Below are 57,671 nucleotides of genomic sequence, written 5' to 3'. Positions count from 1 at the left end.
GAACTCGTACAGATTCTTAAACATACGGCTAGCAGCGCCGGAGGCAGGTACGAATTTTACGATTTTCTTGTTTTTAGCCAGATAAGCGTCCCAAGCATCCATATAAGAAGCCTGTTCCTCTTTAGATATTACCATAATACCTTTTTCTACCGAAGCGGAGGCCGCTATCTCAAGGAAAGGGAAACCTTTTACGAAGCAAGCGAGTTGCTCTTCAATCTGTTTTTCGCTGATTCCTTTGGCTTTCAGCTGTTCTAAATCGTTTGCGTTTAACATAGTATAGTATTTAATGTGAATAATCTCATCAGTAACACCACAGGGCACTTATGCGCTATGTGTATCGCAAATGTATAAAATAACCGCAAGATACATGTTGAAATTCCATAGAAAAAAGTATTTTTACAGCATGTTTTGCGGTTTGTCCTCAACCGGGCAATAAAAATGATATAACTATGGATACAATTGGATTCTTTACGTCTGAGGAAAAGAAGCTGTTCTTCTCCAAATACAGGCTCCTGTTACGAAACCTTTACTCTTTCCTCGAGAGGGAAGATATCCGGAAGATGAAGGAGCTGATGAAGCGGGTTGTCGCCCTCGATTGCTACGGCAGGGATAAGAATGGTATCAACGGTTTATTGCGAAATATTGACACGGCCTTGATCGCCACCTTGGAGATTGGCTTGAAACGTACCTCGGTCATCGCCCTTCTATTATACCGCCCGGTATTGAAGAAGGCGATCACGATAGAGGAAGTGGAGCAGAAATTCGGGGCGGACGTGACCTTGATCATCCGTCGCCTCTTGAAGACCTCCGACTTGTATGCCCGGAACACCGCCGTCAACTCGGAGAATTTCCATCATTTGCTTTTCTCGTTCGCCGAGGACGTACGTGTGATCTTGCTTATGATCGCCGACCGCCTCTGCCTCATGCGTATGGGAAAACAGATGCAAGAGGATGATCGTATCCGACTGGCTACCGAGGCCTCTTATTTGTACGCTCCCCTCGCCCACCGGTTGGGCTTATATACGATCAAGAGCGAGCTGGAAGACCTTTCCCTGAAATACACGGACAGGAAACAGTATGACTTCATCAAACGGAAACTGAATGAGACGAAACGTTCCCGTGACGCTTATATCGCCGAGTTCATCGCCCCGATCAAGCGGAAGCTGGCAGCGGCAGGATTCAAGTTCGATATCAAGGGGCGTACCAAATCCATACATTCCATTAATAACAAGCTGAAAAAGCAGCAGGTGGAATTCGAGGGTATCTACGATCTTTTCGCTATCCGGATCGTATTGGATACGCCGCTGGAGAAGGAACGCTCGGAATGCTGGCAAGTCTACTCCATCGTCACCGATATGTACCAGCCCAACCCGAAGCGTATGAAGGACTGGATCTCTATTCCGAAGAGCAATGGTTACGAGAGCTTGCACATCACGGTTATGGGGCCTCAAAATAAATGGGTAGAGGTGCAGATCCGTACGAGGCGGATGGATGAGATCGCCGAGCGAGGCCTAGCGGCGCATTGGAAATACAAGGGCGTGAAAGCAGAGAGCGGGCTAGACGAGTTCTTGAATACCGTACGTGCCGCCTTGGAGGCCAAGGAGAATAATCCGCTCGACTTGATGCAGGATTTCAAGATGGATCTATATAAGGATGAGATCTACGTCTTCACGCCTACCGGCGAGCTTATCAAGCTGGCCAAGGGAGCGACGGTCCTCGATTTCGCCTTTGCCATCCACACGAAGCTAGGAAGCAAATGCGTGTCGGCGAAAGTGAACGGTAAGAACGTTCCGATCAAATACACCTTGAACAACGGCGATAGCGTATCCGTCATCACGTCGCCCGCCCAAAGCCCGAAGCGGGATTGGCTGAACTTCGTCGTCACCTCCAAGGCCCGTGTGAAGATCAAGCAGGCCTTGAAGGAGGAGACGGTGAAGGCCGTGGAATTCGCCAAAGAGATGTTGCAGCGCCGCTTCAAGAACCGGAAGATCGACATGGACGAGCCAACCATGATGCGCTATATCAAGAAGAAAGGATTCAAGACCGTCACGGACTTCTACATCGAGATCGCCGAGGAACGCCTCGATCCCAACCAAGTAATCGACGAATATCTGGAGGCTTTCCGCAAGGAGACGGAGACGAACGAGCGTACCGAGGTGCGTAGCGCAGAGGAATTCGTGACGATGACTCCGGTGGAGGAGATATCGACGAACAAGGATGTCTTGGTGATCGACAAGAACCTGACGGGTATCGAATATAAACTCGCCAAATGCTGCAACCCGATTTATGGCGACGAGGTTTTCGGTTTCGTCTCCACGCAGGGTATCAAGATCCACCGTATGGATTGCCCGAACGCCCAAGAGATGTTCAGCCGCTTCGGTTACCGGATCATCCGCGCGAAATGGAGTGGCAAGGGAGACAATGGCTATACGGTTACGTTGCGGGTGATCGGACGGGACGATATAGCGATCGTCACCAACATCACCTCCGTGATCGGAAAAGAATCGAACGTCACGCTTCGCTCCTTAAACATCAACTCGGTAGACGGATTATTCCAAGGTAACTTTACCGTATTGGTAAGAGATACGACCGCGTTAAACTTGCTGACGAAAAAGATCAAGGCGGTAAACGGCGTGAAAGCGGTAGAGCGATTAAATTCTTAGACAGTGTACTGTGCACGAAGTACCGTAGTACTCTGTACGAAGTACTACAGTACCCTCTAGGAAGTACCGCAGTACTTCGTACAGGGGACTGGGCCAACTGTAAGACTGGGCCTTGTGACTATACCCGGATCACAGAATCGGCTTCAGCCCCATCTTCTCCGCACGTTGTATAAGGAATTGACGGGCCGCCTCATACTCGTTCGGGATCACGCCGTCGAGGATGGCGTTCTTGATCGCCTCTTTCAGCACGCCGACAGGCTTGGAGGGAGCCAAGCCAAACGTCTCCATAATCTCCTCGCCGGATACCGGGGGCTGGAAGTTACGGACACGGTCTTTTTCCTCTATATCGGCCAGCTTCTCGCGCACCTTACGGAAATTGTTCAAGAAACGGCGAACCTTCTCCGGGTTCTTGCTCGTGATATCGGCCTCGCACAGTTTCATCAAATCGTCGATATCATCTCCCGCGTCAAACAGCAGACGGCGGATCGCCGAATCCGTCACCTCATCGTCCGACAAGGCGATCGGACGCATATGCAGGCTTACCATCTTCTGCACGTACTTCATCTTCTCATTCATCGGGAGTTTCATCTTCCTGAAAATACCGGGGATCATCCGTTCGCCGATAAAATTATGATTATGGAACGTCCATCCCAAGCGAGGGTCGAAACGCTTCGTGGCAGGCTTGGCAATATCGTGGAAGAGGGCGCTCCAACGCAGCCATAGATTATCGGAAGTCTTGCTCAAACGATCCAGCACCATCAAGGTATGGGCGAAATTATCCTTATGCCCGATCCCCTCCTTGGTCTCCACGCCCTTCAAGGCGCAAAGCTCGGGGAAAATCAATGGCAATAAGCCGCATTTATCCAGCAAGTCGAAACCGATAGAGGGCTTTGGCGAGAGGACGATCTTGTTCAGCTCATCCACGATACGCTCCTTGGAGATGATGGAGATACGCTCCCGGTTACGGATGATGGCGTCGAAGGTATCGGGATCGATAAAGAAACCTAATTGAGTGGCGAAACGAACCGCGCGCATCATCCGGAGCGGATCATCGCTGAAAGTAACATCCGGGTCTAAAGGCGTACGGATCGTAAGCTCGTCCATATCCTCCAACCCGCCGAAGGGATCGACCAATTCTCCGTAACGCTCCTTATTCAGGCAAAGGGCTAAAGCGTTGATCGTGAAATCGCGGCGGTTCTGGTCATCCTCCAAAGTGCCATCTTCCACGACTGGCTTACGGCTGTCATGGCTGTAGGATTCTTTCCTTGCCCCCACGAATTCCAGCTCCAGATCGCCGGCTTTCACCTGCGCCGTCCCGAAATTCTTGAAGACGGAAAGATAAGCGCCACGCCCGATCTTCTTGGCCACCCGTTTGGCCAACTCGATACCGCTGCCAACCGCTACCACGTCTATATCCTTGGATGGGCGGTTCAAGAAAATATCCCGCACATATCCGCCTATTACATATACCTCAACACCTAGCTCTTCCGCCGCCTCCGATATCAAATGGAAAGGCTTCGCGGATATATGATTTACTATCTCTTCCTCGTTTATATACATATTTATGTATTCCAAATCCAATAAAGAGCGCAAAGATAATCAAATTTCATGTACTTTTGCGGTATCAAATACATTGAACGAGAAAGATATGAAAAAGTTAGCGATCTGTATAACGCTCATTGCCGCCATTTTAACGGGCTGTAACGGAGATGAGAAAGCAGCTCAGGCCCGTTTGGACAAGGCCCGGGCCATGTACGAGAATAACGAGTTTTTCGGGGCGAAGAACGAGATAGACAGTATCCGGGCGCTCTATCCCAAGGAAGTAAAGGTACTGAAGCAGGGATTAACGCTTATGCGCCAAGTAGAAGTAAAGGAGGCGGAGCGCAATATCGCTTTCTGCGACAGCTTACTCCCGATCAAGCTGGAGGAAGTAGAGGGATTGAAGAAAGGCTTCGCTTTCGAGAAGGATTCCGTTTACGAGGAAATCGGCAATTATATCTGGAAACAGCAGACGATCGAGCGCAACGTGCAACGTTGTTACGTACGTTGCGGCGTGAACGAGGAGGGCGAGATGTATCTGGCCAGCGTATATTACGGCGGACGCCCCATCGAGCATACGGGAATCAAGCTGAGCCTGAAAGACGGCCAATTCGCCGAGACCGCTTCCATCCCGTACGACGGCGGACTGAATTACCGCTTCAAGGATATGGGAAGCACCACGGAGGTAGTGACCTACAAGGGGGAGCACTGCGTCGATGCCGTCAAGTTCATCTACGATAACGAGAAAGAGCGGATCAAGGTGGAATACACGGGAGGCAAGCCTTACATTATATATATGGCGGACGCCGACAAGAAAGCGATCGTCAACACCTTCAACCTCGCCACCGTATTAAGCGATATCAAGAGCATGAACACCTTGAAAGAGAAATCAGAGAAGAAGATCGCTTATCTAAAGAATAAACTGGAGGAGTAGAATCCCTCCATACAAATGGCCTACCTATAAAAAAGCACCGGGATCCCTACCATACAGTAGGAATCCCGGCGTTAGTATACAGACTGATATCCACTATCAGTTATTCATCATTTAACGACGACCTTCTGGGCGGTCTCGCCATCAACGGAAACTACCACGATACCTTTCGATGCCGGCATCACGAAGTTATCTGAAGAAGCGATAGCGGAAGCGGTGGTCTGACCTAAGATGTTAGACAATGTAACCGTCTTGCCTGCCGCGTTCAAGACCGTAACGCTAGCCTCGCCAGCGATTACCGTGAAGCTGGCAACCTCTTCCAATTGTTCGTTGGAAACCGGAGTCGGAGCATTCTCGATCGTGAACGGAACGCCAACATTAGACATTACCACAACATTGTTTACCACACCTACATAAGGAGTCTTCAACTCGCCCGCGGCCACGGTGCGATTCAGCTCTTTCTGGTTCTCCAATAAGTAACCACCATCCTGAGTTGTCTTGAAGGCGAACAAAGCATTGTTATCCAAAGACGGAACGATATTCGCTTTATCGCTGAAGCCTACACGATAGTAAGTAGCGCCATTGCTAACGAATGTCTCGTTAGAATCCCGCAAGGATACCATATAGTAGCGAGGAGAAACAGCTTTGGTAGTTGTCTCCGGAGTATAGATCGATGTCGTGATGAAATACAACGGTTTACCAGCGATCACGGTATCGGCTTCTTGAACCCATAAAGAGAAGTTGTCAGTCTCATAAGTTGACTTCAAGATATCTTGGCCTTCATTCTTCACTTCGGCGAAGAAATTCAGCGGATTCATCGTCAGGAACTTACCATTCGTGCCGAAACGCTTGTGAGAGTTGTCGATAGAAGCGTACTCCGGAGCCTCTACAGCGACAAAGTCGAAGTAGTTAACCTTATCGGAAAGGATCAAGTTCGCCGTATTCACGTTCATAAAGACATATTGGGTGGTTGCGCCTACCCTTGTAGCCATCTGGTATTTGCCACCGGTCGTAGCCGTATTGAATACGAATTCCAACGGAGCGGTATAATCAGATAATTTCAACGGTCCGCCATTCTCGCTGGCAACCAAATCATTGCTGAAACGTTCTTTCAACATATAAGTCGCATGATACAAGGTATCACCTAAAGCACGGGCACCTAAACCATCCGTTACATTCTGTACGGAATCTTGGCTAACCACGATACGAAGAGCGGCTGCGTTCGCTGCGTCACCGGATTTAATCATCAATACGGAATCAGAAGTAAACGCATACAGATCGTCTACACCCGGAGTACCGGAGATCAAGTTCAATACATAACCATTATCGGCGAGTTCCTCCGCAGAGAAGTGACGAGTACCCAAGAATTTATCCTTTAAATCCACATTCGCTTGATATTCCACCGTAATAGAATCGGTGCTACCCCCAAATGTATAGGTATTGGCCATACCTTGAACGGCGAAGATCTCCTCGTTAGAAATAATAGTCGTATTCGTATTACGGTCTACAACCGAATACATTCCGTTGTTTTCCTTGATATACCATTGTCCCTTCGGTTGATAAATAGAAGGTTTGAAACCTGCCGCGGTTACCAACTTATCGGAAGCGGCACTCTTATCGTAAGCGACAGCGTATTGTCCGCCCTTATCGCCCTTGCTCGCGCTCTTCAAGAAGTATACGCCTGTACCTGTAGCGATCGTAGAAGGAGTTCCCTTCGTTACGGTAATAACAGGAGCGGCTCCTTGAGCAGGTTGAGTAGAGCCGGACTGCAAGTCAGATACGGTCAAGGCTTTCGTCTCGATTACGCTGGCATATACGACACGTACGTTCGGAACGGAGGTCATCGGACTTGCGTTCACGGTCGGAGCGGCAGCGGCATACATAGCCAAAGCATCGTTCTTCAAGTTGATCGTGAAATAGAATTTCTGGAAATCAGCGTTACCCAGTGTATGCAAGCCACTAGCGTCATAGGTGGAGTCAGCCGTAAACTTAGCCCCATATACACCGGTAGCACCGGCTATCACATTCTTCAATGTATCGACACCTAAGTATTTTGCTTTACCATCACTAAATACTTGGTCACCTTGGATCTGCAAGGTCACATATTTAGCGTTCGCAATAGCGCCTGTAGCGGGAGCCGCCGTATTCTTCGCTATCAAGTTCTTACCCTCGAAGATATTTCCTTGATAATTTCCTCCAAACGTCAATTGAAAGACTTGGAAACCATCCCCTAGCTCACTTGCGCTCAAATACATAGCGTCGCTAGGAGCCTCTACGGTAAATTTCGTAGAAGAGGCAGAAGAACCTAAGCTCAAGTCTGTCCCAGCTACATCCAACGCCAAGATTTGATTGTTTCCGTAATAAGCCTGAATAGCGCTACCACCGGCAGCGTCAGAGAATGTCCACTGATTCACGCCCGATGTGATAACAGGCTTTGCCGTAGATGAAGCCGCAAACGACAAAACGGCCTGTGTCTTCTTGTTCTTGAATTGATACACAGGACCAGCAGGAGTCGTGCCCGCATTCGTGATTTGCCACAAGGCAGAATCAATAGCGGCTTTGGTAGCGTCTGACGCCAAAGTTTTAACAATTACTGAGTCGGCTTTCTCACCACTTAAAGACAAAACGGAAGAACCTGTCTTTAAATAATAATAGTTACCGGCTTTCCACTGAGCCTCCGGAACGGTCGTACTCGACTGAGCATTAGCCGAGAATACGCCCGCAACCATCAGGGCCGCAGCAATAAGAGTACATTTTTTGTCCATAATCAAATAGATTTTATTTATTAATCACAGTCTAAACAGGGGTTGTTTAGAAAAGGTTTTGAGGGGGTATGAGATTAACAATCGATTTAGCGTCTTATAACAAAAATCGTCCTATTCTCACGAACAGGACGACTATACTACTAAAAATGTAAACAGTGTATTTATATAGTAATATCATGAAACTATATATTTTGGAGAAAAACCGCTCCACCTTCACAGGCAAAACGGCTGGAAATCTAATCTACTCAATAAATATCTTCACAGGCTTACTCGAAATAAGCATGTTCTTTTACGACATGACCTCTGTCATCGAAATAAACCTTATATATCTTACCATTTCTGGAAAGTAATACTACCTTATACTTCACAAACGTGCTATTGTTTGACACCTCAACTGATTTCACCATACATCCCTCATAGGAAGTATTTACCGCATCACGCAATACTTGGGGCATATCAGTTACCTCGATCGGATAAAATTTATCCTGTGCCACTGTTTCCTTAGCGCTACCGGCCATCCCGGCTTGCGCTTCTACATCAGGGGCAATAAATAAGCCACATAAAGCGACAATAACCCCGTAAACAATCTTTTTCATACCTTAAAAACCTAAATACCTAAACCTTTTTTCTCTTACATCATAAATTCGCAGTATAGGGTGCAATCTCCGTGCCAAAACTCACCCTAAAAAACGACAAGAGAATAACAAGTTGTAAATCCGACAATTAACCAAAAGCGAAGAATCAATCATTCGGTTGCCAAAGTGTGGAACAAACCGTGGAATGTGGAAAATTTCCCCACGAGAGTGTGGAATCTCTACACACTACTATAAAAAACGAGGCCCACCCTTAATCTATATAAGGATGAGCCTTAAATCATTCTACTTAAATATAATCAAATAAAAATACTAAAGTAATAAAATAAAGTTCCGTAATATCATATACACTCTGTGTCTAATCTCTAATTTGCGATTCACAAAGATAAATCTTTTTGTTCAACCATCTATAAAATAACCGCTCATCTAACGAAACTCAAAGATTTTTGAACAAAGAGATTCCTTTTAAGGACAAGTCATAGATTATCACGAACTTCAATCCTTCGCTTGGTGTACGGTAAGTTGCGGGAATGGGAAACCGATACCTACCTCATTGAAGGTCGCATAGATATTCTTGTTAATATCGAAATACACGCCCCAATAGTCGGAACTGTTTACCCAAACACGTACCACCACGTTTACGCTGCTGTCCGCCAAGGCTGTCAAGGCGATAAACGGAGCGGCCGGCTCGGACAAGATGCGGGAATCCTTCGCTAATACAGACTCTATCACTTGCTTTACTTTCTCATAATCGCTGCCGTATTCCACGCCAAAGGTCCAGTCTACACGGCGAGTCGTCTGGTTACTGAAATTAGTCACAACGCCACTGCTCAAAGAGCCGTTCGGTATATAAATGACCTTATTATCAACCGTACCTAATACGGTATGGAACATCTGGACCTCTTTCACGGTACCGCCAACGCCCTGCGCCTCAATATAATCACCCACCTTATAAGGCTTGAAAAGAAGGATGATCAATCCACCGGCAAAGTTTGACAGGTTACCGCTCAATGCCATACCGACAGCGACACCGGCGGAAGCCAACAAGGCGGCAAACGACGTAGTTTGAACGCCTAACGCCCCTACGACTGAAATAATCAATAAAATGGTTAAACTGACATTCACCAAACTGCCGACAAAAGTCTTGACAGAAGGATCGATATCCCGTTTGCTCAATATCTTCCGAACCAGTTTATTAAGTAAGTTTATAACCAATCGTCCCACCAAGAAGACAATAAGGGCTTTAATAATCGTAAAACCCAATTGGGAGCCATGCTCAACCAAGGATCTGATAGCTTCCTCTAATTTAGAACTCGCTTCTACAGCTGCTAATAATACCATATCTCTTCTATTTTAATTAATCTATTAATTATATAACAATCTGATCTTCCAAAATATTATGAAATGTAGCAAAGGTATAAAGTTTTTTTAATCTGGTAAAACCATGAAATAATTACGTAGCTTTGCGATCAATCAAATAACACGTTAAATTCGACAGCATGAAAATCCTTGCGATACTCGCCGCCCTTTTCCTTTCAATAGGCTATGGCTACGCTCAGACATACGAGAAGTTTGTCGAGAAAAGTTTTGACTTCTTGGACAAGAACGACTTAGTCTCCGCCGAAGAGAGCCTACGAGCCGCCATGCGCCTCGAACCGGGAAACCCCAACAACTACGCCTTGCTCATGAATCTCGGGACGATACAGCGCAGGCAAGGGAAACTGGAAGATGCCCTTCTCTCCTATACCGCCGCCCTAAGCCGCCATCCGAATAATGAGGCCATACTGGAAAATCGTGCCGGCTTATATACGGAAATGGGTGAGATCGAAAAAGCGACGAACGATTACAATGCCCTGTTAATCTTGAACCCCCATCATCAAGAGGCGTTATATTGCAGGGCGATGCTTCATTTGCAACATAAGAACTATCTGTTGGCCGAGCAGGATTTCGATAAGATACTGGAAGTAAACGAGAAATCCGTGAAAGGACGTCTGGGACACGCGATTCTCGAGAAGCTACGGGGGAATTACGATGAGAGCGAACGCATCTTTAATTACTTGATCAACGAGATGCCCCGCGAATGGATCTTATACGAGGGCCGTGCCGATCTATACTTCATGATGGGCAAGAACGCCCGGGCTATGGCCGATATCAATCGCATTTTCGTGGAAAGTACCCCGACAGCCGCTTTATATGTATTGCGAGGCAAAGTAAAACTCGCCCAATATGAGAAGGCATCGGCCGCCTTAGACTTCAAGAAAGCTGAGGATATGGGATATGATAAAACGACTATCGACGAGTTGATGAAGATGGCTCGTTAAGGCTGTTTTTATACGTATAGTGGCATCGGCTCACGCGAGTAGTGGTATTGGCCTACGCCACTACTCGCGTGAGCCGATGCCACTATACGTGTGAGCCTGCGCCACTACTGGTGCGAAATCGGCCTATTTATACTACTTTTCCGTGATATAATTGACAATCCAACTACCCACTTCTTTCGTTCCATATTTCGCTCCACCTTCCACTTGGATTTCCGGCGTACGGACATTCGCGTCGAGGGAAGCGTCTACGGCCTCACGGATCAAGGCGCCCTCTTCTTTGAGGTCGAAATACTCGAATAACATCGCTACCGAAAGGATTTGCGCCAAAGGATTCGCTATATTCAGCCCTTTCGCCTGCGGCCAAGAGCCATGAATCGGCTCGAAAACCGGTGTGCTCTCTCCGGTAGAAGCGGAAGGCAGCAAGCCCATAGAGCCGCTGATGCAAGAACCCTCGTCCGTCAAGATATCACCAAACGTATTCTCGGTTACCATTACATCGAAGAATTTCGGCTCTTGGATCATACGCATAGCGGCGTTGTCCACATACATATAGTCTGTCGTTACTTCCGGATAGCTAGGAGCCATCTCTTGAGCGATCTGGCGCCATAGACGGGAAGAGGCAAGTACGTTCGCCTTGTCAACAACCGTCAGGTGCTTATTCCGTTTCATCGCATACTCGAAGCCCACTTTCAAGATACGCTCGATTTCCGGGCGGGTATACATATTCGTATCGTATGCCTTATCGTTGTCTTGATATTTCTCACCGAAATACATACCACCGGTCAACTCACGGATACATAAGAAATCCGCGCCATCCACCAATTCGGCACGCAACGGCGATTTATGCAATAGGCATTTGAAGGTCTGCACCGGACGGATATTAGCGAACAGGCCCAACTTCTTACGCATCGCCAAAAGACCTTGCTCCGGGCGTACTTTCGCTGTCGGATCATTATCAAACTTAGGATCGCCCACAGCCGAGAAAAGAACAGCGTCGGCATCCTTACAAATCCGATAGGTCTCCTCCGGGAAAGGATCGCCTACCTTATCGATCGCGTCAGCGCCACAAAGGGCATACTCATAGTGAACCTCATGTCCAAATTTCTCACAAACGGCACTCATTACTTCCACGCCTTGCACGGAAATCTCTGGTCCGATCCCGTCTCCGGGAAGTACTGCTATATTCAGTTTCATCGTAAATGTTTGTTATTATTCTCTGTTAAAATGTACATACTTAGGCTCCGTGGGGAAATACGTGTCATCATCCCACAGGGAACTTGTAATCATCAAGTCGGCGCTATAACGGTTACAAGCGATAGGTACGTTATGAACACGGCACTGGCGAAGCAACATCTGGATGTCGGCCTCGTGCGGTTGCGGATTCAAGTCGTCTATCAAAAAGACCGCCAAATCGATCTCCTTACGGACAACCATAGCGGCAATCTCAGCATCGCCTCCCATCGGACCGGAATGCATGCAAGCAATATCCGCATTCACCCCTTTTTCCTCGAGAGCTTTACGAACCAAATTTCCGGTCGTACCCGTACAAACAATATGGTGGTGAGACAAGAACTCAGCGTTATGTACCGCCCATTCTACCATTTCCGCCTTACGATTGTCGTGCGCTACAAGCGCGATAGTCAACTTTTTCATACCCTTTACCTTTTTAATTATTAATCCTCTATCTTGTTCAGCATCTTCAATGTCGCCTTGATCGCCGCCTCAGTCTGGTCAGCGTCCAGACCACGAGTCTTGAAATCGACCCCGGCATAATTCCAGCTGATGACCGTCTGCACAAACGCATCCGTACGTCCTCCCGGCGGGATGGATACCGAATAGTTCGTCAACATCGGGAACGGGCGGTTCAAACGGGAATAAATCCGGCGTAGGGCACGAACGAAAGCGTCGTATTGGCCATCACCGGAAGCCGATTCCTCGTAAGCCTCGCCATTGATCTCGATCTTCAAGGTAGCCACCGGTTTCAGCCCTTGGGCCAAGGATAAGGAATAGTTCAAGATCCGTATTTTCTGATCCTCCAGCGCATTATCATGATGAAGCACATCGCTGATAATATAAGGAAGATCCTCCGGGGTAACCATTTCTTTCTTATCCCCTAACTCAATGATCCGTTCCGTGACCTTACGCATCGAGCCCTCATCCATGTCGATACCGAGCGCTTCCAGATTCTTGCGGATATTCGCTTTTCCGGAGGTCTTGCCCAAGGCGTACTCGCGAACCCGTCCGAAACGCTCGGGAAGCAAGTCGTTGCAATACAAGTTATTCTTGCTATCACCGTCTGCGTGAACACCGGCGCACTGCGTAAACACATGCTCTCCGATGATCGGCTTATTGGGCGGGATATGCACCCCGGAATAGGTCTCAACCAAACGGCTAGCCTTGTTTATCTTTTCCTCCCTCAAGTTCGTCTCCTCTCCCAACTGGTCCTTGATAACGGCAAGTACGCTACTCAAAGGAGCGTTACCCGCACGCTCTCCCAAACCGTTCACGGTCGTATGGATTCCCTTGATACCCGCACGGATGGCGGAATATACATTCGCTACGGCAAGATCATAGTCGTTATGCGCGTGGAAGTCAAACCGTAAATCCGGGTAGCGGTCCACCATCATCTTGCAATACTCGTAGGTATTTCCGGGATTCAAGACTCCCAAGGTATCCGGGAGCATGAAACGGCAGATCGGAAGTCCTTTCAACGCATCGATTACCAAGAATACGTAATCCGGGGAATGCTTAATACCGTTCGACCAGTCCTCCAAATAGATATTCACGTCGATCTTCCGTTTCGCCGCTTCCAATACGACCGTACGAATATCGTCAACGTGTTGCTCGGGAGTCTTTCGAAGCTGTTCGGTGACATGCTTATAAGAGCCCTTGCAAAGCAAGTTCACGACACGGCAACCTGCGGATTCAATCCAGTCGAGAGAGACCGTACCATCCACGAAACCCAAGACCTCCAATTTGTCTAGGTTCCCGGAACGGGCGGCCCAAGCGGCTACACGCTTCACGGCCTCAAACTCTCCGTCCGACACACGGGCGGAGGCGATCTCCACCCGGTTCACGCCTAAGTCGCTCAGCAGCACTTGCGCTATGCTAAGCTTCTCGTGAGCGGCGAAGGAGACGCCCGAAGTTTGCTCCCCATCTCTGAGGGTTGTATCCATTATTTCTATCATAATCAGCGTGCTGCCTCGAAGGCTTCTATCTTTGATTTATTTGCCAGTAAATAGTCGATATCGTCCAATCCGTTGATCAGGCAATCCTTTTTATAGGCGTTGATCTCGAAATGCTCGCTTTTGCCCGTAGCCTTGTTCGTGATCGTTTGCTCCGGTAGATTTACCTCGACCTCAGTTTTCGGGTCCTTGTAAATCGAATCGAACAATTCAGCGAGGAACTCTTCAGTCACAACAACCGGCAGCACGAAGTTGTTCAACTCGTTGTTTTTATGGATATCGGCGAAGAAACTGGAGACCACGACACGGAAACCGTAATCGGCGATCGCCCAAGCCGCATGCTCACGGCTGGAACCGGAACCGAAGTTCTTTCCCGCTACCAATATCTTTCCGCTATACGTAGGATCGTTCAAGACGAATGATTCGATCTTATTACCTTCCTTATCATATCGCCAATCCCGGAATAAGTTCTCGCCGAACCCTTCCTTGGTAGTCGCTTTCAGAAAGCGCGCTGGGATAATCTGGTCGGTATCCACGTTCTCTAAAGGAAGAGGCACGCAAGTGCTTGTGATTATATTGAATTTTGTTTTCATCTTATGCTACTTTATTAGATTAGTCTTTACATCAGTTCTCTCGGGTCCGTGATCTTACCTGTCACAGCGGCGGCGGCGGCCACAAGCGGCCCCGCCAAGATGGTGCGAGCACCCGGTCCTTGGCGGCCCTCGAAATTACGGTTGGAAGTGGAGACCGCATATTTACCCGCCGGAACCTTATCCTCATTCATCGCCAGACAAGCGGAACATCCCGGTTGACGAAGGACGAAGCCGGCCTCGGCCAAAACCTTGTCGATCCCCTCGGCACGAATCTCCCGTTCTACCTGCCAACTGCCGGGAACCAGCCAAACCGTTACATCATCCGCTTTCTTCTTTCCTTTCACCAAAGAGGCGAAAGCACGGAAATCCTCGATACGGCCATTCGTACAGCTACCTAAAAAGACATAATCCACTTTCTTACCCAACATAGACTCGCCTGCCTTGAAGCCCATATAATCCAAAGACTTCTTATAAGAGATACGGCCTGCCTCGGGCACGCTTTCTAAGGAGGGGATATCTTTGCTGATACTCATACCCATGCCCGGGTTCGTACCGTACGTAACCATCGGGTCGATATCCTCGGCGTGGAAAACGATCTCCTTATCGAACTTAGCGTCCGGATCACTATACAGCTGACGCCACTCGCTCACCTTCCGCTCCCATTCCTCGCCTCTCGGGGCAAACTCACGGTCTTTCAAATAATCGAAAGTAACATCATCCGGAGCGATCATACCGCCACGGGCACCCATCTCGATCGAAAGGTTACAGATCGTCAGACGTTCCTCCATGGTCGTATTACGAATCGCCTCGCCAGCGTACTCTACGAAATAGCCCGTAGCACCGCTGGTACTCATCTTACTAATAATGTATAAGGCAAAGTCCTTCGCCGTAACGCCCGGTTTGCGTACGCCATCGATCGTGATACGCATCGTTTTCGGCTTACGCTGCATGATACATTGGGTAGCCAAGGTCATCTCCACCTCGCTCGTACCGATACCGAAGGCGATAGCGCCCATGGCACCGTGCGTAGAAGTATGGGAGTCGCCACAAACGATCGTCATACCCGGCTGCGTCAAGCCTGTCTCCGGACCTACCACATGGATGATACCATTCTTCGGATGTTGAAGACCGTAATACGTCAAGCCGAAATACTTCGCATTCTCTTCCAAGGTATCCACTTGATTCTTGGATATAGGGTCCTCGATAGGCTTATCTTGGTTCAATGTCGGGATATTGTGGTCCGGCATACAAGTGATTTGCGCGGGACGGAAGGGCTTCAATCCACGTGCACGTAATCCGGCGAAAGCCTGCGGGCTAGTCACCTCATGACAATACAGACGGTCGATATACAATTGTATGGTTCCGTCGGGCAACGTGTCCACCACGTGTTTGTCCCAGATTTTCTCAAATAATGTCTTGCTCATTGTCTTGTCTATTTTTAGTCTACTATAAACTTATTGATGGCGTCCACGAAAGCCTCCACGGAAGCGGCGATAATATCGGTATTCGCGGAGAACCCATAATAGGTAGCCCCGTTATACTCTACCTGCATATGCACCTTGCCCGTATCATCGCTACCTTTATTAATGGCTTGAATCAAGAATTCCTGAATCGTCATGTCACTATTACTAATCGCTTTTTTCACCGCCTTGATGCCTGCGTCAACCGGACCGTTACCAGCCGCGGCCTCGTATTTTCTTACTCCCGACAAATTTAAACAAATACTTGCGACTGATTGTACTCCAACACCACTAGTTACCTGTAAATATTCCAATTTAATACGGTGTGTGGCCGTACGATCCTTTCCGACCAACATCAAAACATCATCATCATTAATATCTTTCTTACGATCGGCCAGTTTCAAGAACTCATCATACACCTTGTCCAATTTCTCCTGCTCCAGATCCACACCTAAAACATGCAAGCGATGCTTCAACGCCGCACGACCACTACGAGCAGTCAATACGATTGCATTATCATCAATACCCACATCCTTCGGATCGATGATCTCGTAGGTTTGCGCATTCTTCAAAACGCCATCTTGGTGGATACCGGAGGAGTGAGCGAATGCGTTACGTCCGACAATAGCCTTATTCGGTTGTACCGGCATATTCATCAAGCTAGAAACCATACGGCTCGTACTATAGATCTTATTCGTCGTGATATTGGTGATGATATCACGTTCTTTATGGCTCTTGAAAACCATGGCGACTTCTTCCAATGACGTGTTACCCGCACGCTCACCGATACCGTTTACGGTTACCTCCACCTGACGGGCTCCGTTCAACACGCCTTGTACGGTATTCGCGGTAGCCATACCCAAGTCATTATGGCAATGAGTGGAAAGAATAGCGTTATGTACGCCATCCACATGTTCCATCAGATACTTAATCTTCGCCCCGTACTCATCCGGCAAGCAATATCCTGTCGTATCCGGGATATTCACTACGGTAGCCCCGGCCTTGATCACGGCCTCCACGACACGGGCCAGATATTCATTATCCGTACGCCCGGCATCCTCACAGTAGAATTCTACGTCCTCCACGTACTTTTTAGCGTATTTCGTGGCGGCGATCGCACGCTCTATAATCTCCTCTCTCGTGGAGTTAAACTTGTATTTGATATGAGAATCAGAAGTACCGATACCCGTATGAATACGTCCTCGCTTAGCGAATTTCAACGCCTCGGCTGCCACGTCGATATCTTTCTCCACCGCACGGGTCAAGGCACAGATGGTCGGCCAAGTCACGGCCTTTGAGATCTCAACCACACTCTTAAAATCCCCGGGACTGGAGACAGGGAAACCAGCCTCGATCACATCAACACCTAGCTGTTCCAACGCCTTAGCTACTTGAATCTTTTCCACTGTATTCAACTGGCATCCCGGAACCTGTTCACCATCACGTAAGGTGGTGTCGAAAATAAATAATCTGTCTGACATAATCTTATATTCTTAATTTACTAATATCCTATACTAACTAAAAAAGCCTCTCTCACAAGGAAGTGAGAAAGGCTCTTTCATCTATCGTAATGCTCGCAAAGCATACAGTCTCACTTCCTATCCCGTTCCCAGAGTAGAATAATGTTTAGAGAAATAATGAGACTATTTTGCAAGTTGCGTGTCATTGTTCTTGTCTTTATTGTTTTTGTTTCAACGTTGCAAAGATACAGCCTTTTTCGAGACCAGCAAATATAATTCGAAGTTTTTTACAGGATATTTCTTATAAAACGTAAGATAAACAATTACATCTGTTACTAAATAACACTGCCCATCGTTAGGTCGTAACGATGGGCAGTATAAGCTGCTTACGATGCCCATCATAAAGACCTTATGATGGGCAGTGTTATGATACGATAAAAACGGCTCGCACTAACGAACCACGACCTTCTTCACGAACGAGGCATCTGGAGCGGTACACTTCAAGAAATAGACACCGGCATGACCTACCGGAATCTCCATCTTGCCGCAAACCTTTCCTTCGAAAATAACGATACCGGCTACGTCAACCACCTTCAAGGCAACCTCCTGCGGCATATCCACGAAGATGGATTGGTTGGCCGTATACAGGCTCATACCCTCCTCGATGGACTCCACGCCGGTAGGCACGTCCGGGTTCTCCGGGTCTACGGGATCCACAGGAATGACCGGGGTTTCCGGATCGGTGGAGGAAGAGGTAGAGGAGACAACCTTCACCTCTATCTTGCTACTAACCGGCTTATAATTCGGATCGGTCGGCGTGAAGGCAATCTCTTGCATTCCCTTTTCGGTAATCTCCTTATCCGGATCGCTCCAAGCGAATGTTCCGGCTACGATACCGGCGTGACCGCCTTGTAAAACAGACTCGGATAGTTTTTGACCGGACAATATATCGGAAGCCGCAGGCCATGTAACCGTAGGTGTACCCAAAGTAATCTCATAAGTAAACACCTTCGTATAAGATTTATAAGTTTTATCTTCCGGACGATCAACACGTACATAATATGTACCCGGATTCTTCAATGGCACTTTATTAACCTCGGCATTACAATCTTCTTCATTCTGGTAGAAAGAGATCACGCAAGAAGTATCACTACCTTTTACCTCCACGGTTTGTGCCATGCCATTATATTCAGATGACTTAGCCAATGTACACGCTGGGTATTCATCTTTAGGAGCATATATAGGATAAATCTCGACATCTCCCGTTACTTGGTATACCCTTGGATTGTCACTATTTTTGTCTGACCACTCAACGAAGTGCTGACCTACAGGCGCAACAGCCTCCAATGTGATCGTTACCCCTGCTCGAATATCATTCAAATCACAAGGAAGACCACCATTCGTAATCCTCACACCCTCCGGTTGCGATCCATTACTCGAACGTAAAACAGGAGTGCTATTACCTAAAGAGAAGTTCACAACAGGATTCGTTGAATAATAGTAAATAGTCGTACCCTCGTAATTCTTAAGAGCATCACCTTTCGGTGTAATCTTGTATGTCGTTACATTATCCTTCGTCTCTGATATAATATTCACGAACTCAGTACCCGGTCGAGTGCCAGGATTCGCTCCATGCGATGTAGGAGCCTTCGTTATCGTCACTTTAGACTTTTTAATTTTCAAGCCTACACGTCCTTCATCCGGCTTATTAGGATCCGGATAGATCTCTTCAAACGCCTCATACAAGCCATCCTCGGCACGCCTCAATACGACCGTATAATCGCCCGCATCAATAGCCGTCGAAGTTTCCTCACCGTCATTTATCTTATACTTGACATCGAACGAGAAGCCTGCGTAAGTCTGCGAGGCGAAAGGCGTGAAGGGGCGGGATACGCCACTGTAGTAGTATTCTTGATACGGACAAAAGATGTATTCCCTCTTGATCTTCACCCGATGGTCAAACACGGCCGTCACGGTCAAGGGGCCGGTTACGGTCAAGATATCACTCTGGGATATTTCCTTGCTGTTCGCCAAGATGGTAAGCAAGCTTGCGCCGGCTTGCCCTTCCGCTTTAGCTATGCGCACTCTCGTTCCATATGCCAGTTCTTCACCACTGCCTACTTCAGTCCAACTACCATCCTCACCCTCTTTACTCAAGGTGATCGTACCGGAGGCGGTCTGGCTCGGGTTGCTGCTTACGGCGGAGGCGGTCACAGCATATCCTTTCGCAACGAAAGAGGCATTTACCAACGTGATATCGCCGGTCACGGCGCATAGATTGTCGGTGCCGGGTCCTGTCACGCCGGACAGACCGACGTTACCCTCCAGCTTATACCCGGCATCCGGAAGGGAGATTACCCGAATCTTCGAGCCTACCGCTACGGTAGAGCCGGAAGTGATCAGCGTACCGTCTTCCTTATATAATAAGATAGAGCCGTGCTCCATGTTCTTCTTTTCGAGGGTGACAAGGGCCATGTTGACCGGTTTAGGCTCGAATACGGCTTTGATCGTCAAAGGCCCGGTCAGCGTTACCTTGTCGCCCTTGAGCGACTCCCCGTTTATCTGCAATGATTTCAGCTGGGTGTTCACGCTCGGGATTGCCGCAATCTGTAGGATCGAGCCTTGCTGCAATTCATCACCATTTGAGACCGGCTTCTGCCCATCCGCCGCCTGATCGTCCGGCGTGGTCACTTTAAGGTCGCCGCTGGCATCGCCGAATGTCTCGATAGATACCTTATGCAGGATCGGGGTAAAGTTGGCGCTATAGGTTCGATCCGCACCTACCGTAACCGTGAGCGTGTCTTTCTTGCCCAAGTCTACGCTCTCGCCCGCGATCGACCAGCTTGAAAGCTGATAGTTGGGTAGAGGGGTCGCTACCAAGGAGATCTTTTGACCCTTTACATACACGTTATCCTCAGCCTTGCCTAATACGTTTACGGCACCACCCGTTGTCTGTACAGCGGTGACCTTATAGGTCGTGTCTACCTTGACCGCCACGGACAACGCCGCCGTATTGTAATAAGAAGAGTTATCCGGATAGAACGTCACGGAGTACTCATGCGTACCTGCCGGCACCACGGTGTTTCCGTATGTCCAAGCGAAGGTACCGGCTACCAGATATCCCTCATCTGTAACGCTACCGCCGGACAGCAAGGAGGTTGAAAGCGATTGGCCCGCCTTGATGCTTGCGGCAGTCGGGGGAGTGATGTCGCCCTCGGCGATAGCCTTCTTGCTTGTCAGGCTCATGGTATAGATTTGCTCGAAAGCCTCGTATTCAGCGTCTTCCGGATAGGATACCTTGACAAAGAAGATGCCTTCTTGCTTCCGGTCTGATTCGCCTGCGACTTCTGTGCATTTCTCGTCCTTATAGTACCCGATCGTCAAGGTCTTGCCATCAGGAAGGGTCGCCGGGATGGTCTTACAGTCCAATACAGCGGCTTTCTCCGTATTGACCACCTGTTCCAAGCCCGATACGTTCACGACCAGTTTGGCCTTTTCCTTATGAGAGGTCAAGGTAGCGGTGAGATCCGTGACTGGCTGTCCCTTGGATGCCTTGTCGGACAAGAGACCGTTCTTCGCCGTGAACGTCCCTTCCACGAAAGAGACCGCCAGCTCTACCGGAATGCGTAGCACGGCACCCGGGGCCTTCATCTCGGTATTCCTCACGCTGTATACCACGCAGCGGAAGCTGCCATCGGTGCGCTTGCTCCACGTGAGCGCATGATCGTCCGCCAGCTCGCCGAGGATAGGCGTACCGCTCAGCAATACGCCCGCCGGCAAGGTGAAATCCACTTGGAATGAGGAGAAATCTACCGTATTATCGGATACCTTCAAGGTGAGCGTATCCTTGCTACCAGCGGCGTTCAGGTTCGTCTTCGCCAATTTCCACTGGGCGGCGGTAGCCGTTCCCGCTGATAACAGCAGGAAGAGGGCTACGAATAATTGTTTTATATGATTCTCTTTCATAATTTACTTACAGATAAAGATGTTAGTATTACTTGCCTTCACACCATGGCCTGTCTTCGCCGTCAAGCGGTAGTAGTAAACGCCCGCCGGTAAAGGAAGGGCAACCGTATAGCGGTTCTCGCCTACCTCGCCGGGCAAACCGTTCAGTACCGCAGTCAACGCACCGTTCGCGGAGAATACATGGATCATAACCGTCTGGGCGGGTTCCTCCAGTTGATAAGAGAAGGTCGTGCTGCCACGGAACGGGTTCGGATAGTTGGAGACGGCCTCCAAGCGGCTGATCGCCTCGATCGGGGCATTGGAGGTTACGATCGCGTCGCCACCGGACCTCAGGCTGTTGGCCCTCGCGTCGGAGAAGGAGGCCCCTACCAAGGTAACGCCCGCCGGCAGACGCATGATACGGCTCTTGCCCGAAGGAATCGTACGGCCATCCAAGCTATAAGCGATCACACGCAAGGTATCCCCGTTCAAGCTGGAAGCCTGCATGAACTTGGCGGCGTCGCCCAATAACGGGATCTCGTCGATAGCTCCCACCAACTCCAGATAGATACCGGCTACCGGCACTTGGCTGTTCATGGTGAGGAAGTTGTCAGCGTCGAGCTCCATTTGTACGGGAGCCTCAGCCTCGGAACGCAGCGCGCTAGCCTTGGTAACCGGCTCATTGCGAATGATATTGGCGATGCCGATCACGTCGGCGATCTCTACATTATTATTATAGTTCACGTCCGCCTCGGCGAAACCGAAGTTGGAGATCATGTTATCCTTGTCCTTCAAGACGTAACTTACCGTAGCCGTCACGTCCTGTACGTTCACGGACTTGTCGAGGTTCGCGTCGCCATCGCGGGTGTAGATCCATGCTCCATATTGGACTGTCCAGCCCGGAAATAACGGATTGGTTACGAGACCAGCCACTTGATAGTTAGCGGGCAGATCGTCCGTGATCGTGAGACGATTCTCCGTATGCGCAATCGTATCGCTACCAACCGTCCAAACGAAGCGAGAGGCGGAAGTTCCCACGGTCTTTTGCGCGGAAAGATCGATAGTCTCTCCATAGGCCGCAAAACCGCCCACACGGGCCTCACCGACCGGCAACGTCACGAGACCATCGGCAGACTCCAATTGCCGCGGGTTCTCCACGCCGGTAAATTCCAAGAGCGATCCGGAGGCGCGTAAAGCCTTCAACACAGGGAACTTGGCCAAGTCGATCCGCATAGTAGGCATCGGCACGCCATAGGAGATCAATCGAGCGGCGATCTCATCGTCCATCGCCTCAATCATTGTCCAGTTCAAGAATAGCTCTTTCAAGTTCTTGTTGTTAGACAGGTCGATAGCCGTTAGGCCAGTATTGGCCACATCCAGATACTCCAAGGCAGGATACATAGAGACGATCAAGGTAGAAAGCGGCGTATTGCCGGCAAGCATCAAGGAGCGCAATACGGTATTATTCTTCGGCAAGGTAAGTTTCTCCACCCGGTTGCCGTAAAGCGACAACTCTTGTAGCTTATCCAAGGCAGATAGGTCCACCTCCTTAGCGAAGTTATTGCCCATTTGATACATATATAAATGTGTCAAGCGGCGGGGGTTCTCATCGTTCCAGATCGCTTGTGCGTACTGTGAGTTCTCGTTCGTCTGCCATGCGCCACTGCTCCACCACTCGCTCAACGCCTTGTTGTTGGAAGCGTCTACGATACGTACCAAGGTAGCCACGTCGCTTTCGGCGAATACTTGGGGTACGGTGGTCTCCACATGGATGCGCGAGGTCTCGATCTGCCAGCCGGAGAAATAAGTGATCTCCGTGATCTCACAGAACTTCGGATTCATCAGTTTACAATAATAGTCTCCATATTTTTCCTCCTTGCTATCCAGCACGAATACACCCGGACGGTTTAGCACGGGCTTCAATGCCTCTTTCTCCTCTGTCCTATATTTGGCGTTTACCCACAAGAATACGGTCTCTATACCATCGATCACGGCCTCCGAGGAGAGGTCGATCGTATCGCCGTTCTCGAACCAATATTTATCTCCAGGATGGGAGGGAGAAGTAAGCTGGAAGACACTTCGTCCATCATAACTTACATTTTGCCGATAATTCTTCAAGCCCGTATATTTCAAGAGAGATTGCCCATGCCCTACCGTCATGTTTTTTAAGCTCGGATACTGGGCCAGATCGAAACTTTCCAGATACTCCGGCAATCCCAACGACTCCAGATTCTTTCCCTCTTGCGCAGAAGGAAGCTCATACTCCGTATTTTGCAAATATAGATGACGGATAAACGCCGGCAAGTTCTTTATCAGATCTGCGAACTGCTTCGTATGCGGCAAGGCCACATAAGTCAAGCTTGTAGCCTTATCGAAGCCTTGTACCTTTAAGTCTGGGCAATACTCGATCGTCAGCCTATTTAATCGCTTAAAGGAAGAGATATCCAACGAAGTCAAAGATAAATGCTCTAGGTAAAGCTCCGTCAACTTCGAGCAACCAGTCAAGTTCAGTCTCGCCAACTTCGTTTTTTGGTAAGATCCCTCGCCCGTGTATCGCGTGCCAAATCCGAAATATTGCAGTTCCGGACATTTAGATAGGTCAAGAGACTCCAGATTCTTACTATATACATGCAGGTGCTCCAGCTTCGTATTCTTCGATAGATCCAGCTTCTCTATATTCATGAAATTCTCACAATCGAAATACTTCAGCTCGGTGAAAGCGCTTAGGTCTAATTGAGAGATCGTATCCTTCGAGCTCCAATCAAACTCAATAGCTAGATGTGTCAACCGGCCGACCTCGTCCGTGCTCCAGTCCGTACGGATCACGTCTTGATACGAGTTCCAATTCTCGCGTTCCCAGCCCTTGCTATCCACGAACTCCTTTAATTGGGTGATATTCGGGTTATCGGCAGCCAACTTCTTCAATCCGGCGATGTCTGCAGGGGAGTAGTTGTCCGAGTTACGGGCTACCTTGATCTGGGGTGTCTCCATACACCAATTGCCGTAATTCGAATTGGTAATCGAACACATATAATATTCACCCGGCTTTCCGGTAAAGACGAAAGCACCTTCCTTGCCGGATACCGCCGGCATAGTCGCTTTCGTCCGTTTACCAGTAGCCCGATCAATAAGGTACCATTGATATACCGATTTCACGCCACCCGCCGTAGCGTAAGCGGATAGATCGATCTCCGTACCTGCTGCGGCGTAAGCATTGTTATTGTCTACTTGCGTACCAGCCTTGATTGTAGTAAAACCATAAACGTTCAAATTTTGAGGTAACGGAGTAGGCAACGTCACCGTAGCCCAAGTAAGCGAATTATTACCACTCAACCCCAAGTTCCGCAGTCTCGTCAATTTCGACAGATCCAATTTCTCAACTTGGGTACCATCCAAATCCAACTCTTCCAGTCCGGATAACGCCGATAAATCCAACTTGGAAACCGTACGGGTTCTATAGTCTTTGATAAAGAAGGATTTCACCCGGCTCGTGGATTCTTCATTCCATGTCACGCCCACGTTATAGCCATCACCCTGCGTCCTGTCTTTCAGGTACTCCTTGTTGGAGATGAAGTTCTGCAAGTCCGAGTTCAGCGGATTGGCCTCGGCGATCGCTTTCAAGGCGGCTATATCGTCCTGCGAGTTATTGGTTGGGAAAGCGAACGGTGCTTGGCTACCATACCCTACCCTATTGCCGTCCGCATCACAAATATCCACTTGAACCGTTCCGTTCCATTCCTCCGTGGCGTGAGCCATCAACGTGAATTGCGTAGCGGAGAAGGAAGGGATATCTAATACGTATATGGGCTCATTATATAGACCAGTCTCTTTACTTAGGTTCTGCCCGGAAAGGGTCAAGCCTTCAGAAGGGCCATTCAGATAAATCTTCATCTTAGCGTGTTGCCCCTGCAGGAAACCCGCCTTCGTCACGTTGATCGCAAAAGGGATATCCTCGTTCAAATCACCGGATGTACGCAACAACTCTCCCATAGTGGGAGCCTTATCACCCAGCATAAATCGTATCGTTTGCCCGGTGGAGACTAAAGCAGCCGTGCTCATGTCTCGCGAGCTGTACACTTTCACGGTATAGCCAGCCTCGCACTCCTTCGAGCTATTCATTTGCAGACGAAGCCCAACGCTATATCCATAGTCCGTCAACTTCTCGTCCGGTATCCAAAAGCCGCCATTGTCTAACGTTTGCGCCGGCTCAGAATCCTCAAAGCGGAACTCTACCCCGTCCGGATTCGCCGTGTTCGCCAGCTGTACACGTACAGCCATGCCCTTCGTGAAGTTCTCGATATTGAAATTCAAGCTCCAAGTAGCCATCGGATCCCACTTGTAGATAAAGCTATAAGCTACAGGATCCAGAGTATTGGAAAACCGTACCTCCCCTTCCGCCTGGCTCTGTCGAGCCCCGGGTGTCATTCCCGCCGGGCTCGCCGACCCGGCCATACCCCAAGCCAGTCCATGCCCCGGCCATGCGGCGCATAAACATAAGACCATCGCGATGAGCGACAACCTCATACTAATTCCTCGTAAAATTGTTTTCATAAGCAATAAATTTATAGATAGGTGTTTTTACATTCGTAATGCGTATCGACATCTCCCCTATGATAAGACATCGATACGCTAGCCAGAAAGATATTCCCGCCGGTGGCCCGGATACGCTAGCCGTCCCAAGCCCCGGCGGGGATATGCCAGAGGAGCCGGATCAGATCTCATCCGGGCTCTCGGAATCGCCGCCACCGCCCTGTCCGGGATCGGTGGTCTTTGCGTCGGCCGGCAGCTCCACCCAGAAGATGTTGTCGCTGATCAGCGAGCGGACCATGTTGCGTCCGCTGCCGCTCCTGCGAGCCTCGGGGATGAAGCGCACGCGTACGCCGGCGATCTGCGCGGCGCTCACGTCCTTCTCGTCCGCTACCCCGTTCTTGATCGTATTGGCGGTGTAGTAGAACGTGCCCAGGCCGTCCATCTTCACTGTACGGCCTTGCGCCATATAATCGGCCAAGACACCCGCGAGGTCCTTCAAGACGGCGTACGTGTCCGCACGGCTCACGGTGGAGATCTGCGCCAAGCGGTCCGCCACCTCATCGGTGTTGACCGGCTTGCCTACCGTAACGGCCATGGGATACCACAGTCCGTTGACTTTCTGCTTCTTTTTCTTATAAAATGCCATAATGTCATTTTTAAAGGTTAATGGCTACCTGCCGGAAAGGGGAAAATGAGACTCCGGCACCGAACCCCGTCCGGTCCGACACCGAACGAGGTCTGGTGTCGGACTGAACAGGGTCTGGTGTCGGACCTGTCAAAACAGCCTTTTTCAAGGCGGGAGACCACCTTCCCGGCTTGCTGCCAAGATGTCGTGCGCCGGGATTCTCTCGCCATTCCCGGCTTAGCGTGTCGTGTCGGTGGGATGACCTTTCCCGCATAGGCTGTCCGCAAACACGACGAGCCGGTCCGCGGAGGAAATCCTCCACGAACCGGCTCGTCGTACAAACAGAATATATATAGGTCAGCTTGCTTGCTACACAATTATTCCGATTTATCAAGTGCGTACTGATAAAAAAGGTTAACATTATATATCCATCACACATTATCATATGATTTTCATATACTCTTTTAATGAATAAGACGTAGTAAATATAAGAAATAAAAAAATATGTAATAAAGGCCTGCACGCCCCACCCCCCAAAATTCATGCTTATTATGTGTATATAGCGGATAAGCGATTAAAAATAGCGGTTATGTGACATAAATAAATTTGAATACCATTTTAAGGGAATGGAGGCGGGGCATGCCCCGCCTCTACAACTGGGTAATAAGTTAATCCTATAGACCTACTTTTTTCCTTACCAAATATCTTATTACATGGAAATTATTCCATACATTTGCCACAGTACTAATTAATAACGATTACGACTATGACAAAATTAAGCAACATCCCCGCCAAGGAAACTACGGCCAAGACCGCAAAGACACGTAAGACCAAGACCGGACCCGCAAAGCTCAAGTGGGATCCTACCAAGCCGATGCAATTCACCCAAGAAGAGATCTGGGAACATATCCATGAGATTGAGAAGGGACCGTTCCTAACCCTAGATGAAGGTTTTAAACGTTTTGAGGCATGGAAGCAAGACCTACTCAAAAGCAGGTTATAACCAGTAGTTTATTTTGGGAAAGTTACGATAATGTATATGTTCAAGGCCTTGACTTATTTGGATTCTACCAAGCGGAATTATACGCTAACAAGATAAAATCCATCTTATACGAGTTAGACCAAACCTATCCTTATTATCCCGAATGCCGACACCTAGCCACGAAAAGCCGCATGTACCGGAACATCATCCTAGATTCACACCTTATCATCTACCGCATCACCGAGGAACGCATCGAGGTGCTGGACATCGTCCATTCAGCATCCAGCATGCGAAAGATCAAGAAAACAAAGAATATCCACATCGAATAACACAAAGAAAGGCGAGCCACCCGTAAGTGACCCGCCTCTTTTTGCTGATATATAAGGATTAAGATTGGATTAGTTGTTCTCCGGACGAAGCTTGCGTACAGTAACAGCAGTCTGCCACATCTCGCTCTCGCGCAACGCCTTCAATTCAGCCTCCAATTTCTCACGATAATCCGGCTTAGAGTTTGAGTCGATAGAGATCTGAGCCTCGTTACCGCATTTTACGTTCGCATACAATTTCTCGACAACCGGCTTGATTGCGTCGTGGAACGGACCCATCCAGTCCAAAGCGCCACGCTGGGCAGTCGTAGAGCAGTTAGCGTACATCCAGTCCATACCATTCTTGGCGAATAAGGGCATCAAGGATTGAGTCAACTCCTCGACCGTCTCGTTGAAAGCCTCGGAAGGAGTATGTCCATTCTCGCGCAATACCTCATACTGGGCCAACAACAAACCTTGGATAGCGCCCATCAAAGAACCACGCTCACCAGTCAAATCGGAAGTAGCCTCACGGATGAAAGTCGTCTCGAACAAGTAGCCGGAACCGATACCGATACCCAACGCCAACGTACGATCCATCGCCTTGCCAGTAGCGTCTTGATAGATAGCGAAAGAAGAGTTCAAGCCACGACCCTCAAGGAACATGGAACGCAAAGACGTACCAGACCCCTTCGGAGCGACCATGATCACGTCAATATCCGCAGGAGGAACAACGCCCGTACGATCGTTCCAAGTGATCGCGAAACCATGAGAGAAATACAGGGCCTTACCAGCTGTCAAATAAGGCTTCATCGTAGGCCATACAGACATTACGGCAGCGTCGGACAACAAGCACATGATGATCGTGGCCTTGTCGCAAGCCTCCTCGATACCGAACAGAGTCTCACCCGGAACCCATCCGTCCTCAACCGCTTTATCGTAAGTCTTACCTTGGCGCTGGCCAACGATTACGTTGAAACCATTGTCACGAAGGTTCAATGACTGTCCCGGTCCCTGTACGCCATAGCCGATAACAGCGATTGTCTCATCTTTTAATATCTCTCTTGCCTTTTCCAACGGAAATTCCTCGCGGGTCATTACATTCTCTACAACACCGCCAAAATTCATTTGTGCCATTTTCTTTTTAACTATTAATGTTTAAAAACCTATTTATGTATCTCTTTTATTATCTCCAAGTAACCGCCGCACGACAGATCGCCTTTCCCTCATGGCAAATAGCCATGTCTTGCTTATCGGGATCGGACTCCGCCTTATGAAGCGTAAGCGGCATACCTTGTTTACCCTCGGATTGGTAGGCGATCTCCAGACGGCCGATCTCACGGGTCTTGAACTGGTCGATATCGAACAAATCCAGCAGATGCTCGATATACTTCACGCTATTGAAGTGACCGTTGATATCCAAGTCGCTGTATTTGATCGAATACGGGATTCCCTCCGCCTTATTCTCCGCCGGCATGATCTTGCCCGGCTTCTCGATCGGGCACGGACGCTCGTCGATATATTTGCCCAATGCCTCTATATCCAATAAGGTAGGACGGCGGGTCTCCACGTCGATAGCCGCCCAAATAGAACGGGCGAATCCAAAGGTTTTCCCATTCTCATCCGCCAGCTCGAAACAACGACTGGTGAAGAGGCGTCCGACCTCATCGATCCAAGTGTATAGATTAATCTTATCGAAGGCGGTAGGATATTCCTTCATCTCGATAGCCAGACGGGACAACACCCAAGCCGTATGACGCTCCGACATATCATTGAAACCGAACCCACGCTCTCCGGCATGGCTGGAAGCGGCGTGAATCAAATAGTTACCAATCATAGGGAGCGTTACACGTCCCCTAAAATCCATCAAATACGGCTCCGCCACGAAATGAAATAATCCTACTTTCTCCATATCTTATTATTGTTGCTTTTCATGTAACTTTCGCTCCATATCGGCCAACATATCGCTCAAGCGCTCCACCTTGCTCTTCGTGATAGCCACACGTCCGGAGCGGATGAATTGCAGGACACCGATCGTCTCGCTCAACTCATTGAACAAGGCTTGTGTCTCGTCATAGTGGCCACTCTTCTCCAATACCACGCAGGTCTCGTTCATCTCCAAGATACGAGCGTTGTATTTACGGATCAATCCCTCCACGGTTCCCATCTTGATGAAAAGCTCGGTACTTAGCTTATAAAGGGCGATCTCTTGATAAACCAGATCCTCATCCGTATTATAATAAGCCTTCAAGATATCCACACGTTTATCGATCTGTTTCACCACCTTATCGATCATATCCTCATCGGCGAATGTCGTGATCGTAAACTTATGGATGCCCTTGATAGCGGACGGAGAGACGGACAGAGTCTCGATGTTCAGCTGTCGGCGTGTAAAGATAATCGTTATCTGGTTCAAAAGACCTACGATATTCTCTGAAAAGATAATAACGGTATATAATTTCTTTGTTGTCATAGCTTCATCTCCTCCTTATTTCTCGTCTCCCATAATCATGTTTGTCACGCTTCCCCCGGCAGGAACCATCGGATATACCATTCCGCAAGTCTCCACGTTAGCGACCAACACGTAAGCGCCGTCGTGGTTTAGCATCTCAGCGATAGCGTCGTCCAATTCCTCCCGCTTTTCAACGGCACGGCCGGCGATACCATAGGCCTTGGCGATCGCCACGAAATCCGGATTCTCCATGATGGTGTTTGAATAACGCTCGTGGAAGAACAATTCTTGCCACTGACGTACCATACCTAAGAAGTTATTATTAAGAATGATAATCTTCACGTTCAGTTTCTCCTGCATGATGGTACCCAATTCCTGAATCGTCATCTGCATACCCCCATCACCGGTAAAGAAGCAGACCGTACGGTCCGGAGCCCCGAACTTTGCGCCCATAGCGGCCGGCAGACCAAATCCCATCGTACCTAAACCTCCGGAAGTCACCACGCTACGGGTTTGTTTATATTTGAAATAGCGGACGCCCATCATCTGGTTCTGCCCAACGTCGGTCACCAATACAGCGTCGTTACCGGTCGCCTCGGAAACCTTACGGACTACCTCGCCCATTTTCAGTTGGCCCTCGGTCGGATACAATTCCTTCTCGATTACCTTATCGTATTCCTCTTTCTCGTCCCGATCGAACTCGGCATTCCATTCCGGACGTTTACGTTCTTCCAACAACGCCGTGATCATCGGTATCGTGTGCTTGGCATTACCCAGCACCTTTACATCCACGGCAACATTCTTGCCGATTTCCGAGTTATCGATATCCAGATGGATAATCTTGGCTTGCTTAGCGTATGTCTTTAAATCGCCAGTCACACGGTCGTCGAAACGCATACCGATAGCGATCAATACATCACACTCATTCGTTTTCCGGTTCGGCCCTACGTTTCCATGCATGCCGAGCATTCCCTTGTTCAATGGGAAATCGGTTGGCAACGCGGATAAGCCCAATACCGTAGATCCGGCAGGTATATCATTCTTTTGGAGAAACGCTTTCAATTCCTCTTCCGCACCGCCTAACAATACTCCCTGTCCGACCAGACAGAAGGGTTTCTTCGCCTCATTGATTAAATCGGCGGCGGCCTTGATACGATCCTTATTGATATCCGGCTCCGGTTGATAACTACGTACGTAATCGACCTTCTTATATTCATATTCCACCAACCCTACTTGCGCGTCCTTCGCTAAATCCAGCACAACTGGACCCGGACGGCCTGTAGAAGCGATATAAAAAGCACGAGAAACAGCCCATGCGATCTCCTCCGGCTTGCGGATTTGATAAGCCCATTTCGTGATCGGTTGCGTGATGCCAATCACGTCGACTTCCTGAAAAGCATCGGTTCCCAACAACGGCGAGGGTACTTGACCGGCGATTACGACCATTGGCGTACTATCCATCAGCGCATCAGCGATACCCGTGATGGTATTCGTAGCGCCCGGGCCGGAAGTAACCAACGTCACTCCTACCTTGCCAGATACACGGGCATATCCTTGAGCCGCATGGGTAGCGCCTTGCTCGTGGCGCACCAATACATGCCTCAACTGGTCCCTATAATCATATAAACTGTCGTAAATAGGTATCGCCTGTCCGCCGGGATAACCGAAGATAGTATCTACTCCTTCAGCAATCAACGCTTTCAGCAAAGCTTCCGAACCGGTTATCTTTTGTTTCTCCATAAAAAATAACGTGTTTAATGTATATTATTGGCTTTAATCTTCAACAATCCTTACACCTCCCTTATCGGCGGAGCTAACCATCTTCCCGTACGCTCTCAACGCTTTCGAGACCTCACGCTGACGCGTCGGCGGCGTAAAGGCTTTCTTTCCACGTGCCTCTTCCGCCTTACGGCGCTCGGCCAACTCCTCGTCGCTCAACCGCACGTTGATGGAACGTTCCGGGATATTGATCTCGATGATATCCCCGTCTCTCACCAGTCCGATAGCGCCACCGGAAGCGGCCTCGGGAGAGATATGCCCGATAGAAAGACCGGACGTACCGCCACTGAAACGACCATCCGTGATCAAGGCGCACTCCTTACCTAAGTGACGGCTCTTTATATAAGAGGTAGGATATAACATCTCTTGCATTCCCGGCCCCCCTTTCGGACCCTCATACGTGATGACGACCACATCGCCTGAAACGACCTTGCCTCCTAAAATGCCCTCGCAAGCGGCATCCTGTGAATCGAAGACTTTCGCCGGGCCGGAGAATTTCCAAATACTCTCATCCACACCGGCGGTTTTTACGACACATCCGTCCAAGGCGATATTCCCTCTCAAAACAGCCAAGCCGCCATCCTTGGAATAAGCGTGCTCCACGTCACGGATACAACCTTCGGCACGATCCGTATCTAATTCCTTATAATAAGATTCTTGGGAACCCATCTGGATACTGAACCGATGAGCGGGAGCGCTCTTGTATTTACGGATCGCCTCCTCCGTTACGTTCGGGGAAGTGACGGCGTATTTATCAACAGCCTCGGCCAAGGTCAGGCCGTCCGCACGTCTCGTGCTGCCATCCACAAGCCCGGCTTTCATCAACTCGTTCATGATACCGAGGATTCCACCGGCACGGTTTACGTCTTGTACATGATAAGTGTGCGTATTCGGGGCTACCTTACACAGGCAAGGAGTCTTGCGGGATAACATATCGATATCCTCCATATGAAAATCGGCGCCGGCTTCTTGTGCCACGGCCAATAAGTGAAGCACCGTATTGGTAGACCCCCCCATGGCGATATCCAGAGACATGGCGTTCAAGAAAGCCTGACGGGTAGCGATGTTGCGAGGTAACACGGAATCATCCCCGTCACGATAGTATTTGTAAGCGTTCTCAACGATTTGCTTAGCCGCGTCACGGAAAAGTTGGATACGGTTCTTATGGGTAGCCACGATCGTCCCGTTACCCGGAAGCGCCAGACCGATCGCCTCGTTCAAGCAGTTCATAGAGTTAGCGGTAAACATACCGGAACAACAACCGCAACCCGGACACGCATGGCGTTCCACCTGCTCGATACGCTCATCGCTTACCGATGTATCGGCAGACTCAATCATCGCATCGATCAAATCAAGATGGCGGCCATCCAGCTCACCTGCCTCCATCGGGCCACCGGACACGAACACCGTCGGGATATTTAATCGCATGGAAGCCATAAGCATACCCGGCGTGATCTTATCGCAATTGCTGATGCAAACCATAGCGTCCGCCTTATGGGCATTTACCATATATTCCACGCTGTCCGCGATAATGTCGCGTGAAGGAAGCGAGTAAAGCATCCCATCGTGCCCCATAGCGATACCGTCGTCGATAGCGATCGTATTAAATTCAGCGGCGAAACAACCTTGTTTCTCGATCTCGGCCTTGACCAATTGCCCGATCTCATGCAAATGCGTATGCCCCGGCACGAACTGGGTAAATGAATTTACGATAGCGATAATAGGCTTGCCGAACTGTTCCTCTTTCATCCCGTTGGCACGCCATAGCGCACGGGCTCCGGCCATCCTACGACCTTCGGTGCTAAATGAGCTTCTTAACGGATTCTTCATCTCTTTCCTATTTTTTGTTCGTAGAGCGCTTTATCCACGCCTCTACCTTGATTTATTTATAATAAAAAAGCCTTTCCCTATATGGAGAAAGGCTTAAGAAATATCTCTACGACTTCACAACTTCTTACACACCTTTCTCCTTACCTACTAATGACTAGAAGGACCACCACGAGAATAATATGCAATACGTTGTTCATCATCTTTTCTTATTGTCTTTGTTTGTTTGACGCTGCAAATGTAGAACAATAATTGATATGCGCAAAGGATTTAAAAGAAAATTCTTTATTTTTCTTTCAATTCTCAAGTAAATACCATTTTAGGATTGCATTTTAACAGGAGCAAGAGTGTATTACTTAGGAATCGGAAGGTATAGAAGGGAAAAAACTTCGATTTCCAAACAGAAACAGTAAAAAGACAAATGTTATCTAAAACAGATTCCAGATAACATTTTTATCAGATAACACGACTTACGATAACACGTATCTCATAAGAAAATCCTATTCTAGCGATAAAAAAGATACATATAAACTCTAAATCACATATTTATTAACACTTGTAGACTATAAATAGCCTTGAAAAAATTCATAATAGTGTTCTAGAAAAAACATAAGGAAGTTTTCTGAAGAACATAAGGAATAAATTTCATCTAGTATCGGACTAAATTTTGTTAACATTCGAATGAAAATCACCTAAAATCAAGACTAAATCCGGCATAACCCACGCTAGAAGCAGCTCAAGCAAAGACATTTTCAAAATGACTTTCAGACAGAGAAAGCCTTAAATACTCAACCGATAGACAGCTATTCAAACATCAATCATAAAAAAGACCAACAACACCTGCATTCAAACATCATTCTGATTTACACAACCATCAAATGCTTGCGCTTTTTCCGTGCGACCAAGCCCCCGCCCCATAATTCATCACCCACAGAGAGCAATAATAACACTTTGACATTTTGCCAGTTCACGGTTTGATAAGCCATTTAAGTAAACGATTCATTAAATATATCGCCGATTTCCTAATATACAGCATTTCATACTTTGATTTGGATAAACAATAAATATAATAATTTGTATCTTTGACCCCAATAGCAATTAAGAAACTGATCGTTAATAAAAATATGAAACACTACAACTTCGACGAAGTTATCGAACGGCATGGGACGAGTTGCGTGAAATTCGACCGTTTGAAAGAGATGTTCGGTGACGAGAATCTGATACCACTATGGGTGGCGGATATGGATTTCCGCACACCGGACTTTATTGTAGAGGCCCTGAAGAAACGTTGTGAGCACGAGATATTCGGCTATACATTCGGCTCCGACGAGTATTACGAGAGTATCATCAATTGGGTACACTACAAACATAACTGGAAAATACAACGGGAATGGATCAGCTATATCCCGGGAATCGTAAAGGGAATCGCTTTCGCTATCCAATGCTTTACGCAAAAAGGAGATAAGGTCATCATCCAGCCCCCTGTTTATCATCCGTTCCGCATCGTTCCGGAGAAAATGAAGCGTGAGGTCGTTTATAATCCGCTAAAGATGGTAGACGGCATCTATGAGATGGATTTCGATCATCTTGAATCTATTATAGATGATAAATGCAAGGTATTGATCCTCTGCAACCCTCACAATCCGGGCGGGATCGTCTGGAAAAAGGAAACCTTGGTCCGATTGGCCGAGATTTGCACCAAGCACAATATTTTGGTTATCTCCGATGAGATTCATGCGGAAATGGCCTATCCTCAGTATACGCATTATCCATTTGCCTCCGTATCGGATACTGCCGCTTCTTGCAGCGTAACTTTCATGGCACCGAGCAAGACGTTCAATATCGCCGGTATCGTGACTTCCTACGCAATCGTACCCAATGATCGCATCCGGGAAGAATTTTACTCTTTCCTTGAGGCCGGAGAGTTTGGCGATGGCACGATCTTCGCTTATACGGCGACAACCGCCGCTTACACCTATGGCGCCGAATGGTTGCAACAAATGCGAATGTATATCATGGAGAATGTACGTTTCGTGGAAGAGTTCATGAAACTACATCTCCCCAAGATAAAAGTTTACCAGCCCCAAGCCTCCTTCCTCGTTTGGTTGGATTGCAGGGAACTGGAATTAAGTCAAGATGAACTCGTACACCTGTTCAAAGACAAAGCCGGACTAGCGCTGAACGACGGAAGTATCTTCGGTCCCGGGGGAGAAGGCCATATGCGTTTGAACATTGGTTGCCCCCGCTCTGTTTTAGATAAAGCGATGAACGCTCTTAAAAAGGCGGTGGATAAGAAATAAAATCGTATCTTTGCGAGCATTTCTATACATATTTAAAATACAAGACAAATGAAAATTACAGCAAACAAATACGTTGCGGTTACATACGACCTGAACGTTGGCGAAGGTGAAGAACGTGAGTTAATGGAAAAAGCGACGGTCGAGGCTCCTTTGAAATTCATCTACGGAACAGGCATGATGCTTCCGGCATTCGAGAAAGCCTTGAACGGGCTGGAAGTAGGTGGCACGTTCAACTTCTCCATCGAGCCAGCCGAGGCTTATGGCGAATATAACGAGGAGCACGTATTGGATCTTCCGAAGAATATCTTCGAGGTGGACGGTAAATTCGACGCCGAGATGATCAAGGAAGGTAATACCGTACCGATGATGGATTCTAATGGCAACCGTATGAACGGCTCTGTATTGGAAGTGAAGGATGATATCGTGGTAATGGACTTCAACCATCCGTTGGCTGGCGAGACTTTGCATTTCAGCGGCGAGGTAATCGACGTACACGAACCGACAGCGGAAGAGATCGCAGCCTTCTCCGCTCCCGCAGGTGGATGTAGTTGCGGTTGCGACGATTGCGGTAGCGATTGTGGCGATAACCACGAGGGTGGTTGTGGTTGTGGTGGATGCCACTAAATAATGGGAAATTGAGAATTGAAAATTGAAAATTAGGAGAAGTGCCTAATCATCGGCTTTTGATTCTCAATTTTCAGTTTTCAATTTTCAATTAGACAAAACGGTGAATACTTTTGGTAATATTTATAGATTAACATCGTTCGGCGAATCGCACGGCCCCGGTATCGGCGGCGTGATCGACGGATGCCCAGCCGGGATCGAATTAGATACGGCATTCATCCAGCAAGAGCTGAACCGTCGTAAACCGGGACAATCCCGTATCACGACCCCCCGTAAAGAGGATGATGAGGTACAATTTCTTTCCGGCATCTACGAGGGAAAGACAACCGGTACGCCGATAGGTTTCATCATCTGGAACAAAAACCAACATTCCTCGGACTATGACAATATGAAAACGGTTTACCGTCCTTCCCATGCTGATTATACCTATCAAACGAAATATGGAATCCGTGATCCCCGTGGAGGTGGACGTTCGTCCGCCCGGGAAACGATCGCTCGTTGCGTGGCTGGGGCCATCGCTAAACTCGCCCTTAAGCAATACGGCATACAGATCCAAGCTTATACCTCGCAGGTCGGCCCGATCCAATTAGCGGGTAGTTACCAAGATTATGATTTAAGCTTGACGGAGGAGAGCGACGTACGTTGCCCGGACCCGAAGACCGCCTCAGAGATGGAAACCTTGATCGCCGAGGTCAAATCAAAAGGAGATACGATCGGCGGTATTATTACCTGTGTGGCGAAAGGGGTTCCCGTCGGATTGGGAGAGCCTGTGTTCGGCAAGTTACATGCCGCGTTGGGACATGCGATGCTTACGATCAACGCCGTGAAGGGCTTCGAGTATGGAGACGGATTCAACGCCGCCTTCTTCCGCGGATCGGAAAGGAACGATCGCTTTTTCAATGATAACGGGCATATCAATACTCGTACCAATAATTCCGGCGGTATCCAAGGAGGGATCTCCAACGGACAAGATATTTATTTCCGGGTAGCCTTTAAATCGGTCGCTACGATCTTGATGGAACAAGAAACGGTTAACATGGAGGGAGAGGATACGATATTAAAGGCACGCGGACGTCATGATCCATGCGTATTGCCTCGTGCGGTACCTATCGTCGAGTCTATGACCGCCATGACTTTATTGGATTATTTATTGATCCAGAAGACACGGGAAAACTTTTAAGACTAATTCTATATGGCTTGGATTCTGTTAATTATAGCCGGATTATTCGAGATCGGCTGGCCGCTGGGCTTTAAATTAGCAAGTATGCATTCCAAATATTTTATTTGGTTTATAGGTTTATCGATCTTATCCATGGGCTTAAGCGGTTATTTCTTATATCTCGCCCAGAAAAGCATCCCGATCGGTACGGCTTATGTAATCTGGACCGGGATCGGGGCTATAGGGACTGTTCTTCTTGGAATCTTGTTTTTCCATGATTCCGCGAATATATTCAGATTATTGTTCTTATCCTTGATATTGATAGGGATCGTCGGCCTGAAATTAGTCCATTAATCCGGGAGAAAAACACCAGTATTCGCATAGCCTCACGGCAGTATCGGTGTGAACTTACGCCAGTATAGGCGTAGGGCTATGCGGATACCGGCGTTAAACGATGCGGTTATTCATGATGGTAAGGCTCGTTATTCAAGATCGTCATCGCCCGGTAAATCTGCTCGATAAAGATCAATCGGATCATCTGGTGGGAAAAAGTCATCTTGCTCAACGAGATCTTTTCCGATGCCGCCTTATACACGGCCTCACTAAAACCGTAAGGACCGCCCACCACAAATACCAAGCGTTTCGGGACCGTATGCATTTTCTTTTCCAGATAAGTAGAAAATTGCATGGAGGTGAACTCCTTCCCTTTCTCGTCCAGCAACACCAAATAATCGCCGGGCTGCAAAGCCTTTAAAATCAATTCGCCCTCTTTCTCCTTTTGCTGCGCCTCTGAGAGGTTCTTCACGTTCTTTATATCCGGTATGACTTCCATTTCAAAGGGTATATAATGCGTCAAGCGATTTTTATACTCATTGATAGCCTCCACAAAATAACCGGCATCCGTCTTACCAATCACAATCAGTCCAATCTTCATCTACTTACATTTACAGGTTTAGAAAGGCTAAGTTACAAGAAAAATACATACCTTTGCCACTAATTACTCAATAAAATAAAGAAAGCTTATGAAACGACTCTTACTTACATTCGCCTTGATATTCGCATTCGCATGTGCGCAGGCGGCGGATATTACCAGTATATCAAATGCTTTCAAGGCAGGAAATGCCTCCTCTCTATCCGGTGCTATGGATAAGGTGGTGGATGTAGCCTTGCCCGGTTCCTCTAAGAAATGTAACGGAAGTGAGGCCGTCTCTATGTTGTCCTCATTTTTCAGTTCGAATAAGCCTTCCGGATTCTCGGTCGTACATCATGCGGATAAAAAGGAAAGCGGTTTCCTTGTCGGAAAGCTTCCGACGTCTTCCGGTGAGTACCGTGTAAACATCACGTACCGTGCCGAAGGGAATACAGCGATTATACAATCAATCAGAATAGAATAAAAGATGGACAAACTTATTGACGACTTAATCAAATTAGCGTTTGCCGAGGATATTGGCGATGGTGATCATACCACCTTATGTTGCATCCCCGAGACAGCGATGGGGAAAAGCCAGCTGATCATCAAGGAAGATGGCGTATTGGCCGGCGTGGAAATGGCTAAACGTATCTTCCACGACTTCGATCCGGAACTAAAAATGACGGTCTTTATACAAGACGGAGCCGAAGTGAAAAAAGGGGATATAGCGTTCGTGGTGGAAGGTAAGATCCAATCCTTATTGCAGACCGAGCGGTTGATGCTGAACGTTATGCAACGCATGAGCGGTATCGCTACTACGACCCGTAAATACGCCAAGGCGTTGGAAGGCACCAAGACACACGTTTTGGATACTCGCAAGACAACTCCCGGTATGCGTATGATCGAGAAAGAGGCCGTACGTATCGGTGGCGGCATGAACCATCGCATCGGTTTGTTCGATATGATCTTATTGAAAGATAATCATGTGGATTTCGCCGGAGGCATCGAGCAGGCGATCACACGTGCGCAAAACTATCTGAAAGAGAAAGGAAAGAGCCTAAAGATCGAGATCGAGGTTCGTAACTTCGACGAGTTGGAACAAGCCATGAAAGTAGGCGGTATCGATCGTATCATGTTGGATAATTTCAATATCGAGAATACAAAAGAAGCGGTTCGCCGCATCAACGGACGTTTCGAGGTAGAGTCTTCCGGCGGTATCACGTTCGACACATTACGTGATTACGCGGAATGTGGCGTAGACTTCATCTCCGTAGGGGCTTTGACTCACTCCGTGAAGAGCTTGGACATGAGCTTCAAAGCCTGCTAAAACGAAAAACGATCATTCTATAAAAAAACAGCCTTGAGAAGATCAACTTCTTGAGGCTGTTTTTCCTATATCTACCCTATTATCTTGATTCACTATCATTTCTGATAGAACTATTATCATTTTTAAAACATTGCCATTCCTTCCTTTCCCGTACTTTTAAGAACAAATTATTCAACCTAAAAATAGTATCATGAAAGAATTGAAAATGTTTATAGATGGCAGATTCATTGAGAATGAGTCTGGGAAATGGATCAAGGTATTGAATCCTTCTACCGAAGAGGTTATTTCACTGATGCCCGACGGGACGGTTGAAGATGCCAGAAAAGCAATCGATGCCGCAGAGAAAGCGCAGAATCAATGGGAAAGAACGCCCTCCATAGAAAGGGCGGCTTATCTGACAAAGATAGCGGCAGGCATCCGTAAGAGAGAGAAGGAACTGACCGACATCATCGTCCGTGAAGGAGGCAAAACCCAAGGACTCGCCAATGTTGAAGTTCTTTTTACCGCGGATTATATGGATTACATGGCAGGCTGGGCCCGTCGGTACGAAGGGGAAATCATTCCCAGTGACCGCCCTCATGAAAGCATTTTCTTATTTAAGAGACCGATTGGAGTAACGACAGGTATCCTACCTTGGAATTTCCCATTCTTTCTAGTCGCTCGTAAAGCCGCTCCGGCCTTGATCACCGGAAATACGATCGTGATAAAACCTAGCCAGCTTACGCCAGAGAACGCATACGTATTCGCACAGATCGTGGAGGAGGCAGGTTTGCCTGCCGGCGTTTTCAATCTGGTAAATGGACGGGGTAGCGTGATTGGGCATGAACTTGCGGCGAATCCGAAAGTAGGTATGGTTAGTTTGACAGGAAGCGTGGGAGCCGGACAACAAACCATGGCAGCTGCCGCTCCTAATATCACGAAAGTTTCTCTGGAGTTAGGAGGTAAAGCCCCGGCTATCGTGATGAAGGACGCAGATATCGATCTTGCTGTTAAGTCTATTATTGCCTCTCGTGTGATCAATACCGGACAGGTATGTAATTGTGCCGAACGGGTTTATGTAGACAAAGCGATAAAAGAGACCTTCATGGAAAAACTAGTCGCCGGCATGAAGCTGGTAAAAGTAGGAAATCCCAATGAGGTCGCGGATCTGGATATGGGACCGCTTATTGAAGCCAGCGCATTGGAGTCTATGGAGAAAAAAGTAGAGAGAGCGATCCAACAAGGTGCTAGGCTACTGTGTGGTGGCCATAGGATCGGTACAAAAGGATATTTCTTCGAACCGACCGTTTTGGATTGTGTTACACAGAAAATGGATATCATACAAGAAGAGACTTTTGGCCCCATACTGCCGGTTGTCGAATATTCAGATATCAACGACGCTATCGCATGGGCGAATGATTGCGAATATGGATTGACATCTTCCGTATATACACAAAACTTGGATAATGCATTCAAGGTAATGCGCTCCTTAAAATTCGGGGAGACTTATATTAACCGTGAGAATTTTGAGGCTATGCAAGGCTTCCATGCGGGATGGCGTAAATCCGGAATCGGTGGTGCGGACGGAAAACATGGACTTGAGGAGTATTTGCAAACTCAAGTGGTTTATCTTGAGACAAAGGAATAAAAAATAAGACTAAAGATCCCTTCTTGGGATCTTTAGCATATCTACTTAATCTAACGTCAAATTAAATTCATCCCTCAAACGACCCAAGGTAGGATTTATCTTCATCAGCAACTCTAGCTTCTCCGTGGATGTATAAGCCAAATGCTTCTCATTTCCCTCTACGATCCGGACACGCATCTGGATACGGCTATTAGTAAGATGCTGGCGGAGAAATGGCAGGATATGGATCGCATTATTGATCAATTCCTCTTGCTGCCCCGGGTTATGTACAGCTACCTCAAAATAGTAATTCTCTTGCAAGGTAGGCTTGCAATTGATCATCGTATTCTTAAGATACACTTTCTTGTCAATCGTTGCGGCGTAATTATCCCATTCACGAACCAAGGAATCATTGTCAAAGGGAGTTACTACCTCCTTTACGTTCGTTGTCGCTTGTTGAACGGTTTGTTGCTTAGGCTTCTCCACTCCGATCTCCTTCATGGAGATTCCCATCGGACGAACCGTTCTACGAACCGGATTAGGCGCTGTAGACGGAGGTGGCGCAGGAACCGAGCTCGGCATGTGCGTACTCATAACTTGTGGAGCACCGGCCGCTGCCGTAACTGAAGGAGCTTGAGGCGGCTGTTGAGGCTTCCCGCTATTCACCGCTTGAGAAGCTGGATTCGTCCCGGCGATCGGCTCAATCAGCGCTTTTTTTTTATCGTCGGCGGCTACCTGTGTTAATTGACAGAGCTGAATCAACGTCAATTCCAATAAAAGACGCTTATTGCGGCTGGCACGATAATTCAAATCGCACGTATTCGCTAGCTCTATCGCCTTGAACAGAAGTTGATCCGGACAATGTTTCGCCATCTCCTTATATCGTTCACGTATAGAAGCCCCCACCTCGAATAGCACCAAGGTGGACTCATCCCGGCATACCAATAAATCCCGGAAATGCCCGGCCAAACCGGTTATGATATTCTGCCCGTCGAATCCTTTGCCTAATATCTCGTTCAAGATCAATAAAGATGCCCGCACATTGCCAGATAAGATCGCATCCGTCAGACGAAAATAATACTCATAATCCAGCACGTTCAAGTTATCGATAACCGCTTGATACGTGATATTGCCATTCGTAAAACTTACCACTTGGTCAAAGATAGACAAAGCGTCGCGCATACCTCCATCCGCCTTCTGAGCGATCACGTTCAAGGCTTCCGGTTCCGCTGTTACCCCCTCTTGCGAAGAGACATATTGCAAATGCTCCACCATGTCGGCGATGGATATACGGGAGAAATCATAGATCTGACAACGGGAAAGGATCGTGGGAAGCACCTTGTGCTTCTCGGTCGTAGCCAAGATAAAGAGAGCATGATGCGGAGGTTCCTCCAATGTCTTCAAGAATGCGTTGAAAGCGGCGGTTGTCAACATATGGACCTCGTCAATAATGAAGACTTTGTATTTACCGATTGGAGGCGGGATACGCACTTGGTCGATCAAGGTACGAATATCGTCCACCGAGTTATTCGAGGCGGCATCCAGTTCATGAATATTATAAGAACGCTGCTCATTGAAAGCCCGGCACGACTCGCACGCATTACAAGCCTCGCCATCCGCCGTCGGATTCAAGCAATTGATCGTCTTCGCAAAGATACGGGCACACGAGGTCTTTCCTACTCCACGAGGACCGCAAAACAGGTAAGCATGCGCTAATTTGTTACTTTGTATCGCGTTTTTCAGCGTAGTGGTAAGAGACTTCTGCCCTACTACACTCCGAAAAGTGGACGGGCGATATTTTCTTGCCGATACAATATAATTATCCATTCTCTGCTTTTTATTGATAAGACAAAGATAAACAAAATAATTCATTATCTTCGCGAAAACGATGTTCCGATGTCACGCATAAAAGAGTTTTACATAAAGTATCTATCGTGGATCAACGCTTATTGGTTGGTTACCATCGTGTTCCTTATCGTCACCTTTACGGTGGGCGATAGCAGCCTGTATAAACGCTATACGTACGACGAGAAAATACGCGGCTTGGAGAAAGAGATCAAACATTACCAAAAGGAGATCGAAATCAACAGCAAGAAATTAAACGACCTTCATACGGACAAGGAGGGACTGGAACGTTTCGCCCGTGAAGAGTATTTTATGAAAAGGTCGAACGAGGATGTTTTTATTATCAAGGACAAATAAATGAATCAACAAATCAGATCGATTATTTTCGGCGCAGCGGGATTACTCGTATTAGCCGGTGCCGTATTGTTTCTTACTCATTGGGCTGTCGCCCCTTATTTATTCGCTGTCGGTGCGGCGGGTATAGCCGTTTGCTATCTGACCCTTCCGGTTAAGGACTTGGACTTTCGTCGCCGTCGGCTCCACCGTTTCAACGTATTCGCCGGACTTCTAATGATCGTATCTTCCGGCTTTATGTTCAACAACCGTACCGAGTGGATCCTTTGCTTGAGCGTAGCCGCTATCTTACAAGTATATACCGCTTTCGTTACTCCTAAAGAGTAATTGGCCGCAAAACGCAGTCTCGACCGATGAATATATACTGACCAGGCCAACGCAGTATATATTACTTTGCAGATACAGTATATCTTCTATAAAATCCCCGGTAAGTACCGTTAAAAAAGGGTGTATCAAACGTTCCTTTGATACACCCTTTCTTTTATAAATTCTATTAATAGCTTACTTGGCCGGAGAGGAATAATTCTTATTCAAGTATTCCAGCAATTCGCCTGTGATATCATAGGAATCGCCAGCCAAAAGGATATTATCTCCTACCGTATTGCTGAATACCACTTGATAGCCCCTACCCAGATTGAAAGCCTTCAATTGAGAAACAACCGTATCGCGTAATTGCTCGTTCAACTTCTGCTGCTCTTGCATCAACTCTTGAGCCAATTGGTTATCTAAGTTCTGCAACTCTTGTTGCTTATTCAATAAACGTTGTTGCTCTTGCTCCGCCCTCTCACGGGTAAGGAAAGCGTTATTTTCTACCTTACGCTGGAAATCTTGCATCTCGCCTTGTAAACTACGGGCTTTCTGGGTGATGTTAGCACGGGAATTCTCTTGTTTCTTCAAGATGATCTCGTTCAGATCCTTGGAATAATTGTAATTAAGTAACAGGGAATCCACATTTACATAAGCGATCGGAAGTAAGGCCGTTGTGTCTCCCGCTGACGCGAATGTTCTTGTTACGCTTGATTCTTTCTTGCCGGAAAATTGCATAATATACAAGATTACGACAGCCACCGCTAGCACACCGTTAATAACGTAGTTAATGTTCTTCATAAAGTGCAATTTAAATCTTATTTTTTTATTCTTTTATTTCGTTCATGATGTCATAGAGCCCCTTTTGCTTAACCGCCATACGATCCATGGTCTTCGCGCAAAATATACCTTTCTTACCCAACGCCCTGTTTCCTTCGATATGCGTATTCGGGAACCTTCCTCCCTTTTTCAACAGCACTTTTATCGATAGCAACACGACACTGATAACAAGAATTATGACCGTAAATAATAACGTTGTAAGCATTTTCTCTATATTTGTGGACGCAAATATAAGAGTTTAAGTGATTACTAAGTGTCTTTTTGGCATTTTATTCTACTTTTTTTCGAACTAAGCTCTTTCAGTTGCGGTTTTATTAACTTTAGAGTAACATCTATAATACATTGTAACATTATGAAGATTACTGATTTAAAGCCTACTATCGTATGGAAGTTCTTCCATCAAGTAACCCAAGTGCCTCGCCCCTCAAAAAAGGAAGGCAAAATGATTGAATTCCTAGAATCATTCGCGAAAGAGTACAAAATAGCTATCAAGAAAGATGAAGCCGGCAACCTTTTAATGTCAAAGCCTGCCACTCCGGGAATGGAGGATCGTCCGGTAGTCGTATTGCAGTCTCACATGGATATGGTTTGCGAGAAAAATAACGGTACGAAACACGATTTCGACAATGATCCGATCGAGACGATCGTCGACGGCGAATGGCTGCGTGCCAACGGCACTACTTTGGGAGCCGATAATGGTATCGGTGTAGCGGCCGAGTTGGCTTTGCTTGCCTCAGATGATATCCAACACGGTCCGATCGAATGTTTGTTCACGGTAGACGAAGAAACAGGTTTGACCGGAGCGAAAGCCTTGAAAGAAGGTTTCATGACCGGAGATATCTTGTTAAATCTCGATAGCGAGGACGAGGGAGAGATCTTTATGGGTTGCGCCGGAGGTAAAGACACGCAAGCGACTTTCCATTACGAGCCAGTTCCTACGTCCGATAAGATGCAGTATTTCCGTATCGACGTGAAAGGGCTGAATGGCGGTCACTCCGGTGGCGAGATCCACAAAGGATTAGGCAATGCCAACAAGATCTTGGTTCGTTTCTTATTCTTATTGAAAAAGAAATATGATTTCGTTCTTTGCTCTATCGATGGAGGAAACTTACGTAACGCAATCGCTCGCGAGGCACACGCCGTGATCGGCTTGCATCCGGAAAATAAGGAGGATGTACGTATCTTGCTGAACCATTTCGCCGCCGACGTTGAAAATGAGTTGAAACATGTAGACCCGAGCGTTCAGTTAGCGATGGAGTCCACGGATCGTCCGGAGTATCATATCGACAATGCCACCGCCGAGAAATTAATCTACGCCTTGCACGCTTGTCCGCACGGCGTAATCGGTATGAGCCACGATATAGAAGGCTTGGTAGAGACTTCTACCAACCTTGCTTCCGTAAAGATGAAAGAAGGCAATACGATCTTGGTCGGTACCAGCCAACGTAGCTCTATCGAATCATGCAAGATCGCTATCGCCAATACGGTAGCCTCCACGTTCCTATTGGCTGGAGCAGATGTAAAACATGGCGACGGCTATCCGGGATGGGCCCCGAACCCCGACTCTAAGATCTTGAAGATCGCACAGGAGACTTACAAACGCCTATTCAACAAAGACGCCAAGATCATGGCCATCCACGCCGGATTAGAGTGCGGTTTGTTCTTGGAAAAATATCCGAAACTGGATATGATCTCTTTCGGGCCTACTTTGCGTGACGTACATTCACCCAACGAGCGTATCGAGATCGCTACGGTCGGTTTATGGTGGAGCCACCTTCTTGAATTATTAAAGAGCATCCCCGCAAAATAAACCAACGTTTTTTGCGTTATAGGAAGAGGAAAGACACGATAACCGTGTCTATCCTCTTTTTTTATGTTAATGTCTTGCAACTTTTTTATGATAATTTTGTTTATCTATTGAAACAAGAACACAAGATATTTACAGTTAACATTTACGAAAATGAAAAGATTAACGATAACGCTATTTATACTCGCGACGCTTCTGTTGAACATGCTTCCGGCATGCGACGGTTTGGATGATCATTATTCCACCAACCCGACTTACCGGCTAAGCTTCTCGACAGACACGCTCGCTTTTGACACGATCTTCAGTACGATCGGTTCTACCACCCGTCAATTTATGATCTACAATAAAAATAGTGAACCTCTGAGCATTGAGTCCATCATGCTGGCCAGTGGAGAGGCAACCGGCTTCCGCATGAATGTGGATGGACGCAAAGGTAGCTCATTTAATAATGTAGGGATACTCGCCAACGACAGCATGTATGTATTCGTGGAAGTAACGGTCGATCCGAATGGGGGCAATCAACCTCTGTTGATACAGGATTCCGTACTTTTCACCGTGAATGGCATCCGTCAATCCGTATTATTGGAAGCCTATGGGCAGGATGTTAATCTTTACAAAGGCGGTGTTACGATTACAAAAGATTCTATCCTCACGGCTAATCGTCCTTATTTGATCTACGATAGTTTGGTTATCGCTAAAGGGGTTTCATTGAATATCGAGAAGGGGGCTACTTTCTATATGCATGATAAAGCGAGCCTGATCGTTCACGGCTCCATGAACGCTTTAGGCACCTTGGATGAGCCTATCACTTTCCGAGGCGACCGTTTGGATTATATACTAAATGATATATTACCGTATGACCGGACTCCCGGACAATGGGGAGGCATTACCTTTAAGGCGGATAGCTACGGGAATGTCTGGGATAATGTAATCGTACGTAATGGTACCTCCGGTGTATATTGCGAGCCTTCCACCCCGGACCGGCCAAAGATCAAGATAAACAACTCACAGATCACGAATATGGGGAGCGATCTATTCTTCGCCATCAATTGTGATGTTATCGCTACAAATACGGAATTCAGCAATGCCGGAGGAAGTGTACTCACTTTAGTCGGTGGTAAATATTACTTCGCTCACTGTACGATGGCTAATTACATGAGTTTAACCAAAAGGGAAATGGCCAGCGAGACTGTTCCTTTGGATAGTAAATGCCTGTACTTGCTCAATAACGTAACAGTAGACGGAAATGGCCCGTATCCTATCACGCAAGCTTATTTTGACAATTGCACTATCGATGGAAGTTACGATGTCGAATTAAAAGCAGATGGCAGTACAGATTTCGATTATCGGTTCAATCACTGTGCGCTTAAAGCCAAAGAATCCTCCAGCGATCACTTCAAGGAGGTCTTGTTTATCAAAAAGACTCCTTCCTATCGGAAAGTAGGAGGCAAGCAAAATAAATACACCTATGATTTCCGGCCAGATTCCGTATCGACTACCGGAGTCGGAAAAGCAGATCCCGAGATAACGAAGAATTATCCGATCGATCGTTACGGTGTCAACCGGCTAACCAGTTCGAACGGCCCGACCATAGGAGCCTACGAGTTTGTTCAGGAAGAGACCGAAGATTCAAACGAATAAGAATACATTACATATTAACAATTAATCAAAGCTTTAACTATGAAGATTTTTATGTTTTTTCTTTTATTCTTTGCCTCCCCTCCGTTATTTGCCCAAGCTACGTTCAAGGTCATGACCTATAATGTGGAGAACTTTTTCGACACAAGGGATAATCCAACCAAGAATGACGATGAATTTCTACCTTCCGGCAACCGGTACTGGACACAAAGCCGCTACTATCATAAGCTACAACAAATAGCGAAAGTAATAAGCGCTGCCGGGGAATGGAGCACACCGGCCTTAATAGCTCTTTGCGAAGTCGAGAATGACTCCGTCCTGTCTCATCTTACCCGTCGCACACCGCTCCGCTGGCAGGATTATCGATATATTATCACTCAAAGCCCCGATCCCAGAGGTATTAATGTCGCTCTTCTTTATCAACGAGATCAATTCTTTTATTTACGACATGAATCCATTCCAATTCGTTTTTCCGGGAACAAACACAAATTAACCCGAGATATCCTACACGTATATGGAAAGATCATAACAGGCGATACCTTAGATGTTTTCGTGTGTCATTTCCCCTCCCGCTATGGAGGAGAAAAAGAAAGTGAAAAGGATCGTTTTGACGCGGCCCGCACTTTACGGGGATCTAGCGATTCCCTGTTACTGATACGAGAAAAGCCGCAGATACTCATTATGGGAGACTTCAATGATACCCCTCAAGACAGAAGTATTTCCGAGATATTCGCTGCCCAAGCCTTTCCTGAAAATACGCAGATCACAGATTCCACATCTTGTACCTATTATAATTTGTTCGCAAGCCCCCATATAACTCAATTCCCGGGTAGTCATAAATACCAAGGCGAATGGAGCCAACTCGATCAAATAATCGTAAACCGGGATCTCATCACGCAAGAGTCTTCCATGCATATCATTCCGGAAAGCATCCACATATTCGCTCCTGATTTTTTATTGACTAAGGATAAAACATGGCGGGGGGTACGTCCTTTTCGAACCTATTACGGCTTTAAATATGAGGGCGGTTTTAGTGACCACCTGCCATTAGTCATCGATTTCCAAATATGCCCGTAAAAACACGTACGTGTTTTCCATAGACACAAAAAACACTATCTTTGTATCACAAAATACGTAATACCTATGAATATTAGATCCATATATCTAGCCGGTCTATTCGCAATCATCGGCTCCCACATAATCAACACAAACGCCCAGCAACTTAGGAATCCTTTCGATTTCCCGATCTTACTGAGCGGAAACTTCGGTGAGTTAAGAAGTAATCATTTCCATTCCGGAATAGACTTCAAGACACAAGGGGTAGAAGGTAAATCCGTCCATACGGTACAAGAAGGATACGTATCACGTATATCCGTAAGTCCATGGGGCTACGGTAACGGGCTTTACATCACACACCCGGATGGAACGACCACCGTATACGGCCATCTACAAAAATTCTCGAAGAAAATAGCGAATTATGTAAAAGAGCAACAATACGCACAAGAAAGTTTCAATGTAAATCTCTTCCTTACGCCGGATTTGCTTCCTGTCGAGAAAAATGAAGTCGTAGCGTTAAGCGGCAATACCGGAAGCTCTGGTGGACCTCATCTCCATTTTGAGGTACGAGACACCGAGACCGAGGAAGTCATGGACCCCTTGGATTATTTCTCGGATCGGATAACCGATACCCGTCCTCCTAAAATCCAAGGAATACAGATCGTCCCCATCGAAGGAAAAGGCGTAGTAAACGGCAAAAGCAAGAAGCTTGAGATAAAACCCGTCACGGCGAAAAACGGGAAACAGACAATCACTGGAAAAATCGAGGCATGGGGAGAAATAGGGCTCGCTGTAAAAGCCTATGATTATATGGATAATACGACTAACATTTATGGCGTACGAGAAATCACGCTCACGGCAGACAGCCAAGTGATTTTCCATAGTAATCTCGATAAGTTCGCATTTGACGAGACCCGTTATCTGAACACATTCACAGATTATGAAGAATGGAAAGATCATCGCTCTTTCTATATGCGTAGTTTCATCGAGCCGGGAAACCGTCTACGCTTCCTTGAAAGCGTAAACCGGGGAATCTTGCGTATAGATGAACCTCGTACCTATCATTTGACGTATACACTTGCTGACGCTTTCGGCAATGCCACCCGTTTATCCATCTGGATCGAGGGAAAGAAACAAGAGATCCCCCAGATCGATACGACTCATACAGAATTATTCCATTGGGGTGGCGAGAATAGGTTCGGCGCTAAAGGCATCCGTCTCGTCATGCCTAAAGGTAATCTATATAATGACCTCTACTTCCGCTATTCGGTGAAAGAAGATAGCACCTCATTATCAGCCACCCACATATTGCACGATAAGCCAATCCCTTTGCATGGAACGGCCCAGTTATCACTATTCTTGCAAAGCGATACGCTTGAGAATAAACAACAATATGGTGTGGTTCGCTTACAAAACGGACGTGCCTCTTGGATGGGCGGTACATACCGTAATGGCTGGATCGACGCAAATATCAAGGAATTGGGCAGTTATAAGATACAACAAGATACAAAGGCTCCGGTTATCACGCCGATCAACCAACAGACGTGGATCAACAAACAGAACTTCATATTCCGTTTGTCCGATAACTTAAGCGGGGTACAAACCTACCGGGGAGAAATAGACGGGCAGTTTGTCTTATTCGAGATGAATAATAAATCGGTTATTACCTATCGCTTCGATAAAGAGAGGTTGCAAAGAGGCAAGCATGAACTTAAATTAATCGTAACGGATGCTTGCGGAAATGAGTCGATTTATACACATCCGTTTACTTGGTAGGACGATTTATCGTATTTTTTAGGCAAAATATAAGTCCTTTGATTGCTTTACTTTAAGAAATTCGTATATTTGTTTCTTGTATATTTATCGTATTGAGTAGATTGCTCAACAATAAACACAATAATATTATAAACATGGAAAACAACGACTTATTAGAAATGGTAAGAAGTAAGGCACAAGGATGGCTTACGAAAAGTTATGATGCGGAAACTCGTGCTCAAGTTCAAGCGTTACTTGACAACGAAGATCCTACTGAGTTAATCGAGTGTTTTTATAAAGACCTAGAATTCGGAACAGGTGGATTACGCGGAATCATGGGAGTAGGTTCAAATCGTATGAATATATATACGGTTGGTGCGGCCACCCAAGGTTTATCCAACTATCTGAAAAAGGAATTCGCGGATTTAGAACAGATAAAGGTTGTCATCGGCCACGATTGCCGTAACAACAGCCGTAAGTTCGCGGAAATATCAGCCGATATCTTCTCCGCTAACGGTATCAAGGTTTATTTATTCGAAGACCTGCGTCCGACTCCAGAAATGTCATTCGCTATCCGTAAACTGGGATGCCAGAGCGGTATCATCTTGACGGCTTCTCACAATCCGAAAGAATACAACGGATACAAGGCTTATTGGGATGATGGCGCACAAATGATCGCCCCGCACGATAAGAATACGATCGCCGAGGTTAACAAGATCCGTAACGCTAGCGAGATTAAATTCAAAGGAAATAAAGAATTGATCGAGATCATCGGACAAGCGATCGATGATGAATATATCAAGGAATTAACAACGATTTCTTTGTCTCCGGAGGCTATTTCCCGCCATAAGGATATGAAGATCGTATACACTCCGATCCACGGAACTGGTGTTAAATTGGTTCCTGCCGCTTTGAAAGCTTACGGATTCACGAACATTATCCATGTACCGGAACAAGATGTTGTTAGCGGTGATTTCCCGACGGTTATCTCTCCGAACCCGGAAGAGCCGGCTGCTTTAGCTATGGCTGTAGAGAAAGCAAAAGAGACTGACGCTGAATTGGTAATGGCTTCCGATCCGGACGCAGACCGTGTAGGTGCCGCCGTTAAGAATAACGAAGGCGAATGGGTACTTTTGAATGGTAACCAAACCGCTTTGATGTTCGTTTACTATTTAATCACCCGCTGGAAAGAGTTAGGTAAGATCAATGGTAAAGAATATATCGTAAAGACAATCGTTACGACAGAGACGATCAAGACGATCGCCGAGCGTAATGGCGTAGAAATGTACGATGTTTATACAGGCTTCAAATGGATCGCTAACGTTATGCGTGAGAACGAAGGCAAGAAAAACTATATTGGTGGTGGCGAGGAAAGCTACGGATTCCTTTGCGAGGATTTCGTCCGCGATAAAGACGCTGTTTCCGCTTGCGTTATCTTAGCCGAGATCGCAGCTTGGGCAAAAGATCAAGGTTTGAGTTTGTATCAATTGCTTCAGAAGATTTACGTGGAATACGGCTTCTCTAAGGAGAAAGGTATCTCTGTCGTGAAGAAAGGCAAGAGTGGAGCGGAGGAGATCGAGGCTATGATGAAAAAGTTCCGTGAGAACCCGTTGACAGAGATCGCAGGCTCTAAGGTAACTTATTTCTACGATTACTCTACATTGAAAGGTAAGGACTATGCAGAGAACGAAACCGTTACATTAGATATGCCTACTACCTCTAATGTGCTTCAATACTTCACGGAAGATAATACGAAAGTATCTATCCGTCCTTCCGGAACAGAACCGAAGATCAAATTCTATTGCGAGGTTCACTCCAAGGTAAAGAGCATCGATGAATTGCCGGAGGCAGAGAAAGCGGCAGAAGAAAAGATCAATCAGATCAAGGCTTCTTTAGGGATCTAATCGAACTTAATTATTACATATAGAGGCAAGAACGATTCTCGCCCTTGCCTCTTTTTATTCTATCAGATCAAATCAGACTTACTGAAACAAAACGGCAACAAGGCCGTCGCGCTCGGAACGAGATACGCTTCCTCTTTTCCACAAAGAAGGACTTTCATAGGTTTGTTATAACGTTGCTCGGTTTCCAACATCACTTGCCGGCAGGCACCACAAGGCGTGATAAGATCCACACGTTCCCCATCCTTCATAGCCGCAATCGCCAAAATCTGAACTGCCGCATCCGGATAACGTGCTCCCGCATAAAATAAGGTGGTCCGCTCCGCGCAAAGCCCAGACGGATAGGCTGCGTTTTCCTGATTATTTCCGGAAAGTATCTCCCCATTCTCCAATAGAACCGCCGCTCCCACATGAAACTTGGAATAAGGAGCATAAGCTTTTTTCGAGGCTTCAAAAGCGGCCTCGTACAATTGCCTATATATATTGTCCAATTCTCCTACCGCATAGACCTCTACCCGGGTCTCTAATTTCAATTCTTTCATTTTCTTGATTGTTTTAATGTTTTGAAAGAAACATAACTATAATTCTTATAGGCTATAAATATAAAAAGAATATATTAATTTCGCACCCACATCATAGAATATACCTTAATATAGAACAAAGACATATGCATTCAATGCTTCTTACATCCGATAAAGACCCGATGGGCGCCGCTATCATCGATTATCTCGCACATGGAAAAGCGAGCAAACTCCGTGTATTCTCCTCCATGTTCGATGAAGATGAGATTCCCGTGAATCAATTATTCCGGACTTTCCAAGAAATGCCCTCCTTGGAACAGAAAGCCCTTCAACTCAGTACAGGTAAAATATTGGATGTTGGTGCCGGAAGTGGATGCCACACCTTGGCTTTACAGGAAATGGGTAAAGAGGTTACCGCTATCGACATATCCCCTCTTTCCATAGAGGCCATGAACAAACGGGGCGTAAAAGACGCCCGCTTACAGAATTTTTTTGACAGGAGCTTAACCGGACCATTCGATACCATTCTTCTCTTAATGAACGGTTCCGGGATTATCGGTAAACTGGAAAATCTCCCGGCTTTCTTTCACCGCTTAAAAGAGGTTCTAGCCCGGGACGGACAGCTTTTACTTGACTCTAGCGACTTAAGTTATTTATTTGAAGATGAAGACGGGAATCTGGATATCGCCCCCGAGGATGATTATTTCGGAGAGATCGATTTCCGCATGCAATATAAAAGTATCAAAGGGGATTCATTTGATTGGTTATATATAGATTTCAACACGCTGAATCTATACGCAAGGCAAGCCGGCTTTAAAGCGGAAAAAATAGAAGATGGGGAGCATTACGATTATCTAGCCCGTATCTCCTATTTTTAACCCATCAATTCCCAGTAGATATGTATTTTCTTTTATATATTTGTCCGGTAAAATCGGATCGAAAAGAACAGTTATGCGTTTATCCCTTCATTTTTTAGGTATATTATTATTGTCCCTCGCCTGTTTAAGCGCAGGGGCAGAAAGCCAGCGGAAGCTGACTTCCTATCAAAAATACATCAGTAAATACAGTGATTTGGCGATTCAACACCAAAAGAAATATCGCATTCCGGCAAGTATCACCTTAGCGCAAGGATTACTGGAATCCGGAGCTGGGCAAAGCGACTTGGCCAGACGCTCCAACAATCACTTCGGTATCAAATGCCATTCGGACTGGCGAGGCGGCAGGGTCTATCACGACGACGACCTGCGGGGAGAGTGCTTCCGGAAATACAAACGAGTAGAGGATTCTTATGATGACCATTCCCGCTTCCTCGCCGAACGCTCCCGCTACGAACGCCTGTTCAAATTAAACATCAAGGATTACAAAGGCTGGGCCAAAGGACTACAAAAATGCGGTTACGCCACCGATCGTGCTTACGCAAATAAATTAATCAAGGTTATCGAAGATTATGAGTTATACCGCTTTGACTCCGGTAAGGGAACAAAGAAGACCTCTACCAAGAAGCAAAATCTTCCGGTGTTCAATTATCAAGTCTATCGTACCCACGGTTTGATCTATGTATACGCTAAGGATAACGACAGTTTCGACCAGATCGCCCGAAGCATGGGATTCAAGGCCAAGCAGTTGATGAAATTCAACGAGGTGCCCGAGGACTTCCCGTTGCAGGAAGGCGATATCGTATATCTGGAAAAGAAAAAGAAGAAAGCGGACAAGCCGAATTACGACCACGTGGTACAAGTCGGAGAGTCTATGCACAGTATCGCACAGATGTACGGAATCCAGATCAAGAGTCTGTATAAAATGAATAAAAAAGACAAAGATTACATCCCGGAGGAAGGAGATGTCTTAAAACTTAGATAAGTAACATAAAAAAGTATTACCTTTGCGGTTCAAATAATATAGTACAATGAGTGATCAACGTTATAACCTGCGAGGCGTTTCCGCTTCAAAAGAAGATGTTCACAACGCGATAAAGAACATCGATAAGGGAATTTTTCCGAAAGCGTTCTGTAAGATCATCCCCGATATCTTAGGCGGTGATCCTGAATATTGTAATATTATGCATGCGGATGGCGCCGGTACCAAATCGTCCTTGGCGTATATGTACTGGAAAGAGACCGGAGATCTTTCGGTGTGGAAAGGTATCGCCCAAGACGCTCTTATCATGAATATCGACGACCTGCTTTGTGTAGGTGCCGTAGACAATATCTTGGTCTCTTCTACAATTGGACGTAACAAGCTGTTGGTTCCGGGCGAGGTGATCTCGGCGATCATCAATGGAACAGATGAGTTGCTGGCAGAGTTACGTGAGATGGGCGTTGGTTGCTATGCGACAGGTGGCGAGACCGCAGACGTTGGCGACTTAGTTCGTACCATCATCGTAGATAGTACAGTCACTTGCCGCATGAAACGTTCGGACGTAATCGACAATAAGAATATCCAAGGAGGAGACGTGATCGTAGGTCTGGCATCTTCCGGACAAGCCACTTACGAGAAAGAATACAATGGAGGTATGGGTAGCAATGGTTTGACCTCTGCCCGCCATGATGTCTTCTCCAAGTATTTAGCGCAGAAATATCCGGAAAGCTACGATGCCGCCGTTCCCGAAGAATTGGTTTACTCCGGAGGATTGAAACTTACGGATAAGATCGAGGAATTAGGGATAGACGCCGGAAAGATGGTGCTTTCGCCGACACGTACCTACGCACCGGTAATTAAGGTATTGCTTGATAAACTACGCTCCCAGATCCATGGCATGGTACATTGTTCGGGAGGGGCCCAGACAAAAGTCATGCATTTCGTAGAGAACAAGCGTGTAACCAAGAATAACCTCTTCCCTATCCCACCGTTATTCCGCACGATTCAGGAGCAGAGCGGTACGGACTGGAGCGAGATGTACAAGGTATTCAATATGGGACACCGGATGGAGATCTACATCGCTCCCGAGCATGCGGAAGAAGTAATCAGCATCTCAAAAAGCTTTGGTATTGATGCGCAAATCGTGGGTTTCGTAGAGGAAGCTGATAAAAATGAATTGATTATCGAAAGCGAGAAAGGTCGCTTCACCTATTAATAAAGATAAATGGCCGAAAATAGTTTACTTGGTAAATTAGACGGATTAGTGAGCCGTTTCGAGGAAGTCGGTACGCTTATTACCGACCCGGCGGTGATCGCCGACATGAAACGGTTCGTAAAACTGAACAAAGAGTACCGTGATTTGGAGAAAATCGTGGGAGCTCGTTCGGAATACGTGAAAGTATTGAACGGGATCGAGGAAGCGAAAGCCTTGCTTGAGTCCGAGCAAGATTCGGAAATGCGGGAAATGGCTCGTGAAGAGCTGGATACCTGCAACGAACGTATTCCCGCTTTGGAAGAAGAGATAAAATTATTGCTCGTTCCCGCTGATCCGCAAGACGACAAGAACGCGATCGTTGAGATACGAGGAGGAACGGGAGGTGACGAAGCCGCCCTTTTCGCCGGTGATCTATATCGTATGTACGTGAAGTATTGCGAACTGAAGGGATGGAAAATAAGCGTGTCTAGCTTTAGCGAAGGCTCATCCGGCGGCTTTAAGGAAATCATCTTCACGGTATCGGGCGAGAAAGTATACGGTACGTTGAAGTATGAGTCCGGTGTACACCGTGTACAGCGTGTACCGGCTACGGAGACGCAAGGACGTGTACATACCTCCGCCGCCACGGTCGCCGTATTGCCTGAGGCGGATGAATTTGATGTTGAGATTAATGAAGGGGAGATTAAATGGGATA

Annotated in this window: 48 protein-coding genes (2 of these 48 cut by a window edge); 23 read left to right on the top strand and 25 right to left on the bottom strand. The window is 47.2% G+C overall.

Going from position 1 to position 57,671, the window contains the following annotated elements:
* A protein-coding gene (locus tag DWX84_RS01805; RefSeq protein WP_005854486.1) for a DUF4301 family protein crosses the window boundary here: on the bottom strand, positions 1-273 show its start. Its footprint begins 1,248 nt before the window's first position; 273 of the gene's 1,521 nt are visible here — the first part of the coding sequence; the start codon lies at positions 271-273; its stop codon lies beyond the left edge, outside the window.
* Between the two features lie 176 nt (positions 274-449).
* Between DWX84_RS01805 and DWX84_RS01800 the strand changes: the two genes are divergently transcribed.
* Entirely contained in the window at positions 450-2,663 is a 2,214-nt protein-coding gene (locus tag DWX84_RS01800; protein ID WP_008780065.1) for a bifunctional (p)ppGpp synthetase/guanosine-3',5'-bis(diphosphate) 3'-pyrophosphohydrolase, read from the top strand.
* A 129-nt stretch (positions 2,664-2,792) separates the two neighbouring features.
* Here DWX84_RS01800 and DWX84_RS01795 read toward each other — a convergent pair whose 3' ends face one another.
* The gene (locus DWX84_RS01795; RefSeq protein WP_005854484.1) at positions 2,793-4,223 is read right to left on the bottom strand and encodes a CCA tRNA nucleotidyltransferase; all 1,431 of its coding nucleotides are present in this window, start codon (positions 4,221-4,223) and stop codon (positions 2,793-2,795) included.
* Between the two features lie 88 nt (positions 4,224-4,311).
* Here DWX84_RS01795 and DWX84_RS01790 point away from each other — a divergent pair, with 88 nt between their 5' ends.
* A complete protein-coding gene (locus DWX84_RS01790) occupies positions 4,312-5,136 on the top strand; it encodes a hypothetical protein (RefSeq protein WP_011966674.1) in 825 nt (274 codons plus the stop codon).
* Positions 5,137-5,243: 107 nt separating this feature from the next.
* Here the strand turns inward: DWX84_RS01790 and DWX84_RS01785 are convergent, their stop codons facing one another.
* From DWX84_RS01785 to DWX84_RS01775, 3 genes are all read right to left on the bottom strand, one after another.
* Positions 5,244-7,898: a DUF6383 domain-containing protein gene (locus DWX84_RS01785; protein ID WP_005864405.1), complete on the bottom strand. Its 2,655-nt coding sequence runs from the start codon at positions 7,896-7,898 to the stop codon at positions 5,244-5,246.
* Between the two features lie 266 nt (positions 7,899-8,164).
* Entirely contained in the window at positions 8,165-8,494 is a 330-nt protein-coding gene (locus DWX84_RS01780; RefSeq protein ID WP_005854481.1) for a hypothetical protein, read from the bottom strand.
* A 492-nt stretch (positions 8,495-8,986) separates the two neighbouring features.
* Entirely contained in the window at positions 8,987-9,832 is an 846-nt protein-coding gene (locus DWX84_RS01775; protein ID WP_005854480.1) for a mechanosensitive ion channel family protein, read from the bottom strand.
* Positions 9,833-9,990: 158 nt separating this feature from the next.
* Here DWX84_RS01775 and DWX84_RS01770 point away from each other — a divergent pair, with 158 nt between their 5' ends.
* Positions 9,991-10,812 (top strand): tetratricopeptide repeat protein, encoded by an 822-nt coding sequence (locus tag DWX84_RS01770; RefSeq protein ID WP_005864401.1) that lies wholly within the window; start codon positions 9,991-9,993, stop codon positions 10,810-10,812.
* 132 nt (positions 10,813-10,944) lie between these two features.
* Here the strand turns inward: DWX84_RS01770 and leuB are convergent, their stop codons facing one another.
* From leuB to DWX84_RS21425, 10 genes are all read right to left on the bottom strand, one after another.
* Positions 10,945-12,006, bottom strand: a complete 1,062-nt coding sequence (gene leuB / locus DWX84_RS01765) for a 3-isopropylmalate dehydrogenase (RefSeq protein WP_036613247.1) — start codon at positions 12,004-12,006, stop codon at positions 10,945-10,947.
* Between the two features lie 15 nt (positions 12,007-12,021).
* A complete protein-coding gene (locus tag DWX84_RS01760) occupies positions 12,022-12,465 on the bottom strand; it encodes a methylglyoxal synthase (protein WP_048927578.1) in 444 nt (147 codons plus the stop codon).
* Positions 12,466-12,485: 20 nt separating this feature from the next.
* Entirely contained in the window at positions 12,486-14,000 is a 1,515-nt protein-coding gene (locus DWX84_RS01755) for an alpha-isopropylmalate synthase regulatory domain-containing protein (protein ID WP_048927577.1), read from the bottom strand.
* Between the two features lie 2 nt (positions 14,001-14,002).
* On the bottom strand, positions 14,003-14,590 hold the full coding sequence (leuD, locus tag DWX84_RS01750) for a 3-isopropylmalate dehydratase small subunit (protein WP_005854475.1): 588 nt from the start codon (positions 14,588-14,590) through the stop codon (positions 14,003-14,005).
* A gap of 26 nt (positions 14,591-14,616) precedes the next feature.
* A complete protein-coding gene (leuC, locus tag DWX84_RS01745) occupies positions 14,617-16,014 on the bottom strand; it encodes a 3-isopropylmalate dehydratase large subunit (RefSeq protein WP_005864399.1) in 1,398 nt (465 codons plus the stop codon).
* Positions 16,015-16,028: 14 nt separating this feature from the next.
* Complete coding sequence (locus tag DWX84_RS01740) at positions 16,029-17,531, bottom strand: 2-isopropylmalate synthase (protein ID WP_048927576.1); 1,503 nt, start codon at positions 17,529-17,531, stop codon at positions 16,029-16,031.
* A gap of 429 nt (positions 17,532-17,960) precedes the next feature.
* On the bottom strand, positions 17,961-21,476 hold the full coding sequence (locus tag DWX84_RS01735) for a hypothetical protein (RefSeq protein WP_048927575.1): 3,516 nt from the start codon (positions 21,474-21,476) through the stop codon (positions 17,961-17,963).
* A gap of 3 nt (positions 21,477-21,479) precedes the next feature.
* A complete protein-coding gene (locus tag DWX84_RS01730; RefSeq protein ID WP_048927574.1) occupies positions 21,480-26,006 on the bottom strand; it encodes a T9SS type A sorting domain-containing protein in 4,527 nt (1,508 codons plus the stop codon).
* A gap of 160 nt (positions 26,007-26,166) precedes the next feature.
* A complete protein-coding gene (locus DWX84_RS01725) occupies positions 26,167-26,631 on the bottom strand; it encodes an HU family DNA-binding protein (protein WP_008773523.1) in 465 nt (154 codons plus the stop codon).
* Between the two features lie 10 nt (positions 26,632-26,641).
* Complete coding sequence (locus tag DWX84_RS21425) at positions 26,642-27,031, bottom strand: hypothetical protein (protein ID WP_141806875.1); 390 nt, start codon at positions 27,029-27,031, stop codon at positions 26,642-26,644.
* Between the two features lie 345 nt (positions 27,032-27,376).
* Between DWX84_RS21425 and DWX84_RS01720 the strand changes: the two genes are divergently transcribed.
* Positions 27,377-27,613: a hypothetical protein gene (locus tag DWX84_RS01720; RefSeq protein WP_008773525.1), complete on the top strand. Its 237-nt coding sequence runs from the start codon at positions 27,377-27,379 to the stop codon at positions 27,611-27,613.
* Positions 27,580-27,921 (top strand): type II toxin-antitoxin system RelE/ParE family toxin, encoded by a 342-nt coding sequence (locus DWX84_RS01715; RefSeq protein ID WP_048927573.1) that lies wholly within the window; start codon positions 27,580-27,582, stop codon positions 27,919-27,921. The genes DWX84_RS01720 and DWX84_RS01715 overlap by 34 nt, the downstream gene beginning before the upstream one ends.
* 69 nt (positions 27,922-27,990) lie before the next feature.
* Here DWX84_RS01715 and ilvC read toward each other — a convergent pair whose 3' ends face one another.
* Genes ilvC through ilvD form a run of 5 tightly spaced genes read right to left on the bottom strand, consistent with a single transcriptional unit; the run spans position 27,991 to position 33,958 of the window.
* Complete coding sequence (gene ilvC, locus DWX84_RS01710; protein WP_005864389.1) at positions 27,991-29,034, bottom strand: ketol-acid reductoisomerase; 1,044 nt, start codon at positions 29,032-29,034, stop codon at positions 27,991-27,993.
* Positions 29,035-29,083: 49 nt separating this feature from the next.
* On the bottom strand, positions 29,084-29,809 hold the full coding sequence (locus DWX84_RS01705; RefSeq protein WP_011966680.1) for an acyl-[acyl-carrier-protein] thioesterase: 726 nt from the start codon (positions 29,807-29,809) through the stop codon (positions 29,084-29,086).
* Between the two features lie 6 nt (positions 29,810-29,815).
* Entirely contained in the window at positions 29,816-30,370 is a 555-nt protein-coding gene (gene ilvN / locus DWX84_RS01700) for an acetolactate synthase small subunit (protein ID WP_008780057.1), read from the bottom strand.
* 15 nt (positions 30,371-30,385) lie between these two features.
* The gene (gene ilvB / locus DWX84_RS01695) at positions 30,386-32,089 is read right to left on the bottom strand and encodes a biosynthetic-type acetolactate synthase large subunit (protein WP_048927571.1); all 1,704 of its coding nucleotides are present in this window, start codon (positions 32,087-32,089) and stop codon (positions 30,386-30,388) included.
* 33 nt (positions 32,090-32,122) lie between these two features.
* Positions 32,123-33,958 (bottom strand): dihydroxy-acid dehydratase, encoded by a 1,836-nt coding sequence (gene ilvD, locus DWX84_RS01690; RefSeq protein WP_005864376.1) that lies wholly within the window; start codon positions 33,956-33,958, stop codon positions 32,123-32,125.
* 1,121 nt (positions 33,959-35,079) lie between these two features.
* Between ilvD and DWX84_RS01685 the strand changes: the two genes are divergently transcribed.
* The 4 genes from DWX84_RS01685 (at position 35,080) to DWX84_RS01670 (ending at position 38,392) form a co-directional block, all read left to right on the top strand.
* Entirely contained in the window at positions 35,080-36,255 is a 1,176-nt protein-coding gene (locus DWX84_RS01685) for a MalY/PatB family protein (protein WP_008778607.1), read from the top strand.
* 48 nt (positions 36,256-36,303) lie between these two features.
* A complete protein-coding gene (locus DWX84_RS01680) occupies positions 36,304-36,879 on the top strand; it encodes a peptidylprolyl isomerase (protein ID WP_005854436.1) in 576 nt (191 codons plus the stop codon).
* Between the two features lie 103 nt (positions 36,880-36,982).
* Positions 36,983-38,059, top strand: coding sequence for a chorismate synthase (aroC, locus tag DWX84_RS01675; protein ID WP_005864373.1), 1,077 nt, complete (start codon positions 36,983-36,985; stop codon positions 38,057-38,059).
* 12 nt (positions 38,060-38,071) lie between these two features.
* Positions 38,072-38,392: a multidrug efflux SMR transporter gene (locus DWX84_RS01670; protein ID WP_005854432.1), complete on the top strand. Its 321-nt coding sequence runs from the start codon at positions 38,072-38,074 to the stop codon at positions 38,390-38,392.
* A gap of 106 nt (positions 38,393-38,498) precedes the next feature.
* On the opposite strand, the gene rlmH is transcribed toward DWX84_RS01670, so the two are convergent.
* The gene (gene rlmH / locus DWX84_RS01665) at positions 38,499-38,972 is read right to left on the bottom strand and encodes a 23S rRNA (pseudouridine(1915)-N(3))-methyltransferase RlmH (protein WP_005854430.1); all 474 of its coding nucleotides are present in this window, start codon (positions 38,970-38,972) and stop codon (positions 38,499-38,501) included.
* A gap of 88 nt (positions 38,973-39,060) precedes the next feature.
* Between rlmH and DWX84_RS01660 the strand changes: the two genes are divergently transcribed.
* From DWX84_RS01660 to aldA, 3 genes are all read left to right on the top strand, one after another.
* Positions 39,061-39,432: a DUF4783 domain-containing protein gene (locus DWX84_RS01660; protein WP_005864370.1), complete on the top strand. Its 372-nt coding sequence runs from the start codon at positions 39,061-39,063 to the stop codon at positions 39,430-39,432.
* A gap of 3 nt (positions 39,433-39,435) precedes the next feature.
* Complete coding sequence (gene nadC / locus DWX84_RS01655; RefSeq protein WP_005854425.1) at positions 39,436-40,275, top strand: carboxylating nicotinate-nucleotide diphosphorylase; 840 nt, start codon at positions 39,436-39,438, stop codon at positions 40,273-40,275.
* A 190-nt stretch (positions 40,276-40,465) separates the two neighbouring features.
* Positions 40,466-41,902 carry an aldehyde dehydrogenase gene (aldA, locus tag DWX84_RS01650; RefSeq protein ID WP_048927570.1) on the top strand — a complete coding sequence of 479 codons (1,437 nt, stop codon included), beginning with the start codon at positions 40,466-40,468 and terminating at the stop codon, positions 41,900-41,902.
* Between the two features lie 45 nt (positions 41,903-41,947).
* On the opposite strand, the gene DWX84_RS01645 is transcribed toward aldA, so the two are convergent.
* Positions 41,948-43,708 carry a DNA polymerase III subunit gamma/tau gene (locus DWX84_RS01645; protein WP_048927569.1) on the bottom strand — a complete coding sequence of 587 codons (1,761 nt, stop codon included), beginning with the start codon at positions 43,706-43,708 and terminating at the stop codon, positions 41,948-41,950.
* Between the two features lie 69 nt (positions 43,709-43,777).
* On the opposite strand from DWX84_RS01645, the gene DWX84_RS01640 reads away from it, so the two are divergent.
* Complete coding sequence (locus tag DWX84_RS01640; RefSeq protein ID WP_005854418.1) at positions 43,778-44,083, top strand: septum formation initiator family protein; 306 nt, start codon at positions 43,778-43,780, stop codon at positions 44,081-44,083.
* Positions 44,084-44,407, top strand: coding sequence for a hypothetical protein (locus DWX84_RS01635; protein ID WP_048927568.1), 324 nt, complete (start codon positions 44,084-44,086; stop codon positions 44,405-44,407).
* A gap of 174 nt (positions 44,408-44,581) precedes the next feature.
* On the opposite strand, the gene DWX84_RS01630 is transcribed toward DWX84_RS01635, so the two are convergent.
* Both DWX84_RS01630 and DWX84_RS01625 read right to left on the bottom strand, forming a co-directional pair.
* On the bottom strand, positions 44,582-45,187 hold the full coding sequence (locus DWX84_RS01630) for an OmpH family outer membrane protein (RefSeq protein ID WP_005854413.1): 606 nt from the start codon (positions 45,185-45,187) through the stop codon (positions 44,582-44,584).
* Between the two features lie 25 nt (positions 45,188-45,212).
* Complete coding sequence (locus DWX84_RS01625) at positions 45,213-45,431, bottom strand: hypothetical protein (protein WP_005854411.1); 219 nt, start codon at positions 45,429-45,431, stop codon at positions 45,213-45,215.
* A 147-nt stretch (positions 45,432-45,578) separates the two neighbouring features.
* Here DWX84_RS01625 and DWX84_RS01620 point away from each other — a divergent pair, with 147 nt between their 5' ends.
* The 5 genes from DWX84_RS01620 to DWX84_RS01600 all read left to right on the top strand — a co-directional run bounded on the left by DWX84_RS01620 (position 45,579) and on the right by DWX84_RS01600 (position 53,386).
* Positions 45,579-47,036, top strand: coding sequence for an aminoacyl-histidine dipeptidase (locus DWX84_RS01620; protein ID WP_048927567.1), 1,458 nt, complete (start codon positions 45,579-45,581; stop codon positions 47,034-47,036).
* A 150-nt stretch (positions 47,037-47,186) separates the two neighbouring features.
* Entirely contained in the window at positions 47,187-48,674 is a 1,488-nt protein-coding gene (locus DWX84_RS01615; RefSeq protein ID WP_005864361.1) for a hypothetical protein, read from the top strand.
* Between the two features lie 39 nt (positions 48,675-48,713).
* Positions 48,714-49,748, top strand: coding sequence for an endonuclease/exonuclease/phosphatase family protein (locus tag DWX84_RS01610; protein WP_044545015.1), 1,035 nt, complete (start codon positions 48,714-48,716; stop codon positions 49,746-49,748).
* Positions 49,749-49,814: 66 nt separating this feature from the next.
* On the top strand, positions 49,815-51,503 hold the full coding sequence (locus tag DWX84_RS01605; RefSeq protein ID WP_048927565.1) for a M23 family metallopeptidase: 1,689 nt from the start codon (positions 49,815-49,817) through the stop codon (positions 51,501-51,503).
* A 134-nt stretch (positions 51,504-51,637) separates the two neighbouring features.
* Positions 51,638-53,386, top strand: a complete 1,749-nt coding sequence (locus DWX84_RS01600; protein ID WP_008780043.1) for a phospho-sugar mutase — start codon at positions 51,638-51,640, stop codon at positions 53,384-53,386.
* Between the two features lie 62 nt (positions 53,387-53,448).
* Here the strand turns inward: DWX84_RS01600 and cdd are convergent, their stop codons facing one another.
* The gene (cdd, locus tag DWX84_RS01595) at positions 53,449-53,925 is read right to left on the bottom strand and encodes a cytidine deaminase (protein WP_005864357.1); all 477 of its coding nucleotides are present in this window, start codon (positions 53,923-53,925) and stop codon (positions 53,449-53,451) included.
* Positions 53,926-54,050: 125 nt separating this feature from the next.
* Here cdd and DWX84_RS01590 point away from each other — a divergent pair, with 125 nt between their 5' ends.
* The 4 genes from DWX84_RS01590 to prfA all read left to right on the top strand — a co-directional run.
* Positions 54,051-54,782 carry a bifunctional 2-polyprenyl-6-hydroxyphenol methylase/3-demethylubiquinol 3-O-methyltransferase UbiG gene (locus DWX84_RS01590; RefSeq protein ID WP_005864356.1) on the top strand — a complete coding sequence of 244 codons (732 nt, stop codon included), beginning with the start codon at positions 54,051-54,053 and terminating at the stop codon, positions 54,780-54,782.
* A gap of 73 nt (positions 54,783-54,855) precedes the next feature.
* A complete protein-coding gene (locus DWX84_RS01585) occupies positions 54,856-55,764 on the top strand; it encodes a glucosaminidase domain-containing protein (RefSeq protein WP_005864355.1) in 909 nt (302 codons plus the stop codon).
* A 46-nt stretch (positions 55,765-55,810) separates the two neighbouring features.
* Positions 55,811-56,977 carry an AIR synthase related protein gene (locus DWX84_RS01580; protein ID WP_048927564.1) on the top strand — a complete coding sequence of 389 codons (1,167 nt, stop codon included), beginning with the start codon at positions 55,811-55,813 and terminating at the stop codon, positions 56,975-56,977.
* Between the two features lie 9 nt (positions 56,978-56,986).
* Positions 56,987-57,671 carry the 5' portion of a peptide chain release factor 1 gene (gene prfA, locus DWX84_RS01575; protein ID WP_048927563.1) on the top strand. Its footprint extends 425 nt past the window's final position, so only the first 685 of its 1,110 coding nucleotides appear in the window; it begins with the start codon at positions 56,987-56,989; the stop codon falls past the right edge of the window.

Origin of the sequence: Parabacteroides sp. AF21-43 (assembly GCF_003635435.1) — a bacterium.
Classification (GTDB): domain Bacteria; phylum Bacteroidota; class Bacteroidia; order Bacteroidales; family Tannerellaceae; genus Parabacteroides; species Parabacteroides distasonis.
This window is presented reverse-complemented; position numbering and strand designations above follow the sequence as displayed.

Coding starts and splice junctions, on each gene's coding strand:
- DWX84_RS01590 (WP_005864356.1), top strand. CDS start 54,051: ATGCATTCAATGCTTCTTACATCCGATAAAGACCCGATGGGCGCCGCT.
- DWX84_RS01580 (WP_048927564.1), top strand. CDS start 55,811: ATGAGTGATCAACGTTATAACCTGCGAGGCGTTTCCGCTTCAAAAGAA.
- DWX84_RS01610 (WP_044545015.1), top strand. CDS start 48,714: ATGAAGATTTTTATGTTTTTTCTTTTATTCTTTGCCTCCCCTCCGTTA.
- leuC (WP_005864399.1), bottom strand. CDS start 16,014: ATGAGCAAGACATTATTTGAGAAAATCTGGGACAAACACGTGGTGGAC.
- cdd (WP_005864357.1), bottom strand. CDS start 53,925: ATGAAAGAATTGAAATTAGAGACCCGGGTAGAGGTCTATGCGGTAGGA.
- DWX84_RS01680 (WP_005854436.1), top strand. CDS start 36,304: ATGAAAATTACAGCAAACAAATACGTTGCGGTTACATACGACCTGAAC.
- DWX84_RS21425 (WP_141806875.1), bottom strand. CDS start 27,031: ATGTTAACCTTTTTTATCAGTACGCACTTGATAAATCGGAATAATTGT.
- ilvN (WP_008780057.1), bottom strand. CDS start 30,370: ATGACAACAAAGAAATTATATACCGTTATTATCTTTTCAGAGAATATC.
- DWX84_RS01630 (WP_005854413.1), bottom strand. CDS start 45,187: ATGAAGAACATTAACTACGTTATTAACGGTGTGCTAGCGGTGGCTGTC.
- aldA (WP_048927570.1), top strand. CDS start 40,466: ATGAAAGAATTGAAAATGTTTATAGATGGCAGATTCATTGAGAATGAG.
- DWX84_RS01770 (WP_005864401.1), top strand. CDS start 9,991: ATGAAAATCCTTGCGATACTCGCCGCCCTTTTCCTTTCAATAGGCTAT.
- DWX84_RS01780 (WP_005854481.1), bottom strand. CDS start 8,494: ATGAAAAAGATTGTTTACGGGGTTATTGTCGCTTTATGTGGCTTATTT.
- DWX84_RS01640 (WP_005854418.1), top strand. CDS start 43,778: ATGTCACGCATAAAAGAGTTTTACATAAAGTATCTATCGTGGATCAAC.
- DWX84_RS01740 (WP_048927576.1), bottom strand. CDS start 17,531: ATGTCAGACAGATTATTTATTTTCGACACCACCTTACGTGATGGTGAA.
- DWX84_RS01625 (WP_005854411.1), bottom strand. CDS start 45,431: ATGCTTACAACGTTATTATTTACGGTCATAATTCTTGTTATCAGTGTC.
- DWX84_RS01615 (WP_005864361.1), top strand. CDS start 47,187: ATGAAAAGATTAACGATAACGCTATTTATACTCGCGACGCTTCTGTTG.
- leuB (WP_036613247.1), bottom strand. CDS start 12,006: ATGAAACTGAATATAGCAGTACTTCCCGGAGACGGGATCGGACCAGAG.
- DWX84_RS01785 (WP_005864405.1), bottom strand. CDS start 7,898: ATGGACAAAAAATGTACTCTTATTGCTGCGGCCCTGATGGTTGCGGGC.
- DWX84_RS01660 (WP_005864370.1), top strand. CDS start 39,061: ATGAAACGACTCTTACTTACATTCGCCTTGATATTCGCATTCGCATGT.
- ilvD (WP_005864376.1), bottom strand. CDS start 33,958: ATGAAGAATCCGTTAAGAAGCTCATTTAGCACCGAAGGTCGTAGGATG.
- DWX84_RS01685 (WP_008778607.1), top strand. CDS start 35,080: ATGAAACACTACAACTTCGACGAAGTTATCGAACGGCATGGGACGAGT.
- DWX84_RS01795 (WP_005854484.1), bottom strand. CDS start 4,223: ATGTATATAAACGAGGAAGAGATAGTAAATCATATATCCGCGAAGCCT.
- rlmH (WP_005854430.1), bottom strand. CDS start 38,972: ATGAAGATTGGACTGATTGTGATTGGTAAGACGGATGCCGGTTATTTT.
- DWX84_RS01775 (WP_005854480.1), bottom strand. CDS start 9,832: ATGGTATTATTAGCAGCTGTAGAAGCGAGTTCTAAATTAGAGGAAGCT.
- DWX84_RS01605 (WP_048927565.1), top strand. CDS start 49,815: ATGAATATTAGATCCATATATCTAGCCGGTCTATTCGCAATCATCGGC.
- DWX84_RS01790 (WP_011966674.1), top strand. CDS start 4,312: ATGAAAAAGTTAGCGATCTGTATAACGCTCATTGCCGCCATTTTAACG.
- DWX84_RS01730 (WP_048927574.1), bottom strand. CDS start 26,006: ATGAAAACAATTTTACGAGGAATTAGTATGAGGTTGTCGCTCATCGCG.
- DWX84_RS01755 (WP_048927577.1), bottom strand. CDS start 14,000: ATGATAGAAATAATGGATACAACCCTCAGAGATGGGGAGCAAACTTCG.
- DWX84_RS01800 (WP_008780065.1), top strand. CDS start 450: ATGGATACAATTGGATTCTTTACGTCTGAGGAAAAGAAGCTGTTCTTC.
- DWX84_RS01585 (WP_005864355.1), top strand. CDS start 54,856: ATGCGTTTATCCCTTCATTTTTTAGGTATATTATTATTGTCCCTCGCC.
- nadC (WP_005854425.1), top strand. CDS start 39,436: ATGGACAAACTTATTGACGACTTAATCAAATTAGCGTTTGCCGAGGAT.
- ilvC (WP_005864389.1), bottom strand. CDS start 29,034: ATGGCACAAATGAATTTTGGCGGTGTTGTAGAGAATGTAATGACCCGC.
- DWX84_RS01720 (WP_008773525.1), top strand. CDS start 27,377: ATGACAAAATTAAGCAACATCCCCGCCAAGGAAACTACGGCCAAGACC.
- DWX84_RS01725 (WP_008773523.1), bottom strand. CDS start 26,631: ATGGCATTTTATAAGAAAAAGAAGCAGAAAGTCAACGGACTGTGGTAT.
- DWX84_RS01645 (WP_048927569.1), bottom strand. CDS start 43,708: ATGGATAATTATATTGTATCGGCAAGAAAATATCGCCCGTCCACTTTT.
- ilvB (WP_048927571.1), bottom strand. CDS start 32,089: ATGGAGAAACAAAAGATAACCGGTTCGGAAGCTTTGCTGAAAGCGTTG.
- DWX84_RS01670 (WP_005854432.1), top strand. CDS start 38,072: ATGGCTTGGATTCTGTTAATTATAGCCGGATTATTCGAGATCGGCTGG.
- DWX84_RS01760 (WP_048927578.1), bottom strand. CDS start 12,465: ATGAAAAAGTTGACTATCGCGCTTGTAGCGCACGACAATCGTAAGGCG.
- DWX84_RS01715 (WP_048927573.1), top strand. CDS start 27,580: ATGGAAGCAAGACCTACTCAAAAGCAGGTTATAACCAGTAGTTTATTT.
- leuD (WP_005854475.1), bottom strand. CDS start 14,590: ATGAAAACAAAATTCAATATAATCACAAGCACTTGCGTGCCTCTTCCT.
- DWX84_RS01705 (WP_011966680.1), bottom strand. CDS start 29,809: ATGGAGAAAGTAGGATTATTTCATTTCGTGGCGGAGCCGTATTTGATG.
- DWX84_RS01620 (WP_048927567.1), top strand. CDS start 45,579: ATGAAGATTACTGATTTAAAGCCTACTATCGTATGGAAGTTCTTCCAT.
- DWX84_RS01600 (WP_008780043.1), top strand. CDS start 51,638: ATGGAAAACAACGACTTATTAGAAATGGTAAGAAGTAAGGCACAAGGA.
- DWX84_RS01735 (WP_048927575.1), bottom strand. CDS start 21,476: ATGAAAGAGAATCATATAAAACAATTATTCGTAGCCCTCTTCCTGCTG.
- DWX84_RS01635 (WP_048927568.1), top strand. CDS start 44,084: ATGAATCAACAAATCAGATCGATTATTTTCGGCGCAGCGGGATTACTC.